The sequence below is a fragment of the Granulicoccus phenolivorans DSM 17626 = NBRC 107789 = JCM 15570 genome (assembly GCF_000423085.1).
Classification (GTDB): Bacteria; Actinomycetota; Actinomycetes; order Propionibacteriales; family Propionibacteriaceae; genus Granulicoccus; species Granulicoccus phenolivorans.
In genome coordinates this window covers 1-41,864 of the sequence record NZ_AUHH01000039.1, presented here as the reverse complement: position 1 = coordinate 41,864, position 41,864 = coordinate 1, and the positions used below count along the sequence as shown (strand labels likewise).

Genomic DNA, 41,864 nt, shown 5'->3' with positions numbered 1-41,864 from the left:
CCCGGCGACCGTGTCCAGTGCGCCACCGGCAGCACGCCGCTCAACGTAACGCTTCACCGTGTGGTGCGAACAACCGGCCAGCTCCCCGGCATCACGTAACGACCCGGTCAGGTCGTAGGCATCCAAGATTTCCATGATTTCCTCGGCAGACTTCAAGTTGTCCCTCCTCAGGGCGACGGGCGCTTCAGCACCGCCGATCGCACCTGAGGAGGGGCCTCAACCGTGGGAACCGGTGAGGCATACGACTTCGTGTCGGGCAGATCTCGTGACCGTCAGCGGGCAATCCTCATGTCCGCTACCAGGCAGCTTCGTGACCGTCTCCGGGCAGTCTCTCGTGGCCGCCGACACCGTCGGCCTGACCGCTTCCCGCGATGGCTATCTCGGTCGGGTACCTTCCCGCGATGGTTCCGGCCATGCCGCGATGCGCCAACCTTCTCGCGGGTGTTGCAGTAGGTGCGGGAAGATGTTCCGCCTGCGTGATGATCAAGTCCGTCGCGGGAAGGTCCGGGCCGGAGGTTCCGTCGCGGGAGGGGCACCGGCCGCAGGTTCCGTCGCGGGAATGGGCCCGGCCGGAGGTTTCGTCGCGAGAATGGGTCCGGCCGAAAGGTCCAGCGCGGGGAGGCAGGTGAGGGAGGATCGCCCCTTAGCTGCAACACGTGCCTGGGGCAGCTCTCGGCCGGATGCCATCCAGCGATCGCTCCGTCGGCCTGACCGCTTCCCGCGATGGCTATCTCGGTCGGGTGCCTTCCCGCGATGCTTCCGGCCATACCGCGATGCGCCAACCTTCTCGCGGGTGTTGCAGCAGGGGCGGGAAGATTTTCAGCCTGCGTGATGATCAAGTCCGTCGCGGGAGGGGCACCGGCCGGAGGATCCGTCGCGGGAGGGGCGCCGGCCGGAGGATCCGTCGCGGGAGGGGCACCGGCCGGAGGGTCCGTCGCGGGAGGGGCACCGGCCCGAGCTTCCGTCGCAGGAACGGGCCCGGCCGAGGGATCCAGCGCGGGAACCGTCCCGGACCGCCGGATTTCGCCACACGCCACACGCCCCACGCCACGAGACCAGCGCCCCGGACCCGGACCCGCATCGAATCTCGCCGGGTCGCCATGTCCAGAATCCAAAACCCCGCCCCGACCCAAAGTATTTGGAATAGCATGATTAACTATTCTTTATGGATACGAAGCTGCTCGAGGTGTTCCTGGCCGTCGTCCACGCGGGCAGCATCTCCGGTGCCGCCCGCCGACTGGACTTCTCCCAGCCCGCGGTCTCCCAGCAGATCAAGGCGCTGGAAAAGGTCATGGAGACCGAACTGTTCAGCCGCGAGGGCGGCCGGATCCACCTCACCCCGGCCGGGGAGGCGCTGCAGGGCTACGCCGAGCAGACGCTCAGCTCCTGGCGATTCGTCCGCGAGCAGGTACGCCGCGTCGCCGACGGGGAAGTGCTGACCCAGATCACCCTCGGCTCCTTCCCCTCGGCCAACGGAGTCCTGCTGGCCGAGGCCGCCGCGGACCTGCTCAGTACCGACCCCAGCCTGCGGATCAAGCTGATCGACACCGAGCCACCGGCCAACTTCGACCTGCTCCGCTCGGGCCAGTGCGATGCGCTGCTCACCTTCGGCTACCCCGACGACGAGGTGGCCCGCGGCTTCGTCGAACTGCCCCTGCTGCACGAAAAGTACGTGCTGCTGGTCCAGGAAGGTGCCGAACTGAGCACCAGGTCCAACGCGCCGCTGGAAGCCGCCGCTGACGAATCCTGGGTCGGGGGCTGTCCGAAGTGTTCCCATGAACTCGCCCTGGCCTGCCGGGACCGGGGCTTCGTGCCGAAGGTGTTGTGCTCCACCGACGATGCCGCGATGACCCACAGCCTGGTCTCCCACGGAGTCGGCGTCGCGATGCGGCCCGCGCTGACCACCATCGGCCAGCGCCGCGCCGGAGTATCGGTGATCGAGATCGATCACGGCCTGAGCCGGATCGTCTCCCTGGTGATTCCCGCCGACCGGGTCAGCGATCCCGCGATCCAGGCCCTCTACCAGGCCTTGCGCCGATCCACCCAACACCTGGTCGAACTCGACCAGCGCGGCCTGATCACGCCGCTGCCCGAACCCGCCGACCTGGTCGCCACCGCGGTCTGAGCCCCGCGCGCATCAACCCTCGAGCGCATCGCGCAGATCAACTCTCGAGCGCATCGCGCGCATCAACTCTCGAGCGCATCGCGCGCATCAACTCTCGAGCGAGTCGCGCATGCTAACTCTCGAGCGCGTCGCGCATGGGCACCAGCTTGGCCACCGTCTCCGACAGCTCGGCCTCGGGTTCGGACTCGGCCACGATGCCGCACCCGGCGAACAACTGGGCCCGATTGCCCTCCAGTCGGCCGCAGCGCAACGCGATCGCCCACTCCCCGTCCCCGGCCGCATCCACCCAGCCGACCGGCCCGGAGTAGCGGCCCCGGTCCAAGTGCTCCAACTCCGCGATCATCGCCCGCGCGGCCTCGGTCGGTGTACCGCACACCGCCGCCGACGGATGCAGCGCCCCGGCCATCGCCAGCGCACTGGCATCCCCACGGGCCACCGCGGTCACGTCGCTGGCCAGGTGCAGCACATTCGGCAGGGTCAGCACGTAGGGCACATCCGGCACGTTCATTCCGGTGCAGTACGGCGCCAGCGCCCGGGCCACCGAGGCAACCGCGTACTCGTGCTCGGCCAGGTCCTTGCTCGAGGTCGACAGCGCCGCGGCCAACTGCAGGTCCGCCGCCTCCGAGGAAGTACGCCGGATCGTGCCGGCCAGCACCCGGGAGGTCGCCAGACCCTCCTCGCGCCGGATCAACATCTCCGGGGACGCACCGATCATGTCGTCGACCTGGAACGTCCAGCACTGCTGGTACGCCGCGGCGAGTCGGGTCAACGCCCAGCGCGGATCGATCGGACCCTCCGCCTCGGCCCACAGATCCTTGGCCAGCACCACCTTGGCCAACTCACCACCCTGGATCCGGGCCACCGCCTGGGCCACCACACCTTCCCAGGCCGGGCCGGACAAGGCACCGTCGGAATAGCGGATCTCCCCGGGCGGCCGCGGCGCCTCGACCGTACGCGGGGGCAGGTCGGTCCCGGTGTCGGTGGAACCGATCCGGGTGATCCACGACACCCCCTGGCGTCGGCCGATGATGATCTCGGGCACCACCAGCACCGAACTCCGCTCGGTGTTGCCGGGATCGAAGGTGAACGAACCGAAGGCCAACGGCCCGATCCCGGGCAGCGCGGCCAGATCGACCCCGGAATCGGGATCGGGCACCACATGATGATCGAGGCGATCACTCAGCGCCCGCCACCACCGGTCGGCCTCGGCCATGTCGATGAACTCGCGCCGGATCAGCCGGCCGATCCCGACCATTCCGTCGCCGCGGCGCAGCCACAGCGTGCCGCCGACGCCGGAATCGCTCCCGCCGGAATCGCTCCCGCCGGAATCGCTCCCGCCGGAATCGCTCCCGGCGGAATCGCGCCCGGCGGCGGGGAGCCAGGCCAGCAGATCCCCGGGATCGGCGATCGCGACCGTGCGGGCCGGGATCGGGCCGGCCGGCAGGTCAGCTGTGGATCGCAGGTCCGCTCGGGTCACGCCCCACAACATAGTTGAGGCCGGTGCCCCTGCCCGGTGCCGTCCAAGGGCGGGTCAGTAAGGCGAGCCTCACCCAATAACGAAACCGTGGTCTTGCGTTATCTGATCGAGATTCCCCTAGTCAGAGCGCATTTCAAGAACTTTCGGGGGGTTGTCACGCGCACCCGGCCGACGGTCTAGACTGACCGCGCATGCCCGTGGAGTCGGCAGCCAAGGAGAGGGTTCCGGATGAGTGCCATCTATACGCCCCTGATCGTGATGATCGCGGTCGCGGCGGCGTTCTGTGCGGTCGGTCTGCTGGTCACCATGCAGATCGGTCCCCAGCGATACAACCGCGCGAAGTACGACTCCTACGAGTGTGGGATCGAGCCCACCCCGCAGCCGATCGGCGGCGGGCGGTTCCCGGTCAAGTACTACCTGACCGCCATGATGTTCATCGTCTTCGATATCGAGATCGTCTTCCTCTATCCCTGGGCGGTGAAGTTCGACATGCTCGGCCTGTTCGGCTTCTGGGCGATGTTGGTCTTTGTGGCGACCGTGTTCGTGGCCTATCTCTACGACGTCCGCCGTGGCGGCCTCGACTGGGACTGACCGGCGTGCCCGGTACTGAACGGAAGGAAGCCTGACATGGGTCTGGAAGATAACCTCCCCGAGGGGATCGCCCTCACCAGCATCGAAGCGGTTGCGGGGTGGATGCGCAAGACCTCGTTCTGGCCGATCTCGTTCGGCCTGGCCTGTTGCGCCATCGAGATGATGAGCTACGGCGGTCCCCGGGCCGACGCCTCGCGTTGGGGCCAGGAGGTGTTCCGCGCCTCCCCGCGCCAGTCCGACCTGCTGATCGTGGCCGGTCGGGTGAGCCAGAAGATGGCCCCGATCGTGCGCCAGGTCTACGACCAGATGCCCAACCCGAAGTGGGTGCTGGCAATGGGGGTGTGTGCCTCCTCCGGCGGCATGTTCAACAACTACGCCATCGTGCAGGGCGTGGACCACATCGTCCCGGTCGACATCTACGTGCCCGGCTGTCCGCCGCGTCCGGAGATGTTGATAGACGCGATCTACAAGCTCAAGGAGCAGAAAGTCATGCACACCCCGATCGGCCCGAACGCGATCAACGCTACGGCCGAGGCCGAACGGGCGGCGCTCGAGGCGCCCGCGACCAGCGAGATGCGGGGTCTGCTGCGATGACCTCCGACCAGACCCCGGCCACCCCCGACAGCGGCGGGCAGGACCTGGCGCAGGCCCGGGCGCCGCGTCCGGAGGAGCGCCGGTTCGCCGACAAGCACGGCTCCTGGGGCCGTCAGGGCGGCCCGGCCGACACCTCCGGTTACGACGGTCTGGTCCGCCCCAGCGTCGAGCCGGCGACCGCGGTACGCCCCTACGGGGGCTGGTTCGACGCGGTGGTCGATGTGTTGAACGAGCTGGTCCCCGGCGCGGTCACCCGCGTCCTCACCCAGGGTGGCGAGCTCACCCTGGAGATCGCCACCGGTCTGCTCACCGAGACTGCCCGCGCCCTGCGGGACGACCCGCGGCTGCGCTTCGAGGGCTGCATGTCGGTCTCCGGGGTGCACTACCCCGACCATGTCGGCCATGAGCTGCACGTGGTCTACAGCCTGCAGTCCTACACCCACCGCCATCGGATCCGGCTGGAGGTGATGGTCCCCGACGACAACCCGCACGTGCCCTCGGTGGTGCCCACCTACCCCGCTGCGGACTGGCACGAGCGCGAGACCTGGGACATGTTCGGCGTCATCTTCGACGGGCATCCGGCGCTGACCCGGATCCTGATGCCCGACGACTGGTACGGCCACCCGCAGCGCAAGGACTACCCGCTGGGCGGCATCCCCGTCGAATACAAGGGCGCCACCATTGCGCCGCCCGACGAGCGCAGGAGCTACTGATGAGCGATCAGACCCCCACCGCGGACCCGACCCGGACCGACCCGTACGAGGTCCCCGAGGACGCCGACCGCGGCGACACCTCCGACGACCGCCCCGACTACCTGGGCGGTGTCGGTGATGCGGCCGAGGGCACTGTCTACACCGCCTCCGGTGGCGATTGGGACGAGATCGTCGCGTCCCAGGCCGAGCGTGGCGACGAGCGGCTGGTGGTCAACATGGGCCCCCAGCACCCCTCCACCCACGGCGTGCTCCGGCTGGTGCTGGAGACCGAGGGGGAGACCGTCACCAGCCTGCGCCCGGCGATCGGTTACCTGCACACCGGCATCGAGAAGTCGATGGAATTCCGGTCCTGGACCCAGGGCGTCACCTTCTGTACCCGGATGGACTACCTGATGCCGTTCTGGAACGAGGCGGCGTACTGCCTCTCGGTCGAGCGGCTGCTGGGGATCGAGGACGACATCCCCGAACGCGCCAAGGTGATCCGGGTGATGCTGCTCGAGCTGAACCGGATCTCCTCCCATCTGGGTGGCATCGGCCCCTCCGGGATGGAGATCGGAGCGCTGACGGTGATGACCGCCGCGCTGCGGGAACGCGAAATGCTGCTCGACATCTACGAGGCGATCACCGGGCTGCGGATGAATCACGGCTTCATCCGGCCCGGCGGGGTCGCCAACGATGTCGGCAAGGCCGAGATCGCCGAGGTCAGGAACTCGCTGAAGTGGATGACCACCCACACCCGCGAGATTCTGACCCTGGTCGAGCACAACCCGATCTTCAAGGGCCGTTACTCCGGGGTGGCCCACCTCGACCTGGCGCAGTGCATGGCGATGGGGGTCACCGGGCCGATGCTGCGCAGCACCGGGTACGCCTGGGACCTGCGCAAGGAGATGCCGGTCCTGGACTACGAGACCTACGACTTCGACGTGATCACCCGCGACACCTGTGACGCCCACGGGCGGTTCATGATCCGCTTCGACGAGATCTGGGAATCGATGAAGATCGTCGAACAGTGCCTGGAGCGGCTGGAGAAGCTCGAGGGCGCCCCGTTCATGGTCGATGATCCGAAGATCGCCTGGCCGGCGCAGCTGGCCATCGGCAATGACGGCATCGGCAACTCCAACGAGCACATCAAGCACATCATGGGCGAATCGATGGAGGCCCTGATCCATCACTTCAAGATCGTCACCGAGGGCTTCAAGGTGCCGGTCGGGCAGGCGTACGTGCCGCTGGAATCGCCCAAGGGTGAACTCGGCGCGCACGTGGTCTCCGACGGTGGCACCCGGCCCTGGCGGGCCCACTTCCGGGACCCGAGCTTCAACCATCTGCAGGCGATGCCGATGATGACCGAGGGCGGCATGCTCTCCGACGTCGTCGTCGCCATCTCGACCCTCGACCCGGTGCTGGGAGGCGTGGACCGATGAGTGCTTTCCAGTCCCATTTCGAGGTCTCCGGTGGGGTCGACATGACCGACACCTCGACCAACATCACCGCCGAGACCGTGGAGGAGATCCGCGAGATCGCCGCCCGCTACCCGCAGGCGCGCTCGGCCCTGTTGCCGGCGCTGCACCTGGTCCAGTCGGTCGACGGCCGGATCTCCCCGGCCGGGATCGAGGTCTGTGCCGACATCCTCGAGCTGAGCACCGCCGAGGTGTCCGGGGTGGCCACCTTCTACACGATGTACAAGCGCAAGCCGGTCGGCAAACACCTGGTCGGGGTCTGCACCACCGCCCTGTGCGCCATCATGGGCGGCGACCACGTGCTCGCGGCGCTGCAGGAACACCTGGGGATCGGCAACGACGAGACCACCGCCGACGGCCAGATCACCCTGGAGCACATCGAGTGCAACGCCGCCTGCGACTACGCCCCGGTGATGATGGTCAACTGGGAATTCTTCGACTACATGACCCCGCACAGCGCCATTGAGCTGGTCGACGCGCTGGTCGCCGACAACCCGGTGGCCTCCCCGCGCGGTGCCGAGATCACGTCCTGGCGCGCGGCCGAACGGGTGCTGGCCGGCTTCCCCGACGGGCGCGCCGATGAGGGGCCGACCGCCGGGGACGCTTCCCTGCTCGGGCTGCGGATCGCCCGCGAACACGGCTGGTCGGCACCCGTTCCGAACGTCGCCGCCGACAACCAGACCGAGGAGGCTGCGCAGTGACCGATCTGCTGACCCCCGTCCTGAGTGCGAACTGGGACATCGACCGGGCCTGGACCCTGGCGGTCTATGAGAAGAACGGCGGCTACCGCGCGCTGCGCAAGGCACTGGAGATGGCGCCCGACGACATCGTCGGGGCCGTCAAGGACGCCGGTCTGCGTGGCCGCGGCGGGGCCGGCTTCCCGACCGGGGTGAAATGGTCCTTCCTGCCCAAGGACAACCCGAACCCGCGCTACATCGTGGTCAATGCCGATGAGTCCGAACCGGGCACCTGCAAGGACATGCCGCTGCTGATGGCCAGCCCGCACACCCTGGTGGAGGGGCTGATCATCTCCTCCTTCGCGGTGAACGCGCACACCTCCTTCATCTACGTCCGCGGGGAAGTGCTGCACATCACCCGCCGGTTGCAGCAGGCCGTCAGTGAGGCGTACGCCAAGGGCTACCTCGGCCGCAACATCCTGGGCTCGGGCTTCGACCTCGACATCATCGTGCACGCCGGCGCCGGGGCGTACATCTGCGGTGAGGAGACCGCGCTGCTCGACTCGCTCGAGGGACGGCGCGGGCAACCGCGACTGCGGCCCCCGTTCCCCGCGGTGGCCGGGGTGTACGCCAGCCCGACGGTGGTCAACAACGTCGAATCGATCGCCTCGGTGCCCAGCATCATCGACAACGGCGAGGCCTGGTTCGCCTCGATGGGCACCGAGAAGTCCAAGGGCATGACGATCTACTCGCTGTCCGGCCACGTCGCCAACCCGGGCCAGTTCGAGGCGCCGATGGGGATCACCCTGCGGCAGCTGCTCGAGGTCTCCGGGGGCATGCGCGCCGGGCACCAGCTGAAGTTCTTCACTCCGGGTGGCTCCTCGACCCCGCTGCTGACCGCCGAACACCTCGACATGCCGCTGGACTATGAGGGCCCGATGGCCCAGGGGTCGATCCTGGGCACCAAGGCGCTGCAGTGCTTCGACGAGACCACCTCGGTGGTCCGCAGCACCCTGCGCTTCGTGGAGTTCTACAAGCACGAGTCGTGCGGCAAGTGCACCCCTTGCCGGGAAGGCACCTGGTGGCTGGTGCAGCTGCTGGCCCGGCTGGAGGCCGGCCAGGGGGTCGAGGGCGACATCGAGAAGCTGCTCGACCTGTGCGACAACATCGGCGGCCGCTCCTTCTGCGCGCTGGCCGACGGTGCTGTGGCCTGTGTCACCTCGGCGATCAAGCACTTCCGGGACGAGTTCGAGCAGGGCTACCACACCCCGGCCTGGGAGCTGTTCCCGTACGAGAAGAACTGCCTGTTCGAGGCGGCACCGATGAAGGTGGGGGCGCACTGATGACCGAGGTTGCCAACAAGACCGACGAGGTCACCTGCACCATCGACGGGATCGAGATCTCGGTGCCCAAGGGCACCCTGGTGATCCGGGCCGCCGAACAGCTCGGGATCCAGATCCCGAAGTTCTGCGACCACCCGCTGCTGGACCCGGTCGGCGCCTGCCGCCAGTGCATGGTCGATGTGACCGATGACGGACGCGGCCGGCCGATGCCGAAACCGCAGGCCTCCTGCACGATCACCTGCATGCCCGGCATGCAGATCGAGACCGGGCACGTCTCCGCCAAGGCCGAGAAGGCCCAGGCCGGGATGCTGGAATTCCTGCTGATGAACCATCCGCTGGACTGCCCGATCTGCGACAAGGGCGGGGAGTGCCCGCTGCAGAACCAGTCCCTGTCCAACGGGGCCGCCGAATCGCGCTACGACGGGGTGAAGCGCACCTTCCCCAAGCCGATCAACGTGTCCAAACAGATCCTGCTGGACCGCGAACGCTGCGTGCTGTGCGCCCGGTGCACCCGCTTCTCCGAACAGATCTCCGGAGACCCGTTCATCGCCCTGGTGGAGCGCGGCGCGCTGCAGCAGGTCGGGTTCTACGAGGACCAGCCGTACAACTCCTACTTCTCCGGCAACACCATCCAGATCTGCCCGGTCGGGGCGCTGACCTCGGCGAAGTACCGCTTCCGGTCCCGGCCGTTCGACCTGAAGTCCCAGGTCACCACCTGTGAGCACTGCGCCTCCGGGTGTGAACTGCGGGTCGACCAGCGTCGCTCGGAGGTGCTGCGCCGCTATGCCGGCGACGCGCCCGAGGTCAACGAGGAGTGGAACTGCGACAAGGGCCGCTTCGGCTTCGAGTACGGCCGCGGTGAGGACCGGATCACCCGCCCGCTGATCCGCGAGGGCGATGTGCTGCGGCCGGCGTCCTGGCCCGAGGCGATCAACGCCGCGGTCCGCGGGCTGCAGCAGGCCGGGGCCGCGGGCGACCACCCCTACGGGGTGCTGACCGGGGGCCGGCTGACCGTCGAGGACGCCTACGCGTACGCCAAGTTCGCCCGGGTCGCGCTCGGCACCAACAACATCGATTTCCGCTCCCGCCCGCACACCCCCGAGGAGAGCGCGTTCCTGGCGCAGGCGGTGGCCGGCACCGGGCTCGGCACCAGCTACGCCGACCTGGAACACGCCGCCACCGTGCTGCTGGTCGACCTGGAACCCGAGGACGAATCCCCGATGGTGTTCCTGCGGCTGCGCAAGGCGTACCGCAAGAACCGCACCCGGGTCTTCACCCTCGCCCCGTACGCCAGCGCCGGCACCCGGAAGATGGGCGGCACCGTCCTGCCGACCGTGCCGGGCACCGAGGCGGACGTGCTGGACCACCTGGACCCGACCGAGGTCCCGCTGGACGCGAACTCGGTGGTTCTGGTCGGGGAGCGCGCAGCGACCTCACCGGGTGCTCTCACCGCGGTGCTCGATCTGGTCCACCGCACCGGCGCCAAGCTCGCCTGGGTCCCGCGGCGGGCCGGCGATCGGGGCGCGATCGAGGCCGGCTGCCTGCCGAACCTGCTGCCCGGCGGGCGCCCGGTGACCGATGCGGCCGCCCGCGTCGACGTCCGCGCCGCCTGGGGCACCGACGCGCTGCCGAGCACCCCCGGCCGGGACGGGGATCAGATCCTCGCCGCGGTCGCCGCCGGGGAACTCAAGGCCCTGGTCGTCGCCGGGGTGGAACCGGCCGATCTCCGCGCACCGGCGACCGCGCTGGCCGCCCTGGAGAACGTCGACTTCCTGATCAGCCTGGAAACCCGGATCAGCGAGGTCACCGCCCGCGCCGACGTGGTCTTCCCGGTCTCCCTCTTCGAGGAGCGCGAGGGGACCTTCCTGGACTGGGAGGGCCGGGAACGCCCGGTCCACCCCGCGGTGCCGACCACCCAGGTGATGAGCGATCTGCGGGTTCTCGCCGCGCTGGCCGATGCGCTGGGCACCGACCTGGGCATCCGGTCCGCGGCCGAGGCGCGGACCGAGCTCGCCGAGCTCGGGGTCTGGGCCGGCGCCCGCCCCGACGCCCCGAACGCGGCCCCGCTGCAGCAGGTGCGGCCCGGCCCCGGCGAGGCGATCCTGGCCAGCTGGCGGGAACTGATCGACGATTCCCGCGGCACCGACCACGCCGGGGAGTTGCTGGCGACGGCGCGCCCGACGGTGATCCGGATGAACCTGGACATGGCCAACGGGCTGCGCGACGGTTCGCCGATCAAGGTCGCCTGGGGCGAGGGACAGATCACCCTCTCCCTGGAGATCGCCAGTGACATGGTCGACGGGGTGGTGTGGGTGCCCCGGCACCCGCTGAGCCGTGGCACCGAGCACGCGTCGCTGGGTCGCCTGGGCGCGATCAACGGCGAACTGGTCCGGATCTGGACCGATGAGACCGATCCCGCCTTCCCGGCGGGTGGGAACGAGGGAGACCCGCGATGATCCCGATGCTGACCAGTGCCGAAGTCAGTGCGCTGTTGCGTGACGATCCGTGGTGGATGTACCTGCTCAAGGCCGTCGTACTGCTGGTCTACCTGCTGCTGTGGGCCCTGTTCAACGTGGTCTTCGAGCGCAAGCTGGTGGCCAAGATGCAGGACCGGATCGGCCCGAGCTTCAACGGTCCCAACGGCTGGGGTCAGTCCCTGGGCGACGGGATGAAGCTGATGCTGAAGGAGGACTTCCGTCCGAAGAACTCCGACAAGTGGGTGTTCAACCTGGCCCCGTACCTGATCGGCATCCCGGCCTTCTCGATCATGGCGGTCATCCCGTTCGGTGGAAAGGTCACCATCTTCGGGGAGGAGACCGTCCTCCAACTGACCGATACCCCGGTCAGTGTGCTGGTCATCCTGGCGCTGGCCTCGGTCGGCATCTACGGCGTGGTGCTGGCCGGCTGGTCCTCGGGCTCGTCGTACTCGCTGCTGGGCGGCCTGCGCTCCAGCGCCCAGATGATCTCCTACGAACTGGCGATGGGCCTGTCCTTCGTGGCGGTCTTCATGTACGCCGGCTCGATGGCGACCTCCGACATCGTCAACGCCCAGCAGCAGCCGATCCAGATCGCCGGCTTCACCATCCCGGTGGAGGGCTGGTTCTGGTTCCTGCTGCTGCCCTCCTTCGTGATCTACCTGATCGCGATGGTCGGGGAGACCAACCGCGCCCCGTTCGACCTGCCCGAGTGTGAGTCCGAACTGGTCGGTGGCTTCCACACCGAGTACTCCGGCTTCCGCTTCGCGATGTTCTTCCTCGCGGAGTACCTGAACATGGTCAACGTCTCCGCGGTGGTCGTGACCCTGTTCCTGGGTGGCTACCACTTCCCGTTCGAGCGGGCGATCGCCTCGCTGAACATCGGCTGGCTGAACGACTACGTGATCCAGAACGCCTGGCTGCAGCCGATCTGGCTCACCCTCAAACTCGTGCTGTGCATCTGCCTGTTCGTCTGGCTGCGCGGTTCGCTGCCCCGCTTCCGCTACGACCAGTTCATGGCGCTGGGCTGGAAGGTGCTGATCCCGGTCTCGCTGGTGTGGATCATGCTGGTCGCCCTGGTCCGGCTGATGCAGGGCAACAACGTGCTGATCCTGCTCGGGGCTGCCGCGGTGGTGCTGCTGCTGGTCCTGGTGATCGACGGCTTCCGCAAGGAACCCGATGCCGAGGAGGAAGCCGACAGTGCCGCGCTGTCGGCAACCCCGTTCGACCCGTACGCCGGCGGCTACCCCGTACCACCGATGCCCGGCCAACAGGTGCCGGAACTGGCCGGGGTCGTCCCGGGTGAGACCGAGACCCGGGGCACTGAGGAGAGGGCTGATTCCTGATGGGATTTCTGGATGACTGGGCCGGTTTCGGCGTCACCTTCCGGACGATCTTCCGCAAGAAGTTCACCGAGGCGTACCCGGCCGGGCCGCGTACGGTCAAGCCCCGCTTCCACGGCCGGCACCAGCTGAACCGCTGGCCCGACGGGCTGGAGAAGTGCGTCGGGTGCGAGCTGTGCGCCTGGGCCTGCCCCGCGGACGCGATCTACGTCGAGGGTGCCGACAACGTCGAGGGCAACAACGTCTCGCCCGGCGAGCGGTACGGCCGGGTCTATCAGATCAACTATCTGCGCTGCATCCTGTGCGGGTTGTGCGTGGAGGCCTGCCCGACCCGGGCCCTGACGATGACCCACGAGTTCCGGCTGTCGGACTACACCCGGGCCGACATGATCTACGAGAAGCAGGATCTGCTCGCCCCGTTGCTGCCCGGGATGGAGGAGCCGCCCCACCCGCGTCGCCTCGGCGATGACGAGAAGGACTACTTCCTGGCTCTGCCGCCGTCGCCGGACCCGGCCACGGTGGAGAACATCCCGGTCCCGGTGCCCGATCTCAAGGGCAAGTCGTGGAAGGCCTCCTGGCGTCCGGAGGACGAGAAGTCAGAACGCGGCAGTGACTCCAGCAGGAAGGGCAAGCACTGATGATGCTCCCCATGGTGACCGCGGGTGAGGTGGCCTTCTGGGTCCTCGCCCCGGTCATGATTCTCGGTGCCATCGGCATGGTGCTGTTGCGCAAGCCGGTCCATTCCGCACTGTGTCTGGCGGCAGTGATGATCTGCCTCGCGGTGCAGTACTTCTCGCTGAACGCCCCGTTCCTCGGGGTGGCGCAGATCATCGTCTACACCGGCGCGGTACTGATGCTGTTCCTGTTCGTGATGATGCTGATCGGTGTGGATGCCACCGACTCGGTGGTCGAAACGATCCGGGGCCAGCGGGTCGCGGCGACCCTGGCCGCGGTCGGGTTCGTGATCCTGGTCGTGCTGGCCGCCGGCCAGGTGATGATCGGGAACAAGCTGCCGCTGAGCAGCCCCGAACTGCCGGTCCAGCTCAGCACCTTCCAGGCCCAGGACACGATCGGGCAGATCGCGTACTTCGTGTTCGTCCGCTACGTCTTCGTGTTCGAGCTCACCTCCGCGCTGCTGATCGTCGCCGCCGTCGGCGCGATGGTGCTGGCGCACCGGGAGCGGTTCGTGGAGAAGATCAGCCAGCGCAGCCTGGCCGAACAGCGGATGCGCAGGTACGCCGAGACCGGCGAACACCCGGGTGCCCTGCCCGCGCCGGGGGTGTACGCCCGGCACAACGCGATCGACGCGCCGGCGCTGCTGCCCGACGGCTCGATCGCGGAGACCTCGATCTCGCCGACCCTGGCCGCCCGGGGCAGTGTGGCCGACGTCCACCAGATCGCGGCCGCCGCGGATCGGGTCCGCGCGGCCATCGACGGCGGCGACCCGATCATCACCAACCATCCCGGCGCCGCGGCCCTGGAATCGGGGCCCGCCGGCACCGCCGGCGAACTCGACCGGGGTACCGGGACACCGGACGCGACCGAGCCCGGCCCGGCCGACCAGCGGAAGGACGAGCAGTGAGTCCCGAGAACTACCTGATCCTGTCGGCGATCCTGTTCTCCATCGGGATCTTCGGCGTGATGGTCCGCCGCAATGCGCTGGTCGCGTTCATGTCCATCGAGCTGATGCTGAACGCGTCCAATCTGGCCCTGGTGACCTTCTCCAACATGCACGCGGGGAACTCCGGCTTCGTCCTGGACGGGCAGATCTTCGCGTTCTTCGTGATGGTGGTCGCCGCGGCCGAGGTCGTGGTCGGGCTGGCGATCATCGTGTCCATCTTCCGTACCCGTCGCTCGGCCTCGGTCGATGACGCGAGCCTGCTGAAGTTCTGAGGGAATGACGATGGACCTGTCGCACACGATCATGTTCTCCTACGCCTGGCTGCTCATTGCGATCCCGCTGGCCGGCGCCACCATCCTGCTGCTGCTCGGCAGCGCGGCGAAGAAGTGGGGCCACTGGCTCGGGACCGCCGTGGCCCTGGCCTCCTTCGTCTACGGCGCCTGCCTGTTCGCCGAGATGTTCCTCGCCCCGGCCGAGCAGCGCGCCACCGACGTACCGGTCTACACCCTGATCGACGTGGGCACCTGGCACGTCACCTTCGGGCTGCTGATCGATCAGCTCTCGGTGCTGTTCATCCTGCTGATCACCGGCGTCGGTTCGCTGATCCACATCTACTCGATCGGGTACATGGCCCACGACGAGCGCCGCAGCCGGTTCTTCGGGTACCTGAACCTGTTCATTGCCGCGATGCTGCTGCTGGTCACCGCCGACTCCTACCTGCTGATGTTCTTCGGCTGGGAGGGGGTGGGCCTGGCCTCCTACCTGCTGATCTCCTTCTGGCAGGAGCGGCCCGCCGCGGCCGCGGCCGGCAAGAAGGCCTTCGTGATGAACCGGATCGGTGACCTCGGGGTGATCCTGGCGATGTCGCTGCTGTTCACCACCGTCGGGTCGGTCCAGTACAGCGAGGTCTTCGCCGCGGCGAACCGGATCCCGGTGGCGACCGCGACCCTGATCGGCTTCTTCCTGCTGCTGGGCGCCTGCGGCAAGTCGGCCCAGGTTCCGCTGCAGGCCTGGCTGCTGGACGCGATGGAGGGCCCGACCCCGGTCTCGGCCCTGATCCACGCCGCGACCATGGTGACCGCTGGGGTCTATGTGATCACCCGCTCGGGGGCGATCTTCGACCATGCGCCGGCCGCGGCGACCGGGGTGGTGATCGTCGGCACGGTGACCATGCTCGCCGGTGCCTGGATCGGTACCTCCAAGGACGACATCAAGAAGGCCCTGGCCGGATCCACGATGTCCCAGATCGGCTACATGATGATGGCCGCCGGGATCGGGGGGCCGGCGTACGCGTACGCGATCTTCCATCTGCTGACCCACGGCTTCTTCAAGGCCAACATGTTCCTCGGCGCCGGCTCGGTGATGCACGGGATGGACGACGACGTGAACATGCGTCGGATGGGCGGGCTGGCCAAGTTCATGCGGATCACCACGGTGACCTTCGCGATGGGCTACCTGGCGATCATCGGCTTCCCGCTGTTCTCCGGCTTCTTCTCCAAGGACCACATCATCGTGGCCGCGTTCGGGTACAACCCGGTGATCGGCATCTGCGCGATGATCGGTGCCCTGATCACCGCGTACTACATGACCCGGATGATGCTGCTCACCTTCTACGGCAAGCGCCGCTGGGTCGAGCCGCAGGAGGCCAACCCGAACCGGCTCCCGGTCCGGCACCCGCACGAGTCGCCGCTGACGATGACCATTCCGCTGATCGTGCTGGCGCTGTTCTCGATCGGGGCCGGCCTGCTGATGAACCACTGGATCGGCCAGTGGCTGCATCCGGTCACCGACCCGGCGCACCCGCACGAGGTCACCTTCGGCGAGGGGCTGATCGAGGCTTTCACCAACCCGCTGGCCTGGATCACCCTGGTCCTGGTCGCCATCGGTATCGGCCTGGGCTGGCTGGTCTTCGGCCGCAACCGGGACATTCCGCTGGAGGCGCCGCGGCCGAACCTGGCCGAGCAGATCGGGCGCAACGACCTCTACGGCGATGCGATCAACAACGCCGCGGTGGTCCACCCGTTCCTGGCCGGGACCGAGGGGGTGGCCAAGGCCGACGAGGGGATCATCGACGGCGTCGCGGTCGGCAGTGCCGGCGTGATCGGTGGCCTGTCCACCCAGCTCAAACGTGCCCAGACCGGATATGTCCGTAGCTATGCAGTGACCATGACGGCCGGCGTCATCGTGGTCGGCCTGGTACTGATCCTCGGCCAGTTGGCCTGAGGGAGGAGTCGACGTGAGTTTTCCCCTGCTGACGGTCCTCGCCGTGCTGCCCCTGTTCGGGGCGGCGGTGCTGCTGATCGTGCCGAAGCCGATGGCCCGCCAGGTCGGGCTGGTCTTCGCGCTGGCGACGCTGGTGCTCGGTGTGGTGACCGCCCTGCTGGCCACCGTCGGTGGCCGCGACTTCTCCGAGACCCTGGTCTGGATCAAGACGTTCGGCGCGCACTGGGCGCTCGGCCCGGTCGACGGGCTGGCGCTGGTGATGGTGCTGGCCACGGTGATCCTGGTCCCGTTCCTGCTGATTGCCGAGTGGAACACCGTCGACCTGGACGACAAGTGGTCCGCCCGGATCTACTTCGCCCTGGTCCTGGTGACCGAGTCGCTGGCGCTGTTCGCGTTCCTGGCCAACGACCTGCTGCTGTTCTACGTCTTCTTCGAGGCGACGCTGATCCCGATGTACTTCCTGATCGGTGGCTTCGGCGGCAAGCGACGCGGGTACGCCGCGATCAAATTCCTGCTGTTCGGCCTGGGCGGCGGTCTGATTATGCTGGCCGCGGTGGTCGGTGCCGGGGCGATGTCGGCCAGGCAGGGAACCCTGAGCCTGCTCTACTCCGACCTGCGCCTGGTCGACTTCAACAACGGCTTCGGGATGGCGATCTTCGTCTGCTTCCTGATCGCGTTCGCGCTGAAGAACCCGATGGTGCCCTTCCACACCTGGCTGCCGGACGCGGCCGAGGAGGGTACGCCGGGCAGCTCGGCGCTGCTGGTCGGCGTGCTGGACAAACTCGGCACCTTCGGCATGATCCGGGTCTGCCTGGAACTGTTCCCCGACGCCAGCCGACAGGCCGGCCAGATCATGGTGCTGCTCGGCCTGATCTCGATGATCTGGGGGGCGATGGCCGCGATCGCGCAGAAGAACCTGATGCGGATGATCGCGTTCACCTCGGTGAGCCACTTCGGCTTCATCGTGATCGGGATCTTCTCCTTCACCACCGTCTCGCTGAGCGGTGCCATGTTCTACATGTTCGGGCACGCCTTCTCCACCGCGATCCTCTTCCTCGCCGCCGGCTTCCTGGTCCGGCGCCGGGGGACCGCGGAGATCGCGGCGTACGGCGGGGTGCAGAAGGTGGCCCCGATGTTGGCCGCGGTGTTCCTGATCGGCGGCCTGTCCTCCCTGGCGCTGCCCGGGTTCTCCAGCTTCGTCGCCGAGTTCATGGTGATCGCCGGCTCCTTCGCCCGCCATCCGATCCTGGCCGGGATCTCCAGCATCGGCGTGGTGCTGTCGGCGATGTACATCCTGGGGACCTATCAGAAGGTATTCACCGGGCCGGTCACCGACCAGGTGGTCAACACCTTCGGCGCCGATACTCGCCGGGACCTCTCCTGGCGGGAACGGATCGCGGTCGGACCGCTGATCGCGCTGCTGCTGTTCTTCGGGTTCTTCCCGCAGCCGCTGCTGGCGCCGATCGCCGACACCGCCGCGACCACGATGCACCAAGTCGGATTGGCTGATCCGACCCCGACGCTGAAGGGGAACAACTGATGAACGGTCTTCCGGCTCCCGCACTCGGCTATGTCGAGCTGCTGCCGCTGATCATCCTGTTCGCGATGGCCTGCGTCCAGGTGCTGGTCGAGGCCTTCGCGCCCCGCCGGGTCCGGTTCAATCTGCAGCTCGCGCTGGGGATCCTCACCATCCTGGCCGCCCTGGCCGCCGCGATCGCGAACCTGGTGCGGCTGGCACCGGCGCTGTCGGCGTACAACCAGGGCACCGCCACCCAGCAGGGCAGCTCGCTGAACCCCGGCATCAAGGTCGCCGTCGGCTCGATCGCGGTCGACGGTCCGGGCCTGATGTTCACCATCCTGCTGCTGGTGCTCGGCCTGTTCGCCGTCCTGGTGATCGGGGAACGCAAACTCGGCAACGGGGTCTCCGCGTTCACCGCGCAGGCTGCGGCCACCCCGGGCAGCCCGGCCGAACGGGAGGCGATCGCGGCCCGCAACGAGCACACCGAGATCTTCCCGCTGTTCACCTTCGCCCTGCTCGGCATGGTGGTCTTCGCGACCAGCAACGACCTGCTGACGCTGTTCGTCGGCCTGGAGATCATGTCCCTGCCGCTGTACCTGATGGCCGGCATGGCCCGGCGGCGACGGCTGCAGTCGCAGGAGGCTTCGCTGAAGTACTTCCTGCTGGGCGCGATGTCCTCGGCGATCTTCCTGTACGGCATTGCGCTGCTGTACGGCTACTCCGGCAGCCTGACCCTGGGCGGGATCGCGGACGCGATCGACGCCAACCACGGCTACCAGGGCGGCCTGCACGACGGGCTGCTGCTGGCCGGCATGGGGCTGATCGCGGTCGGACTGCTGTTCAAGGTGAGCGCGGTGCCGTTCCACTCCTGGACCCCCGACGTATACCAGGGGTCCCCGACCGCGGTCACCGGCTTCATGGCCGCCTGCACCAAGGTCGCCGGCTTCGCCGGGATGCTGCGGGTGTTCTACGTCGCTCTGGGTGCGCAGTCGTGGAACTGGCAGCCGCTGCTGGCCGTGATCGCGGTGCTCACGATGGCGGTCGGTGCGATCCTCGCGGTCACCCAGACCGACGTGAAGCGGATGCTGGCCTACTCCGCGATCGCCCACGCCGGCTTCGTGCTGACCGCGGTGACCGGTGCCGCACAGCCGGAGAACGGCATGGTCCGGGCGGGGCAGTTGAGCTCGGTCTCGGCGATCGTGTTCTACCTGCTGGCGTACGGTATCGGGACGCTGGGCGCCTTCGCAGTGGTGACCATGGTCCGCGACGACAACGGCGAGGTGACCGACCTGGCCGGCTGGCGCGGCCTGGCCCGCAAGAGCCCGATCGTGGCCTCGGTGTTCGCGATCTTCCTGCTGAGCTTCGCCGGGATCCCGCTGACCGGTGGCTTCATCGGCAAGTGGTCGGTCTTCGTGGCCGCCTGGCAGGGTGGGTACGCCTGGCTCGTCGTCGTGGCGGTGCTGATGTCGCTGATCGCGGCGTTCTTCTACCTGCGGGTGATCGTGGTGATGTTCTTCACCGAACCCGATTCCGACACTCGCGTGGTGATGCCGAGTTGGCTGACCCTCACCACGGTCGCGGTAGGATGCCTTGCCACCGTGATTCTGGGTATTCTGCCCGGACCGGTATTGAACCTGGTTGCCCTGGCGCCGAGCTTTATCCGCTGAGCGCGCTCGCGGCCACCGCCGAGAGGAGAAGCGTGCTGCCCCATTCCGAGGCCGTTCGCGCCGACGCTGTTGGCGATCCCGCCTTCACCGAGCAGGTTCGGTCGCTGCTGGGGGTGATCGAGGAGCGGCTGCTGGCCACTGCCACCGCCGATACCCCGATGGTCACCGAGGCCGCGCAGCACATCATCTCCGCCGGGGGCAAGCGGTTCCGGCCGCTGCTGGTGATCCTGTCCGCGCAGTTCGGGGAGGAACCCGATCGCGACGATCTGGTCCGCGCGGCGCTGGTGATGGAACTCACCCATGTGGCGAGCCTGTACCACGATGACGTCATGGACGATGCCGACACCCGGCGCGGGGCGCCGGCGGCGAACCGGCGCTGGCAGAACTCGGTGGCGATCATGGTCGGCGATTTCCTGTTCGCCCGGGCCTCCAGCACCGTCGCCGAACTCGGCACCGAGTTCGTCAGTCTGCAGGCCAAGACGTTCGCGCGGCTGGTCCAGGGCCAGATCGCCGAAACCGTCGGCCCGAGCGAGGACGCCGACCCGCTGGGGCATTACCTGCAGGTGCTGGAGGACAAGACCGGCTCGCTGATCGAGGCCTCGGCGATGTTCGGAGCCATGGTGTCGCGGGCCCCGGCCGAGACCGTGGAGGCGTTGCGGCGCTTCGGCGCCGAGATCGGGATGGTCTTCCAGCTCTCCGACGACCTGATCGACATCACCTCCGACGCCACCGGCAAGACCCCCGGCACCGACCTGCGCGAAGGGGTGTGGACCCTGCCGACCCTGTTGGTCCGCGCCTCGGTGGACCCCGCCGACGACGAGCTCAAGGCCCTGATCGCCGCGGCCCCGCACGAGGAGGCCGCCCACGCCGAGGCGCTGCGCCGGTTGCGGCTGCACCCGGCGATCGCCCGCGCCCGGGCCGAGGTGGAGCGCCGGGCCGCGATCGCCCGGGAAATCCTCAGCCCGCTGCCGCAAGGGCCGGCGAAGTCGGCGCTGCTGGAACTGTGCGATCAGGTGGTCACCCGCTCGCAGTAGTGGGGCAACTGGAACACTGGGGCCATGGACGATGCTGACCTTGCCGCGCTGAGTGCCCTGGACCTGGCTGCCACGATTCGGCGCCGGGAGTTGTCGATCCCGGAGGTGACCGAGGCCGCCCTGCGGCGCGCCGCGGCCGACGAACTCGGTGCCTTCGTCCATCTGGCCCCCGACTGGGCCACCACCCGGGCCCGAGCGCTGCAGGAACTGCTGGATCGCCCGGACTTCACCCCCGGCCCGCTGTTCGGCGTACCGCTGCCGATCAAGGACCTGAACCAAGTGGTCGGGATGCCGACCCGGTTCGGCAGCCCGGCTCTGCCGGAGTATCTGCCGCAGGCCGACGACGGGATCGTCCGCCTGCTCGCGGAGGCCGGGACGGTGGCGCTCGGGAAGACCACCACCCCGGAGTTCGGGCTGCCCTGCTACACCGAACCGGAGAATCAGCGACCGGCCCGGACGCCCTACGACCCGACCCGGACCGCGGGCGGCTCCTCCGGCGGTGCCGCGGTGGCGGTGGCGACGCAGATCGTCCCGATCGCCCAGGCCTCCGACGGCGGCGGCTCGATCCGCATCCCGGCCGCGTGCTGTGGCCTGGTCGGCCTCAAACCCAGCCGGGGCCGGGTCAGCCCCGGACCCCTGGGCGTGGACGGGGTGGCGCTGAGCACCGCCGGCGTACTCACCCGGACCGTACGCGACACCGCGGCCGCCCTGGACGTGCTGGCGCACCGCTGGCCGGGGGACACCTTCACCGCGCCGCGGGAGGCGAGCTTCCTGGCCGCCTGTGACGTGCCGGTCGCACCGCTGCGGGTCGGGGTGCTGACCGATCCGGTGATCGCTGCCGACGCGCCGGTCCACCCGGAGGCGAAGGTGGCCGTCGCGAAGACCGCGCAGGCCCTGGCCGACCTCGGCCACCGGCTGGAACCGGCCCCTGTCCCGTTCCCGGCCGAACAGTGGGACGCCTTCGAGGCGATCTGGGCCGTCGGGGCGCTGGGTGCCCCGGTCCCGCCGGAGAACGAGCACCTGCTGCGCCCGCTGACCCGCTGGCTGCGGGACAAGGGGCGCACCATCAGCGGCGACACGTACGCCCGGGCGGTCAACTCCGCGCAACAGACCACCCGCGGCGCGGCCGAGGCCTGGGCCGACTTCGACGTGGTGATCATGCCGACCCTGGCGCAGCCACCGGCCCGGATCGGCGAACTGCGCAACGACGCGGACCCGGCCCGCGACTTCGCGGACCAGACCCGCTTCACCCCGTGGACCTCGGTGTTCAACATCACCGGCTGGCCCGCGATCAGCCTGCCGGTGCACACCGCCGCGATCGACGGGGTCGTCCTGCCCTTCGGCGCCATGCTGACCGGGAAACTGTTCGACGAGGCCCGCCTGCTCGCCCTGTCGGCGCAGTTGGAGGCGGCCGGAGTCTTCGCCCGATGAAGGTTCCTCGGCCGGTCAGTGCGGTGCTGAGCCTGTTCGCCGCTCCGCGGATCAGTATGCGGGAGGACTACCGGATGGTCCGCCTCGCCCAACGCGCCCTGTCCCGACCCCGGTTGCCGTCGCCGCGGCTGCACGACACCACCGTGCGGGGTGCCGACGGGCACGACATCCGGGTCCGGATCTTCCTGCCCAAGGTGCGCATCCACCGGGAGGTGCTGGTGTTCTTCCACGGTGGTGGCTGGGTGATCGGGGACGTGGACAGCTACACCACCACCTGCACCACGATGGCCGAACTCACCGGCCGGGTGGTCTGCTCGGTCGACTACCGGCTGGCCCCCGAACACCCGTTCCCGGCCGGGCTCAACGACTGCCTGCGGGTCACCGAACGCCTGCTCGCCGAGCCGTCGCTGCTGGGCGCCCGGGGACCGGAAGAGGTGATCCTGATCGGCGACTCCGCCGGCGGAAACCTGGCCGCGGCGGTCAGCCTGGTGCTGCGGGCCGAGGGGAGCGCGCTGCCCGGGGCCCAGATCCTGTTCTATCCGGTCACCCAGTGGGACCACGACCCGCAGACCAGCCCGTACGATTCGGTCCGCGAATACGGGACCGGGCTGCGGCTGACCAACGCCGAGGTCGATGACTACGTCGCGATGTATCAGCCCGATCCCGACCGGCGTACGGATCCGCTGGTCTCCCCGTTGGCGGCGCCCGATCTGTCCGGCCTCCCGCGTACGCTCATCGTGACCGCGGAACTCGACCTGCTGCGCGATGAGGGGGAAGCCTTCGGGGCGGCCCTGCAGGCGGCCGGCACCCCCGCCCGGGTCGAGCGGGTCGCCGGCGCCCTGCACGGCTTCATCAGCCTGCCCCGGATCGCCCGCCCGGTGCAGGAGGGCTATGACCACGTGGTGCTGTTCCTGGCCGATGAGGACACATGAAGTGGGTCCGGCTCGACAACTCCGCCAACATCTTCCTGGCCGCGCGCAACCAGATCGACACCAAGGTCTTTCGGCTGAGCGCCGAACTGGACGAGGAGATCGATCCGGCCGTGCTGCAACAGGCCCTGGACGTGGTCTTCGAGCAGTACCCGTTGTTCCGGGCCGTGCTGCGCCGCGGGGTGTTCTGGTACTACCTGCAGGAGTCGGCGCGGACCCCCACCGTGGTCGCCGATGATGCGCCGACGGTCACCCACCTGTATCGCTTCGACAGCCGGGAACTGCTGTTCCGGGTGCTCTACCGGGGACGCCGGATCTCCCTGGAGATCTTCCATGCGCTGACCGACGGGACCGGATCGCTGTGGTTCTTCCAGGACCTGCTCACCGAGTACGTCGGGCGGCGCCATCCGGAGTACTTCGATGCGGCCGGCGCCGCCCAGCCGGACCCGGGGGTGAAGCAGGAGTTCGCCGTCGACGCGTACACCCACTGGTTCCGGGCCGGGACCGGGCGTACCTCGTTCGCGGCGGACGCGGCCAGCGCGGCGGAGTCGGCCGCGGAACTGGCCGGGGTGGACCCCGATGCCGCCCCCGGACCCCGCCGGCGTACGCCCCGGCTGCGCGGGGTGATGCGGGTCCGCGGCGTGCACAGCCCCGACCTGCGCACCCGGGTCGTCGAGGTCACCCTCCCGGTGCAGCCGGTGCTCGCGCTGGCCCGCGCCGAAGGGGTCTCCCTGACCATCTACCTGACCGCGGTCTTCCTCGGCGCGCTGCTCGCGGCCCGCCGGCCCCGCCGCGGGGAGCGAGCGATGACGGTGTCGGTCCCGATCAACCTTCGGCAATTCTTTCCGACCGATTCCGGCCGGAACTTCTTCGCCACCACCCTGCTCACCCACCATCTCCCCGAGGCCGGTACCGACCGGCCCGTCGTGCTCGGCGACATCTGTCGGGAGCTGGACGAGCAGTTCCGGCCGACGCTGTCCCGGCAGTGGCTGGAGCGCCGGATCCGGCGCCTGGTCGGCTTCGAGCGCAACCCGATCCTCCGGGTGATCCCGCGGCCGCTGAAGGACCGGGTGCTGAGCCTGGCGAATCGGCTGACCAACCGGGGGACCACCGCGGCGATGTCGAACCTGGGTCGGGTCAGCCTGCCCGAACCGGTGGCCGCCCATGTCGGTCGGATCTTCTTCCATGTCTCGGCGATCCGGCCCCAGTTCTGCATGATCAGCCACCGCGACCAGTTGACGGTCTCCTTCACCAGCCCGTTCGTCGAGACCGACTATCACGCCGCGTTCGTCCGGCACTTCACCGGTCGGGGAATCCCGGTCACGGTGAACGTGACCCGGGTCACCGAGGGCGAAATTGCGGCGGCGCCGCGATGAGCGGGCACTGTCCGTCCTGCGGCGCCGACGTGGAGGGAACCTGGCAGGCCTGCCCACTGTGCCGGGTCGGCCTGGTGGCCGCCTCGACCGGGACCCCGGACGCCGCCGAGGTGACCCCGGCCACCCAGGCCGCCCCGGAGGCCTTTCCGGCCGCGCCGCTGCGGTTCCACCGCCGCAAACTGCGCCGGCTGCTGATCGTGGCCTCGGTCGCGGTCGTGGTCGCCTCGTTCCCGGTGCAGCTGGCGCTGCCGGACCTGGTCGGACCGGTACGGACCGTCTGGCTGTCGGTGGCGACCCTGTGGCTGGTGGTCCTGGCCACCGCGACCCGGCGCCGCAACGTCGGCAGCCTGGTGGTCTGGCTGGTGGTCCTGCTGTCACTGGCCGCGGCCGCCTGGGACCTGGTCACCGGCGGACCGGCCTGGGCGACCACCTGGGCCATCCCGGCCATCTGCACCTCGGCCAATCTCGCGCTGGGGATCGTGATCTGGGTGGTCCGGCTGGATCCGGCCGAACACCTCGCCAAGCTGGCCCTGGTGCTGCTGTTCGGCCTGGTTCCCGGCCTGTTCGTGATCTTCGGGTGGGTGAGTGTGGCGCTGCCGTCCCTGGTCTGCGTCGGGTTCAGTCTTGCGCTGCTCGCGCTGACCATCGTGCTGCGGCGCCGGGAACTGGGCCAGGCGCTGCACCGCCGACTCCAGGTCTAGGCGTACCGGCCTTTTCGCGCGCACGAACTTCGGCATTGCGCTGGACCAAGTGCGGGTGCGGGTGAAATCCTGCTCGGTAGCGAAGGGGAGTAGTTCCCGCCCGCACTGCGGGTACGCGGCTGCGTCGACATGCTGGCGATCTCGATGATCCGCCCGGCGCACCACCTCGGGAGTCCTGGGGCGAGCGAGACCTTCGGCCACGACCGTGGCCGAAGTGCAACCGCTTCCGCGCGCTTCGGTCCATCCGACCGAAAGGGGCTCCCATGCCCGGCCCACTCATCCGCAAGCTCGCGCTGTGCCTGGCGATCGCCACGCCCGCGATCGTGTTCCGCATCGGCGGCTTCGCCCCGAATCCGGTCCTCGACATGATCATCTTCGGCGCCGCCGTCGTGGCGTCCTCCTTCATGCTGGCGTGGGCCGCCGAGGCAGCCCAGAAGGACATCTCCGGTGGTCTGGCCATCGCGATCCTGGCGCTGATCGCGGTGCTGCCGGAGTACGCGGTGGACCTCTACTACGCCTACCGCGCCGGGCACGACCCGGCGTACACCCACTATGCGGCAGCGAACATGACCGGCTCGAACCGGCTGCTGCTCGGCTTCGGCTGGCCGCTGGTGGTGCTGATCGCGGTGTGGGTCGCCAACCGCGCCCTGCCCCGGCGCAGCCCGGAGCGCACCGACTACCTGGCGCTGCCCCGCACCTCCCGCTTCGACGTCGGCTATCTGGCGATCCTGGCGGTGCTGGCGTTCGCGATCCCGCTGCTGGGCCGGATCCCGATCTGGTTCGGCGTACTCCTGATCGCCGCCTTCGCGATCTACCTGTGGCGTTCGGGCCGGATCCACGCCGACGGCGAGGAGGAGTTCGTCGGGACCGCCAAGTTGATCGCCGACCTGCCCACCCGGACCCGTCGGGTCACCTTCGTCGGCATGTTCGTCGTCGCCGCGGCGATCATTCTCGCCTCGGCCGAACCTTTCGCCACCAGCCTGGTCAACACCGGCGTGACGCTCGGGTTCGATCCGTACTTCCTGGTGCAGTGGCTGGCCCCGCTCGCCTCCGAGGCGCCGGAGTTCATCGTCGCGGTCGTGTTCGCCCTGCGCGGGATGGGGGCGGCCGCGATCGGCACGCTGATCGCCTCGAAGATCAACCAGTGGAGCCTGCTCGTCGGGTCGCTGCCGATCGCCTACGCCGTCGGCGGCGGTGGGTCCGCGCTGCCGCTGGATGCCCGCCAGATCGAGGAGTTCGTGCTCACCGGCACCCAGACCCTGATGGGGGTGGCGATCATCATCGCGTTGCGCTTCCATCGCTGGTCGGCGATCGCGCTCGCGGCGATCTTCGCGGTGCAGTTCTTTGTCACCGACACCACCGGCCGCTACCTGCTGTCGGGAGTCCAGGTGGCGATTGCCGTGGTCGCGCTGATCATCCATCGCCACGACATTCTGCCCACCCTGGCCGCGCCGTTCCGGCGCGCGGCCTCGTTCCAGGCACCCGCGGGTACGCCGGCGCCGTCGGCGGTGGGCGCCACCGGCCCGACCGGGGGAACCGCACCGACCGCAGCCGTGGTTGAGAAGATGGCGGAGTGACCAGGTCCGCAGCACGCACCAGCCGGGTGGAGGAGGACTACCTCCGGCTGATCTGGAAGGCGCAGGAGTGGGAGCAGCGGGGCGCGACGCCGGCCGAGCTGAGCGCCGCGACCGGGACCGTCCCGTCCGCGGTGACCGGCGCGCTCGCCCGGCTGGCCAAGCGCGGGCTGATCGAGCACGAACCCTACGGCCCGGCCACGCTCACCGAAGCCGGTCGCCGGCTCGCGGTGCCGATGGTCCGCCGACACCGGCTGATCGAGACGCTCCTGGTCGAACGGTTCGGCTACACCTGGGACGAGGTCGACGAGGAGGCCGAGCTGCTGGAGCATGCGATCTCCGACCGGTTCCTGGACCGGATCGACGCGATGCTCGGCTTCCCCGCGCACGATCCGCACGGCGACCCGATCCCCGACCGCGCCGGCCGGGTGGACCGGCCGGCCACGATCCGGCTGCGGGATCTCCCCGACGGGCAGACAGCCGAGGTCGTCCGCGTGTCCGACCACGATCCGGCACTGCTGCGCTACTTCGCCGAACTCGGCATCGTCCCCGGCGCCCGGGTCCAGATCCTGGCGCGCCGGGAGTTCGCCGCCTCCGTGGCCGTCGTCGTCGGCGGGACGAGCCGGGAGCTCTCCCTGGTCGCCGCCGGGTCGGTGTGGACCACCGACCCCGGGGACGGCCCGGATCCGCGCCCCGCCGGTTGAGCCGCCGCCGGGTCAGACCGGCCAGTTCTCCTGCCGCATCGGCGCATCCCAGAACATCCACTCATACCGGCTCGCGGTCCGGTGCGCCGCCCGCATCTGCTCCCGGATCGTCGGGGTCGCCGCTGCCGCGGCCTGATCGACCAGGGCTCGGGCCCGGTCGGTCTGCTCGGCGAAGACCGGGTCACCGTAGGCGGCCAGCCAATCGGCGTACGGATGATCGGGGTGCTGCCCGGCCTGCTCCCACAGCCGCTGTCCGACATCGGTGTAGATCCAGAAGCAGGGCAGCACGGCCGCGGCCTGGACGGCGTACCCGGCGCGCAGCCCGGTGGCCAGCAGGAAGTCGGTGTACGCCTGACAGACCGGCGACTTCACCACCCGATCCGGATCCGCGACATGCGTGGCATGCAGCCGCTCGGCCTCCTCGTTGGCGCCGTGCGCGGCGAGGGCGAAGAACGAGGTCGCCGACCCGTCGGGGGCCTGCACGGCCAGTTGCGCCAGGGCCGTGGCGTAGTCCCGCAGATAGAGCCAGTCCTGGCCCAGATAGTGCCGGAAGATGTCGCGGTGCAGCGTCCCGTCGGCCAGCCGACGCAGGAAGGGCAGTTCGTCGATCGCCGTACGGATGGTCGCGGTGTCGGCCCACAGTTCGTCGGTGAACCTCATGCGTGGCTCCCGGACGGATCGGCCGGCCAGAGTTGATGGAAGTGATGGACCGGGCCATGGCCGTGCCCGACCTCGAGCCGGTCCGCGGCGGCCAGCGCCCCGGTCAGCCAGGCCTTGGCGTCGGCGATGGCGGTACGCCAGTCCGGGCGCTGGGGGCGCAGCGCGGCGATCGCCGAGGAGAGGCTGCACCCGGTGCCGTGGGTGTTCTGCGTCCGCACCACGGGCGCGGTGAACTCGGTCACCCCGGCGGCGTCGGCGTACACATCGACGGCCTGCCCGCTCAGCCCGACCCCACCGGGAGCGTGCCCGCCCTTGACCAGCGCCGTCGTACCCAGCGCCGCGAGGGCCCGGGCCTGCGCGGCCATCCCGGCGCGATCCGACGCCGGCTCGGTCCCCAGCAGGACGGCCGCCTCGGGCAGGTTCGGCGTGATCACCTCGGCCAGTGGCAGCAACTCCCGCACCGCGGCGACGGCATCGGCATCCAGCAGCCGGTCGCCGGAGGTGGCGACCATCACCGGATCGAGCACCACCGGTACGCCGGGCACCGACCGCAGCAGCTCGGCCACGCACCGGGCCAACTCGGCGGTGCCGAGCATGCCGATCTTGATCGCATCGATCCGGACATCGGCGATCAGGGTCTCGAACTGCTCCCGGACGAAGTCGGCCGGCACCGGCCGGACCCCGGTCACCCCGCGAGTGTTCTGCGCGGTCAGCGCGGTGATCACGGTCGTGCCGTAGGCGCCCAGCGCGGAGAACGACTTCAGATCGGCCTGGATCCCGGCGCCCCCGGACGGATCGGACCCGGCGATGGTGAGGGCTACCGGCGGACGCATCGGGCCTCCGCGGCACCCCGGTCGAAGGCGGCGACACAGTCGCGCACCAGCGCTTCGGGGTCGGCGGCGTCGGCGATCGCGCGGACCATCGCGACCCCGGCGACTCCGGTCCCGGCCAGGTCGGCCACATCGGCGGGGGTGACGTCCCCGATCGCGACGATCGGCAGCTCGGTGGCCGCGACCAGTGCGAGATAGCCGGTCAGGCCCAGCGGTGGCCGGGTCACCTGCTTGGTCGGCGTGGGTCGGAACGGACCGGCGCCGACATAGTCGATCGAGTCCCGCATCGTGTCGGCGGTGCGGACCAGGTCGAGGGTTCCGGTGGTCCAGCCGATCAGCGCGTCCGGCCCGAGCAGGGCCCGGGCGGCGGCCGGCGGCAGGTCGTCGGCGCCGAGGTGGACGCCGTGCACCGGGGCTCCGGCGAGCCGGGCCGCGTAGGCCACCTCGACGGAATCGTCGACCACCACCCGGGTGCTCGGGTGGGCGGCAGCGACCGCTGCGGCGACCTCGGTGACCAGGGCCAGCAGCGGCCGGGCGGTCAGCCCCTTGGCCCGGACCTGGATCACCCCGGCGCCTCCGGCGGCAGCCGCAGCGGCGGTCGAGACGGTGCGTCGGTCGGTTCCGGTGGTCACCTGGTAGACGCGGTAGTCGACCGCAGTTCTCACTGGCATCGTTCGGTTCCCTTCGTGAGGTCGGCGGGGGTGAGGGCGTCCAGGTCGTCGAGCAGGGCGATCCGGAACGACCCCGGATGCGGGGCCCGGTCCGCGGCACGTTCGCCGGCCAGGCCCAGCCAGAGGGTCGCGGTGACCGCGGCGGTCAGCGGATCGGTGACCGCGCAGCAGGCGGCGGTCAGCGCCCCGAGGGCACAGCCGGTCCCGGTGACCCGGGTGAGCAACCGATGCCCGGCCCGGACCCGGATCACTCGGGTCCCGGTGGTGATCACATCGACGGCCCCGGACAGTGCCACCACCGGCCCGGACCCGGTCGATCCGCCGGCCAGCCGGACCGCGTCCTCGACCACCGCGGCGGCCTCGGCGGTGCTGTCCGCGCCCCGCCCGCCAGTGCCGGCGCCGGCCAGCGCCTGGATCTCCGAGGCATTTCCGCGGACGACCGCCGGGGCGAGGCCGAGCAGCCGGTGGGCCAGCGGCGTACGGACCGGGGCGATGCCGATCGCGGCCGGATCCAGCACCCACGGCAGCCCGCGGCGCCGGGCCGCGATCACGGTCGGTTCCATCGCCGCGGCCCCGTCGGTGCTGAGGGTGCCCAGGTTGATCAGCAACGCGTCGGCGACGGCGACCATCGCCGGCGCCTCGGTCGGGGTGTTGGTCATCATCGGGCGAGCGCCCGCCGCCAGCAGCGCATCGGCGACGAAGTTCTCGGTCACCGACGCGGTCAGGCAGTGCACCACCGGCGCCCGGTCCCGGACCGCCGCGAGCACTGCCCCCGGCTCGGTCGCGACTCCCGGATCAACCACGCGCCACCTCCTGGCGGGCGGCGACGGTCTCCAGGTCGGCGTCGATGTCGGCCGGCGACAGCCGCGGGCCGAGCGCCCCGCAGCCGGCCACCAGCAGCCCGCCGAGCGCGATCAGCACCAGCACCGGCGCATCCGGCCCGAACTGCGCCTGCAGCGGCGGCAGATAGAACGGGTACAGCGCCGGCAGCACGATCGACAGGCTGTACGCGGTCCCGTACGCGGTGGCCCGGATCGAGGTCGGGAACCGCTCGTTGATGTACGCCCCGACCGGCCCGTACTGGGTCACCGTGAGCACCTGCAGCAGCGCCACCCCGACCAGCGCGGCGGCGAAGGTCCCGATCGTGACGATCCCGAGGAAGACCAGCGGACCCCCGATCGCGGCCACCAGGCCACCGACGATGAAGAACCGCCGCCGCCCGGTCAGCGTGGACAGGTGCCCGGTGCGGGCCATCACCAGAGCCTGGGCGACCGAGGCGACTCCCATCACCAGCGGCACCTGGCGGGCGTCCAGGCCCAGGCTCGGGAGGCGTTGGGTGACGCCGATCACGACCATGTTGGTGGCGATCCACAGCCCGCTCATCAGGCCGAAGACCTGCCAGAACTGTCCCGCCCAGCGGCCGAACATCACCGACCGCAGGCCCGGCTTCGGCCCGGTGACGCCGGCAGCGACCGCCTTGTTGCGGTGGTACAGCGGTGCGTCGGCGACCCGGCGGCTGTAGTAGATCAGCATCCCGACCGAGGCGCCGGCGCCGGCCAGGAACGACAGCCGCCAGCCCCAGCTCGCGTACGCCGCGGCCCCGAACACCGCCAACTGGCCGACGGTGACGAAGGCGATCGTCGCCTGCGCCCACGGGGCCATCGACATGATGCGGCCGGAGACCAGGCCGCGGCGGCGCGGGGTGGACCATTCCATCGCCAGCGGGATGGCCGAGGTGTACTCCCCGGCCAGAAAGATTCCGCCGAGGAACCGGAAGGCGATGATCAGCCCGATGGTGGCCGCGCCGAGCCATTCGTGGGTCGGGGTGAGCGCGATCGCCAGGGTGCAGGTGGCGGTCCCGGCGATCGCCACCTTCGTGGTCGCGGTCCGCCCGATGCGGTCCGAGACTCGGCCGAAGATCATCGCGCCGAGGGGGCGGCCGATCAACGTGGCCATCACGATGATCGCCGCGGTGGTCGCGGTGGCATGCGGCCCGGCGATGGCGGCCAGGGCCGGAGCCAGGGCGGTCACCGGCAGGAAGATGTTGAGTTGGTCGACGTAGTTGCCCCAGACACCGCCCCGGACGGCGGCCTGGCCGTCGGCGGGCAGATCGGGGACGAGCCCCGGTCGGCGGGTTCGGGTGGGTGCGCTGGATTGCGGCATGGCTTCCTTCCTTCGCCGGCATGACCCGGATCAGGTTCATACGGTCCAGACAGCAGTCTGTTCTCAGCCCCTGCTGGGGCTCCCGTGGATGGTGCCGCCCACCCTAGCCGATCCGGTCCCGGGCTTCGGGCACTACCGACGGTCGGCTTGGCGAAGAATTGTCCGTATCGATGCACTCATTTCTGGGAGGCCTCAGTCAGCGGGCATTTGAACTCTGTTCAAATCGGGTTGAGTGCATCGAGACGGTCAAGTGGCGTCCGAGCGCCCCGGACCTCAGGCAGTCAGCGGCCTCTCTTTCCCATGGGGAGCCGATCTTCGGCTATCGCGCTCGGTACCCTGCAGGTAGTCGGGGGAAGGAGCGGCCGTGATCCGCATGGTGATCGCTGACGACCAGGACCTGATCCGGGTCGGGCTGCGGACGATCCTGAGTGCCGAACCCGACTTCGAGGTCGTCGGGGAGGCCGCCGACGGGGCCGCCGCCGCCCGCGTTGCCGCCGCGGAGTCCGCCGACATCGTGCTGATGGATGTCGAGATGCCCGGCCACGACGGCATCGCCGGGGTAACCGCCGTACTCGAGGCCCGACCGCAGACCAAGGTGATCATGCTGACCACCTTCGACCTGGATGAGTACATCGCCGGTGCGCTGCGGGCCGGGGCCTCGGGGTTCCTGCTCAAGACGACGCCGCGGACCGACCTGGTCGCCGCAATCCGCCGGGTCCGGGCCGGGGAACTCATGTTCGGCGCCACCGTCACCCGACGCCTGGTGGAGCAGTTCGTGGCCACCCCGTCGCGGGACCGGGCCGAGCAGACGCTGTAGGCCCTGACCGCCCGGGAACGCGAGGTCTTCCTGGAATTGGCCAAGGGGCTCAGCAACGCCGAGATCGCCGCCCGGCTCTTCCTCGGCGAGGCGACGGTGAAGACCCATGTCACCCGGATCCTCGCCAAATTGGGCGTGCACGACCGCATTCACGCGGTCGTGCTCGCCTACGAGACCGGAGTGGTCACACCGTCACCCGAGGCGCGGTGACATCGGTCGGTGCCGTCCGTCGCGGAGCGGCGGCGTAGCGCCAACCCAGCAGCGCCAGCCCGAACAGGGTCGCCACCTCGGCGTAGGCAGGGTGGGCGAAGCGGGACCCGGTGACGCCCAGCACCACGATCACCACCACCGCCAGCGGCATCCCGATCCCCAGAATCCAGGCCGACGGGGAGCGATCCCGCTGGGCCAGCAGGACGATTCCGAGGACCATGGCCAGGATCATCGACAGCAGGAACGGCACAGTCATGTCGATCGGCACCGTGCCGATGGCGCCGCTGGCGACGAAGGCGATCCCCAGCACGGCGTGGACAGCGACAAGGAGCCAGCGCAGCACCTGCCGGACCGGGCGTCCGGTGAACACCTGCCCGGCACCGAACACGAGGACGGCGACGATCGCCAGGTAACTGAAGCCATGGATGAAACCGGACAGAAAGTGCACGGGGGTCCCGTTGAGGAGGCCGGTTCCGTCGTCGGACACGAGGTTGCGACCGGTCAGCCCGAAGGCGAGCGCGTCGCCGACGGCCAGTGCGGTGAGCGGGAGGGCGAGGATGACGGCGAGGACGTTGAGGCGGGACATCGGAGTTCCTTCCAGGTTGGTACCTCTACGCTCCCGCAGCCGGTGGGTCGCCGGCGTCGTCCGTGGCGCACCCTCCTGATGGCCGACCGGGGGGAGGGCCGGTCCGCCCTGCGGGGGATGTGGACCGCGGATCGCGGCGGATAGTGTCGCGGTATGCGTGGCGCGTTGCAGTACCGCACTCCGTGGCTGATCGCCACGGTGTGCGCGGCTGCTACCGTCGCGCTGCTGACCTGGGAGGCCGCGCTGGATCCGGTCCTGCGGCCGCAGAAGCTGGGCAGCGCCCTCTGGTTGACGCCGCCGCTGGCCTTCGCCGGGGTCCTGTTGTTGTGGATCCGACCCTGGCTGGGTGCTCTTCTGGTGGTGCTGGGGAGCTCGCTGATCGTGGGTGCCCGGGGCAGCGAAAGCGCCGCCTGGCTGCCCCCGATCCTGGTCGCGTTCTACGTGCTCGGTCGTCGGGCGCCGGCCTGGCAGGGCTGGCTCCTGATCGCGGTGGCGCTGACCCTGAGCGGTCTGTCCGGCCATGACTCGATGGCCGTCGCGGTGGCGAGTGCGGCGTACGGGCTGGTGCTGTTCACCGTGGTCTGGGGCTTCGGTCGGGCCGTACGCCGGCGAGCCGGGCGGGCTGCTCGGGCCCGGGCCGAGGCGGGGGAACTGGCCGCCCAGGACCCGGAGGTGCGGGCCGACCGGGTGGTGGCCGCGGAACGCCGGCGGCTGGGGACCGACCTGCTGACGGTGGTCCGGGAGTCGGTGACCGCGATGCGTGAGGACGCGCTGCAGGCCCGCCGGACGCTGGACCCCGCCGACATCGGCCGGATCCAGGTCCGCGGGGCCGCCGCCGTCGCCGACATGCGCCGCCTGCTGGGCCTGCTGCGGCAGGAGGCAGCACCGGCCGGGGCGACACCTCCTGGGACGGCGGTGGCCAGGGCGGCGCGGCGGGTCCGCCGGTGGCCGGATGCGTTGGCCGGGCTAATGCTCGGCGTCGGCATGGTCATCGACATCGCGCTGACCCAGCCCGGTGCCCTCGAGCGTCCGATGTTGTTGTCGCCGGTGGTGCTGGTGGTCGTCGGGGTGGCCTTGCGGCGGCATCGCCCGGTGCTCGCCTGCCTGCTGCTGGCGGCAGTCGCCGCGTCCACCCTGCTGCCCGGCGCGCTCAACCTGTTCGTGGTGGGCTTTCTCATCGCGCTCGCCCTGGTCGGCTGGAGTGTCGGCAGCCGGGGTGGCTGGATGCGGTGGCTCGGCTTAGCGGTCACCCTGAGCGGCATCCTGGCCGGGACCGCCGCGACCGATCCGGGCAATGCGGCGATCATGGTGGCGGTGCCGGCGGCCGCGGCGGCGAGCGGGCGGGCGTGGTCCTTGCGGGCGGGCGAACAGGAGGCCGCGGAGCAGCAGGCCCGACAGCGGCAGGCCGAACTCGACGCTGCGGTCGCGGCCGCGGTTGCCGCCGAACGTGGCCGGGTCGCCCGGGAACTGCACGATGTGACCAGCCACGCACTGGGTGTGATGGTGCTCCAGGCCGGTGCCGCCGAGGCCACCGTGGCGAGCGATCCGGCCGTGGCGCGCGAGGCCCTGGACCGGGTGGTGACCAACGGGGAGGTGGCCCTGGTCGAACTGGAGCGGCTCGGCGCGGCCTTCGCGCCTCCGGGGGAGGATCCGCCCCCGGAGCCCCTCGCCACCCGGATCGCCGGGCTGGTCACCCGGATGCAGGACGCCGACCTGGCGATCACCGCGGAGGTCGAGGTGTCCCCGGCCGATCCCGAGGTGGCCCACATCGCCTATCGCGTGGTGCAGGAGGGGCTGACCAATGCGGCCCGGTACGCGCCCGGCTCGGTGGTCGACGTCCGGATCACTGCCGCGAAATCCGGGATCGGCGTGGCGGTGGAGAACACCGCGCCGACCGGGACGCCGGCCGGAGCCGGGTCGGGTTTCGGGCTGGCCGGGGCCGCGGAACGGGTCCGCGCCCACGGTGGGAGTCTGGTGGCCGAACCGAGCCCGACCGGCGGGTTCCGGCTGAGTGCGCTGATCCCGGACCGGGCCGGCTCAGCCGAGCCAGCGGTCGAGTTCGGCATCGATGGTCGCGGTGGCCTCGGCGACGGTCAGCGTACCGAGCAGGACGCGGAGCACGAGCCCGTCAGCGGACGCGGTCAGGGCATGGCCGGCCGCGACGGCGTCCACCGCTGACCCAGCAGCCTGTCGAACCAGGTCGGTCGCGGTGTCCTGCATGCCCTGCCAGCCCTCCCGGATCAGGGCCGCCAGGTCCGGGTCGGTGGTCGCGGCGCCGATGAACGCGTACCAGACGCTCGTGCCGCGCCGGGCCGACGCACTGGCGGGCAGGGCCATCACCAGCAGGTTCCGCAGATTTTCGCGCGGCCCGGCCTCGGCCGCAGCGGACTCGAACTGCTGCTGGGCCCGGGTCAGCACCAGCCGGCAGGCATGCCGGACGAGTTCGTCCTTGTCGGCGAAGTAGTGCTGGACCCGGCCCATCGACACCCCGGCGGCCGCGGCGACCGAGCGCAAGGAGACCGCGGCCAGGCCCTGCTCGGCCGCCACGGTGATCACCCCGTACGCGATCTCGGCGCGGCGCTGCTCAGGATCCACGACTCTCGGCACCGGACCAGCCTAACCGATGCGACCGCATTGCAATCTGTTACGATGCATCTGCATCGCAAAAGGAGAGGTCATGTCTGCCACTCGAACGATCGTCCGTCGCAGCCTGCTCGGTCTCGGGGTGATCGTGGCCGTGCCGGTGCTGTTCACCGGGCTGAATGTGGCGATCCTGCTCGCCACCGATGACCGCATTCCGGTGAGTCACTGGAAGTCCGCCGAGAGCCGGTCCCGCTTCGAGGCGACGTACGCCGAAACGATGCGGCTGCTGCCCGAGCCGAGCCTGACCCGGGACGTGATGACCGACTTCGGGACGGTGCGGGCGTACCGCTTCGACCGGCCGGACGCGGACGAGGCCTATCGCGCCCAGGACCCACTCGTGCTGCTGCCCGGTCACTCGGCGCCCGTGCCGATGTGGCTGGGCAATATCCCGCACTATCTGCCGGATCGGCCGGTGATCGCGATCGACCTGCTGGGCCAGCCCGGGCTGTCGGTACCGACCCGGCCGGTCACCACCGAGGCCGAGCAGGCCGCCTGGTTGGACCAGACGCTGGCCGGACTGGGCGTCGAACGCGCCCACCTGGTCGGGGTTTCCTTCGGCGGCTGGACCGCGGTCAACTATGCGCTTCACGACCCGGCTCGGGTTGCGACGCTGAGCCTGCTGGAGCCGGCGTTCGTGTTCGCCGACCCGAAACCCGGCTTCATGCTGGCCGCGATGCTGACGGCGTTTCCGCTGCTGCCGGCGGCGTACACCGACTGGTTCATGGCCTACACCGCCGGCGGCGCCCCGATCGATCCGGACCTGCCCGAGGCGAAACTGATCGGCGCCGGGATCGACGACTACCAGGTCGTCGAACCGACGCCGCGCCGCTTCACCGACGCCGAACTGCTCCGGATCGAGGCGCCCATGTTGGTCGTCTTCGGTGGTCGCAGCCCGCTGCACGACTCGGCCGCCGCGCTGGCGAACGCGCGCCGGCTGTTCCCGGAGGCGGAGGCCCGGATCAAGCCGGAGGGCTCGCACGCGGTCCACGGCGAGTACGCCGACGAACTCGACGCCCGGATCCTCGCCTTCGCCCGGCGGCACGGGTGAGTCAGTCGGGAAGCATGCGGGTCCGCCAGTAGCCGGGCCTTCGGCGGTGATGAGCGTAGGCGAGGACCACCAGGTTGTCGTCAGCCAGGTAATACAGAACTCGGTATGGAAACACCGGCACGGCATGCTCCGTACCACCGGAATGCTCCTCCAGCCGGAGACCGGACGGGCCGAATGAGGGTGATCCTGAATTCGCCGGAGAGCCTGGTCGACAGCGTCGTAGAGGTCGTCGCCAAGTCCGGGATTCTGGTCCTCGTACCAGAAGGCGGCAGCCCGGAGTTCGGCACGCGCCGCCGGGTGCTCGCGCCTACTCAGGCTCACTTGCGCCGATCGGCCAGTTCAGCACGCAGTCGGGCGTGGGACTCGTCGACGTCGAGCAGTTCCACGGCGCCGTTCTCGACGTCATCCATGCGTTGCCGGAGTTCACTCAGCCACATCGCATCGACACTGTCCTGGTCCACCTCAGTCGGCTCGGGATCAAGGCTTCGGAGCGCACGATGAATGACGCCGGCACGCTCTTGTGGATTCAGGGCCAGAAGTGCTCGTTCGACATCGCCGACGTTCATGGACATGAGAAGAGTCTAGTTCGCCCGGCGGCTCGGGTGAGTCGTCAGGCGACCGGGAAGCCGATCTCCAACTCGATCCCGCTGGGATCGTCGAACAGGAACTGGCGTACGCCCAACTGCTCCAGCACCCGCTCGGTGTAGGGGTGTCCGGCCCGGTCCAGGCGTTCGCGCAGTTGCTCCGCCTCGGCGGCGGTGTCGGAGTTCAGGCCGAGGTGTTCCAGGTTGCTGGCCAGCGCGGCCCGCCCGGGAATGGCCGCGCCGTCGCGCCCCAGCAGTCCGTTGAGGCCGTCCCCGACCTGGATCAGGTGCAGGAACATGTTCCCGGCCGACCGCACCTCCTCGATCGCGAAATCGAAGCCGGCCAGCGGGGAGACCTCGAAGCCGAGGATGTCGCGGTAGAACGCCGCGGAGGCCTGCACGTCGGCGCAGCGGACGGTGGCGTGGGAATAGTGAATGGGCATGGGGGTCCTTTCGGGTCGTCGAGGGAAGGTCGGGTGGCGGGGTTGTCAGCCCCAGATGACCACCCGGTCGGCGGCGGGCAGCCACAGGCGGTCGGTCTCGGTCACTGCGAAGGCCTGGTAGAAGCCGTCCAGATTCCGCACGATCTGATTGCAGCGGAACTCGTTGGGGGAGTGCGGATCGGTCGCCAACCGCTGCTTGACCGTCTCGGGGCGGAACTTGGCCTGCCAGACCAGGGCCCAGTTGAGGAACAGTCGCTGCTGGCCGGTCTGCCCGTCGATCTCGGGCACCTCACGGCCCTCGGTGGCGATCTGCCAGGCCAGGTACGCGATGGCCAGCCCGCCCAGGTCGCCGATGTTCTCCCCGATCGTCAGCTTGCCGTTGACGTGCTGTCCGTCGGCGCCCTCGGGGGAGAGCGCGTCGTACTGGCCGATCAGGCTGCTGGTCCGCTCCTCGAACGCGGCCCGGTCCGCGGCGGTCCACCAGTCCCGCAGCCGGCCCTCGCCGTCGCAGCGCGAGCCCTGGTCATCGAAACCGTGCCCGATCTCGTGGCCGATCACCGCGCCGATGCCGCCGTAGTTGACCGCGTCGTCGGCCTCGGCATCGAAGAAGGGCGGCTGCAGGATCGCGGCGGGGAAGACGATCTCGTTGCGCAGCGGGTGGTAGTAGGCATTGACCGTCTGCGGGGTCATGAACCACTCGTCCGGGTCGACCGGCTTGCCGACCTTGGCGATGCTGCGGTTCAGCTCGAACCGGTTCGCGGCGATCACATTGCCGACCAGATCGTCCCGGCTGATCTCCAGGCTGGAGTAGTCCCGCCAGTGCTCGGGGTAGGCGATCTTGGGACGGAACGCGGCGAGCTTCTTCAGCGCCTCCTGTTTGGTGTCGGCACCCATCCACGCCAGGTCGGTGATCGAGCGGCGGTACGCCTCCAGCAGGTTCGCCACCAACGCGTCGATGCGCGCCTTGGCCGCCGGCGGGAAGTGCCGCTCGACATAGATCTTGCCGACCGCTTCGCCCAGCGCGCCCTCGACCAGGCTCACCCCGCGCTTCCACCGGTCCCGGTTCGCCGGCATCCCGCTCAGCACGGTTCCGTAGAAGGAGAACCGCTCGGCGACGAACTCCTCGGACAGGTACGCCGAGAACGAGGACAGCAACGTATAGCGGGCCCACCACCGCCAGGCCTGCAGGTCGTATTCGGTGACCAGCTGGGAGACCTCGGTGAAGAAGCTCGGCTGGGCGTTGATCACCGTGCCCAGCGCCTCGGCGGGGATCTCGGCCCCGGCCAGGTACTCCGCCCAGGGAATCTGCGTACTGCCGGTGAACTCGGCGAAGGTCATCGGGTTGTACATCTGCTGCATGTCCCGGGTCCGGACCTTGTCCCAGTGCCGGGCGGCGATCCGCTCCTCCAGCTCGAACAGCAGCCGGGCTCCCTCGGCAGCATCATCGGCCCAGCCGGCCAGCGCGAACGTACGCTCCACATGGGCGACGTACTCGGTGCGGATCTCGCTGAACTCCGGGGCGCGGTAGTACTCCTCATCGGGCAGGCCCAGTCCGCTCTGGCCGATGAACATCACCATCTGCGACGGGTCGCCGGGGTCGGAGTCGGCGTCCAGTCCCCACAGGCTGCGCGCCCCGAGCCGGGTCAGCCGGCCGAGCAGCCGGGTCAGCGCCGCGGCGGAATCCACCTCGTCGATCGCGGCCAGTTCGGCCCGCAGCGGGTCCAGTCCCTTGGCCTCGATGGTGTCGATGTCCATGAAGCTGGCGTACAGGTCGGCGATCTTGGTCCGCTCGGCGGAGTCGGACCCGGAACCGTCGGTCTCGGCGGCCAGGCCGGTGATGATGTCCCGGACGGCCTCCTCGGCCTGATCGCGCAGTTCGACGAACGCACCGATCCCGGGCTTGTCGTCGGGGATCGTCGCCTCGGCCAGCCAACGTCCATTGACGTGGCGGAACAGGTCGTCCTGCGGGCGTACGTTCTGGTCGAAATCGATGCGGCTCAACGCATCCGGGCGTACCTCAGTCACCCGGTCAGCGTACTTGCTACTTGGTGAAGGCCACCTGCACGGTCTCCTGGGTCATCGGGGCGCGCACCTTGGCGGTGAGGTTCAGCGGGGTCCGGTCGATGGTGGCGATCCCCCGGCCGGTGTCGACCTTCAGCGAGATGGTCAGTTCCAGCGGCAGGCTGACTTCGGCACGGGACTCATCGGCGACCGAGAGTTCGGGCTGCAGGCTCTCCCAGTCGGGTTCTTTGGCCAGCTTCCATTCGATGGTCTCCGGCTGCGGGGTGTTGCCCGCCGGCAGTGCCGCGCTCTGCGGGCAGCCGGCCGGGGCCATCGCCTGCTGGGCCAGGCACTTGGTCAGGGCGGTCCGGGTGGCCCGCAGGAACGCGGCCCGCCCCTCGGCGGTCAACGCGGCGCGGGGGGTGACCTGGGCACTGGCAGCCGGATCGGTGACGGTGAAGGTGTCCTCGGTGTAGGCGAGATAGGGCAGCCCGGTGGACAGTTGGTAGCTGCCGGGGAAGATCTCGACGGTGCCGTCGTGGAGTTCGACCCCGTTCAACCGGACCGGCACCTTCGGCCGGATCACCTGAGCGCTCGCCAGCCCGTCGGTCACCTTCCAGGCGCCGTCGGGTCCCTGCTGCACCGAATAGGAGGTCGCCACCTGCTGCGGGCCCAGCCGGTAGCTGACCGGCACCTCGTTGTCGGCGGTGGGCGTCCCCACCTGCACGTCGGTCAGCGGCGCCAGCGCACCGGAGGCCTCCAGGACCGGACGGGTGAGGAAGGTCCGATCGGCCGGTGGCTCGGAGAGCAGGGCGAGCGCGGCATCGGCGTCGGCGTTGCCGAGCGCGGCCAGGTAGTCCTCGACCACGGCCCGGGCCCGGGCGGTGCCGGCCCCGGGGGGACCACCCTGGAGCAGCAGCAGGGCGGCGGTGCCCAGACCCGCGACCAGCACGGTGACCCCGAGGACCAGGACCACGGTCAGCAGTCGTTGGTCGGTACGCCGGCGGCGACCCGGGGCCGGCGGTGCGGCCCGGGGACCGGACCCCTGCCCGGGTGGTGCTCCGAGGGGCTGTCCCGGTTGCGGGCCCGGGCCGGGCTGTCCCGCTGCGTACGCCGGCGGCGCAAACGATCCCGGCGGCGCGAACGGAGGCGGGGCAGCCGGGACGAAGGGCTGCCGGGGGCGGGAGACAGTGGTGATCTCGGGGGTGTTGACCGGCTTCCACCGGTTCTGGCCCGGCGGGGCGATCATCGTCGCGTCGTCACCCGGATCCGCGGGCGGAACGGGGCCGGGGCCCCGGGCGCCCGGTGGACCCGGCTGGGCACCCTGCATCTGCACACCTCCCTCAATGTGCCCTCAGGATACCCAGCCTCAGCGGGTCAGCCGAGCGTCCAGGTGTCGTTGCCGTTGATCAGGGCCTGGAGGTCGGCATCGGTGACCGGGGTCTCGCCCTGGGCGGCACGGACCTGCGCGCGGGCGAGGTCGTCGTAGGCGGGCCGGTCCACGTCCCGGAAGATCCCGATCGGGGCCCGGCGCAGCACCCCGGCATCGGTCAGCCGGGACAACGCGAACGCGTACGCCGGGTCCGGGTTGTGCGCATCATGGACCAGCACCGCCTCGGCGCCGACCTCGGCGAC

At 69.9% G+C, this 41,864-nt stretch carries 37 protein-coding genes, 2 pseudogenes and 1 riboswitch; of the genes and pseudogenes, 26 read left to right on the top strand and 13 right to left on the bottom strand.

What is annotated here, in order from left to right; genetic code table 11:
* Positions 1-1,165 precede the first annotated feature (1,165 nt).
* Positions 1,166-2,125 (top strand): LysR family transcriptional regulator, encoded by a 960-nt coding sequence (locus G531_RS22895; protein ID WP_051215542.1) that lies wholly within the window; start codon positions 1,166-1,168, stop codon positions 2,123-2,125.
* A 112-nt stretch (positions 2,126-2,237) separates the two neighbouring features.
* Here G531_RS22895 and G531_RS0114635 read toward each other — a convergent pair whose 3' ends face one another.
* Positions 2,238-3,602, bottom strand: coding sequence for an isochorismate synthase (locus tag G531_RS0114635; protein ID WP_245630525.1), 1,365 nt, complete (start codon positions 3,600-3,602; stop codon positions 2,238-2,240).
* A 228-nt stretch (positions 3,603-3,830) separates the two neighbouring features.
* On the opposite strand from G531_RS0114635, the gene G531_RS0114630 reads away from it, so the two are divergent.
* The 21 genes from G531_RS0114630 (at position 3,831) to G531_RS22865 (ending at position 27,573) form a co-directional block, all read left to right on the top strand.
* Positions 3,831-4,193 (top strand): NADH-quinone oxidoreductase subunit A, encoded by a 363-nt coding sequence (locus G531_RS0114630; RefSeq protein WP_026927825.1) that lies wholly within the window; start codon positions 3,831-3,833, stop codon positions 4,191-4,193.
* Between the two features lie 36 nt (positions 4,194-4,229).
* Positions 4,230-4,787, top strand: a complete 558-nt coding sequence (locus tag G531_RS0114625; protein WP_026927824.1) for a NuoB/complex I 20 kDa subunit family protein — start codon at positions 4,230-4,232, stop codon at positions 4,785-4,787.
* A complete protein-coding gene (locus tag G531_RS0114620; protein WP_026927823.1) occupies positions 4,784-5,500 on the top strand; it encodes an NADH-quinone oxidoreductase subunit C in 717 nt (238 codons plus the stop codon). The genes G531_RS0114625 and G531_RS0114620 overlap by 4 nt, the downstream gene beginning before the upstream one ends.
* Entirely contained in the window at positions 5,500-6,921 is a 1,422-nt protein-coding gene (locus G531_RS0114615; protein WP_081684154.1) for an NADH-quinone oxidoreductase subunit D, read from the top strand. The genes G531_RS0114620 and G531_RS0114615 overlap by 1 nt, the downstream gene beginning before the upstream one ends.
* On the top strand, positions 6,918-7,658 hold the full coding sequence (gene nuoE, locus G531_RS0114610; RefSeq protein ID WP_026927821.1) for an NADH-quinone oxidoreductase subunit NuoE: 741 nt from the start codon (positions 6,918-6,920) through the stop codon (positions 7,656-7,658). The genes G531_RS0114615 and nuoE overlap by 4 nt, the downstream gene beginning before the upstream one ends.
* Positions 7,655-8,977 (top strand): NADH-quinone oxidoreductase subunit NuoF, encoded by a 1,323-nt coding sequence (gene nuoF / locus G531_RS0114605; protein ID WP_026927820.1) that lies wholly within the window; start codon positions 7,655-7,657, stop codon positions 8,975-8,977. The genes nuoE and nuoF overlap by 4 nt, the downstream gene beginning before the upstream one ends.
* Positions 8,977-11,433 carry an NADH-quinone oxidoreductase subunit G gene (locus tag G531_RS0114600; protein WP_026927819.1) on the top strand — a complete coding sequence of 819 codons (2,457 nt, stop codon included), beginning with the start codon at positions 8,977-8,979 and terminating at the stop codon, positions 11,431-11,433. Before nuoF ends, G531_RS0114600 begins: the two co-directional genes overlap by 1 nt.
* Positions 11,434-11,438: 5 nt before the next feature.
* Positions 11,439-12,797: an NADH-quinone oxidoreductase subunit NuoH gene (gene nuoH, locus G531_RS22890; RefSeq protein ID WP_051215543.1), complete on the top strand. Its 1,359-nt coding sequence runs from the start codon at positions 11,439-11,441 to the stop codon at positions 12,795-12,797.
* Positions 12,798-12,805: 8 nt separating this feature from the next.
* Entirely contained in the window at positions 12,806-13,432 is a 627-nt protein-coding gene (gene nuoI / locus G531_RS22885) for an NADH-quinone oxidoreductase subunit NuoI (RefSeq protein WP_428829752.1), read from the top strand.
* Between the two features lie 2 nt (positions 13,433-13,434).
* Positions 13,435-14,376 carry an NADH-quinone oxidoreductase subunit J gene (locus G531_RS22880; protein ID WP_081684155.1) on the top strand — a complete coding sequence of 314 codons (942 nt, stop codon included), beginning with the start codon at positions 13,435-13,437 and terminating at the stop codon, positions 14,374-14,376.
* Complete coding sequence (gene nuoK / locus G531_RS0114580; RefSeq protein WP_026927818.1) at positions 14,373-14,687, top strand: NADH-quinone oxidoreductase subunit NuoK; 315 nt, start codon at positions 14,373-14,375, stop codon at positions 14,685-14,687. Before G531_RS22880 ends, nuoK begins: the two co-directional genes overlap by 4 nt.
* Before the next feature lie 10 nt (positions 14,688-14,697).
* A complete protein-coding gene (nuoL, locus tag G531_RS0114575) occupies positions 14,698-16,638 on the top strand; it encodes an NADH-quinone oxidoreductase subunit L (protein WP_026927817.1) in 1,941 nt (646 codons plus the stop codon).
* A 13-nt stretch (positions 16,639-16,651) separates the two neighbouring features.
* Positions 16,652-18,178 carry an NADH-quinone oxidoreductase subunit M gene (locus G531_RS0114570; RefSeq protein WP_026927816.1) on the top strand — a complete coding sequence of 509 codons (1,527 nt, stop codon included), beginning with the start codon at positions 16,652-16,654 and terminating at the stop codon, positions 18,176-18,178.
* On the top strand, positions 18,178-19,824 hold the full coding sequence (gene nuoN / locus G531_RS0114565; protein ID WP_026927815.1) for an NADH-quinone oxidoreductase subunit NuoN: 1,647 nt from the start codon (positions 18,178-18,180) through the stop codon (positions 19,822-19,824). Before G531_RS0114570 ends, nuoN begins: the two co-directional genes overlap by 1 nt.
* Positions 19,825-19,928: 104 nt before the next feature.
* Positions 19,929-20,858: a polyprenyl synthetase family protein gene (locus tag G531_RS0114560; protein WP_373277317.1), complete on the top strand. Its 930-nt coding sequence runs from the start codon at positions 19,929-19,931 to the stop codon at positions 20,856-20,858.
* 24 nt (positions 20,859-20,882) lie between these two features.
* A complete protein-coding gene (locus tag G531_RS0114555) occupies positions 20,883-22,289 on the top strand; it encodes an amidase (protein ID WP_026927813.1) in 1,407 nt (468 codons plus the stop codon).
* Positions 22,286-23,221, top strand: a complete 936-nt coding sequence (locus tag G531_RS0114550; RefSeq protein ID WP_026927812.1) for an alpha/beta hydrolase — start codon at positions 22,286-22,288, stop codon at positions 23,219-23,221. The genes G531_RS0114555 and G531_RS0114550 overlap by 4 nt, the downstream gene beginning before the upstream one ends.
* The gene (locus G531_RS0114545; protein WP_026927811.1) at positions 23,218-24,594 is read left to right on the top strand and encodes a hypothetical protein; all 1,377 of its coding nucleotides are present in this window, start codon (positions 23,218-23,220) and stop codon (positions 24,592-24,594) included. Before G531_RS0114550 ends, G531_RS0114545 begins: the two co-directional genes overlap by 4 nt.
* Entirely contained in the window at positions 24,591-25,295 is a 705-nt protein-coding gene (locus tag G531_RS22875) for a DUF6320 domain-containing protein (protein WP_145978754.1), read from the top strand. The genes G531_RS0114545 and G531_RS22875 overlap by 4 nt, the downstream gene beginning before the upstream one ends.
* 263 nt (positions 25,296-25,558) lie before the next feature.
* Positions 25,559-26,872: a sodium:proton exchanger gene (locus G531_RS22870; RefSeq protein ID WP_051215540.1), complete on the top strand. Its 1,314-nt coding sequence runs from the start codon at positions 25,559-25,561 to the stop codon at positions 26,870-26,872.
* Positions 26,869-27,573 (top strand): metal-dependent transcriptional regulator, encoded by a 705-nt coding sequence (locus G531_RS22865; RefSeq protein WP_051215539.1) that lies wholly within the window; start codon positions 26,869-26,871, stop codon positions 27,571-27,573. Before G531_RS22870 ends, G531_RS22865 begins: the two co-directional genes overlap by 4 nt.
* Positions 27,574-27,585: 12 nt before the next feature.
* Here the strand turns inward: G531_RS22865 and G531_RS0114525 are convergent, their stop codons facing one another.
* From G531_RS0114525 to G531_RS0114505, 5 genes are all read right to left on the bottom strand, one after another.
* A complete protein-coding gene (locus tag G531_RS0114525; RefSeq protein ID WP_026927810.1) occupies positions 27,586-28,233 on the bottom strand; it encodes a TenA family protein in 648 nt (215 codons plus the stop codon).
* Positions 28,230-29,066 (bottom strand): bifunctional hydroxymethylpyrimidine kinase/phosphomethylpyrimidine kinase, encoded by an 837-nt coding sequence (gene thiD, locus G531_RS0114520; protein WP_026927809.1) that lies wholly within the window; start codon positions 29,064-29,066, stop codon positions 28,230-28,232. The genes G531_RS0114525 and thiD overlap by 4 nt, the downstream gene beginning before the upstream one ends.
* The gene (locus G531_RS0114515; protein ID WP_026927808.1) at positions 29,051-29,734 is read right to left on the bottom strand and encodes a thiamine phosphate synthase; all 684 of its coding nucleotides are present in this window, start codon (positions 29,732-29,734) and stop codon (positions 29,051-29,053) included. Before G531_RS0114515 ends, thiD begins: the two co-directional genes overlap by 16 nt.
* A complete protein-coding gene (thiM, locus tag G531_RS0114510) occupies positions 29,725-30,537 on the bottom strand; it encodes a hydroxyethylthiazole kinase (protein WP_051215538.1) in 813 nt (270 codons plus the stop codon). The genes G531_RS0114515 and thiM overlap by 10 nt, the downstream gene beginning before the upstream one ends.
* Positions 30,530-31,897 carry an MFS transporter gene (locus G531_RS0114505; protein ID WP_081684150.1) on the bottom strand — a complete coding sequence of 456 codons (1,368 nt, stop codon included), beginning with the start codon at positions 31,895-31,897 and terminating at the stop codon, positions 30,530-30,532. Before G531_RS0114505 ends, thiM begins: the two co-directional genes overlap by 8 nt.
* A riboswitch (TPP riboswitch) is annotated at positions 31,888-31,993 on the bottom strand. It overlaps the preceding gene by 10 nt.
* Before the next feature lie 277 nt (positions 31,994-32,270).
* Between G531_RS0114505 and G531_RS22860 the strand changes: the two genes are divergently transcribed.
* A complete protein-coding gene (locus G531_RS22860; RefSeq protein WP_306304605.1) occupies positions 32,271-32,714 on the top strand; it encodes a response regulator in 444 nt (147 codons plus the stop codon).
* A gap of 3 nt (positions 32,715-32,717) precedes the next feature.
* Positions 32,718-32,924, top strand: a complete 207-nt coding sequence (locus tag G531_RS27025) for a response regulator transcription factor (RefSeq protein WP_306304604.1) — start codon at positions 32,718-32,720, stop codon at positions 32,922-32,924.
* Here G531_RS27025 and G531_RS0114495 read toward each other — a convergent pair.
* Positions 32,899-33,510 (bottom strand): hypothetical protein, encoded by a 612-nt coding sequence (locus G531_RS0114495; RefSeq protein WP_026927805.1) that lies wholly within the window; start codon positions 33,508-33,510, stop codon positions 32,899-32,901. The genes G531_RS27025 and G531_RS0114495 overlap by 26 nt on opposite strands.
* A gap of 153 nt (positions 33,511-33,663) precedes the next feature.
* On the opposite strand from G531_RS0114495, the pseudogene G531_RS27020 reads away from it, so the two are divergent.
* Positions 33,664-35,526: pseudogene (locus G531_RS27020) on the top strand (sensor histidine kinase); the annotation flags it as partial.
* 21 nt (positions 35,527-35,547) lie between these two features.
* Here the strand turns inward: G531_RS27020 and G531_RS0114485 are convergent.
* The gene (locus G531_RS0114485; protein WP_035759123.1) at positions 35,548-36,117 is read right to left on the bottom strand and encodes a TetR/AcrR family transcriptional regulator; all 570 of its coding nucleotides are present in this window, start codon (positions 36,115-36,117) and stop codon (positions 35,548-35,550) included.
* Positions 36,118-36,187: 70 nt separating this feature from the next.
* Between G531_RS0114485 and G531_RS0114480 the strand changes: the two genes are divergently transcribed.
* Positions 36,188-37,201, top strand: coding sequence for an alpha/beta fold hydrolase (locus tag G531_RS0114480; RefSeq protein ID WP_051215537.1), 1,014 nt, complete (start codon positions 36,188-36,190; stop codon positions 37,199-37,201).
* Positions 37,202-37,518: 317 nt separating this feature from the next.
* On the opposite strand, the gene G531_RS25295 is transcribed toward G531_RS0114480, so the two are convergent.
* From G531_RS25295 to G531_RS26175, 5 genes and pseudogenes are all read right to left on the bottom strand, one after another.
* On the bottom strand, positions 37,519-37,773 hold the full coding sequence (locus tag G531_RS25295; protein WP_026927801.1) for an addiction module protein: 255 nt from the start codon (positions 37,771-37,773) through the stop codon (positions 37,519-37,521).
* A 38-nt stretch (positions 37,774-37,811) separates the two neighbouring features.
* Positions 37,812-38,228 (bottom strand): VOC family protein, encoded by a 417-nt coding sequence (locus tag G531_RS0114470; RefSeq protein WP_026927800.1) that lies wholly within the window; start codon positions 38,226-38,228, stop codon positions 37,812-37,814.
* Between the two features lie 45 nt (positions 38,229-38,273).
* Positions 38,274-40,253 (bottom strand): M13 family metallopeptidase, encoded by a 1,980-nt coding sequence (locus tag G531_RS0114465; protein WP_051215536.1) that lies wholly within the window; start codon positions 40,251-40,253, stop codon positions 38,274-38,276.
* Between the two features lie 16 nt (positions 40,254-40,269).
* On the bottom strand, positions 40,270-41,478 hold the full coding sequence (locus G531_RS24775; RefSeq protein WP_145978753.1) for a hypothetical protein: 1,209 nt from the start codon (positions 41,476-41,478) through the stop codon (positions 40,270-40,272).
* Between the two features lie 128 nt (positions 41,479-41,606).
* A pseudogene (locus G531_RS26175) lies at positions 41,607-41,864 on the bottom strand (2-oxoacid:ferredoxin oxidoreductase subunit beta); the annotation flags it as partial.

Excerpts from the sequence above, each read along its gene's own strand:
- G531_RS0114480 (WP_051215537.1), top strand. The coding sequence starts at position 36,188 with ATGTCTGCCACTCGAACGATCGTCCGTCGCAGCCTGCTCGGTCTCGGG.
- G531_RS0114555 (WP_026927813.1), top strand. The coding sequence starts at position 20,883 with ATGGACGATGCTGACCTTGCCGCGCTGAGTGCCCTGGACCTGGCTGCC.
- nuoE (WP_026927821.1), top strand. The coding sequence starts at position 6,918 with ATGAGTGCTTTCCAGTCCCATTTCGAGGTCTCCGGTGGGGTCGACATG.
- G531_RS0114550 (WP_026927812.1), top strand. The coding sequence starts at position 22,286 with ATGAAGGTTCCTCGGCCGGTCAGTGCGGTGCTGAGCCTGTTCGCCGCT.
- G531_RS0114625 (WP_026927824.1), top strand. The coding sequence starts at position 4,230 with ATGGGTCTGGAAGATAACCTCCCCGAGGGGATCGCCCTCACCAGCATC.
- G531_RS22860 (WP_306304605.1), top strand. The coding sequence starts at position 32,271 with ATGGTGATCGCTGACGACCAGGACCTGATCCGGGTCGGGCTGCGGACG.
- G531_RS0114470 (WP_026927800.1), bottom strand. The coding sequence starts at position 38,228 with ATGCCCATTCACTATTCCCACGCCACCGTCCGCTGCGCCGACGTGCAG.
- nuoL (WP_026927817.1), top strand. The coding sequence starts at position 14,698 with ATGGACCTGTCGCACACGATCATGTTCTCCTACGCCTGGCTGCTCATT.
- G531_RS24775 (WP_145978753.1), bottom strand. The coding sequence starts at position 41,478 with ATGATCGCCCCGCCGGGCCAGAACCGGTGGAAGCCGGTCAACACCCCC.
- G531_RS0114545 (WP_026927811.1), top strand. The coding sequence starts at position 23,218 with ATGAAGTGGGTCCGGCTCGACAACTCCGCCAACATCTTCCTGGCCGCG.
- nuoN (WP_026927815.1), top strand. The coding sequence starts at position 18,178 with ATGAACGGTCTTCCGGCTCCCGCACTCGGCTATGTCGAGCTGCTGCCG.
- G531_RS22875 (WP_145978754.1), top strand. The coding sequence starts at position 24,591 with ATGAGCGGGCACTGTCCGTCCTGCGGCGCCGACGTGGAGGGAACCTGG.
- G531_RS0114515 (WP_026927808.1), bottom strand. The coding sequence starts at position 29,734 with ATGCCAGTGAGAACTGCGGTCGACTACCGCGTCTACCAGGTGACCACC.
- G531_RS25295 (WP_026927801.1), bottom strand. The coding sequence starts at position 37,773 with ATGTCCATGAACGTCGGCGATGTCGAACGAGCACTTCTGGCCCTGAAT.
- nuoH (WP_051215543.1), top strand. The coding sequence starts at position 11,439 with ATGCTGACCAGTGCCGAAGTCAGTGCGCTGTTGCGTGACGATCCGTGG.
- G531_RS0114620 (WP_026927823.1), top strand. The coding sequence starts at position 4,784 with ATGACCTCCGACCAGACCCCGGCCACCCCCGACAGCGGCGGGCAGGAC.
- G531_RS22880 (WP_081684155.1), top strand. The coding sequence starts at position 13,435 with ATGCTCCCCATGGTGACCGCGGGTGAGGTGGCCTTCTGGGTCCTCGCC.
- G531_RS22895 (WP_051215542.1), top strand. The coding sequence starts at position 1,166 with ATGGATACGAAGCTGCTCGAGGTGTTCCTGGCCGTCGTCCACGCGGGC.
- G531_RS0114615 (WP_081684154.1), top strand. The coding sequence starts at position 5,500 with ATGAGCGATCAGACCCCCACCGCGGACCCGACCCGGACCGACCCGTAC.
- G531_RS0114525 (WP_026927810.1), bottom strand. The coding sequence starts at position 28,233 with ATGAGGTTCACCGACGAACTGTGGGCCGACACCGCGACCATCCGTACG.
- G531_RS0114505 (WP_081684150.1), bottom strand. The coding sequence starts at position 31,897 with ATGCCGCAATCCAGCGCACCCACCCGAACCCGCCGACCGGGGCTCGTC.
- G531_RS0114600 (WP_026927819.1), top strand. The coding sequence starts at position 8,977 with ATGACCGAGGTTGCCAACAAGACCGACGAGGTCACCTGCACCATCGAC.
- G531_RS22870 (WP_051215540.1), top strand. The coding sequence starts at position 25,559 with ATGCCCGGCCCACTCATCCGCAAGCTCGCGCTGTGCCTGGCGATCGCC.
- G531_RS0114495 (WP_026927805.1), bottom strand. The coding sequence starts at position 33,510 with ATGTCCCGCCTCAACGTCCTCGCCGTCATCCTCGCCCTCCCGCTCACC.
- thiD (WP_026927809.1), bottom strand. The coding sequence starts at position 29,066 with ATGCGTCCGCCGGTAGCCCTCACCATCGCCGGGTCCGATCCGTCCGGG.
- G531_RS0114630 (WP_026927825.1), top strand. The coding sequence starts at position 3,831 with ATGAGTGCCATCTATACGCCCCTGATCGTGATGATCGCGGTCGCGGCG.